Genomic DNA, 50,465 nt, shown 5'->3' on the forward strand with positions numbered 1-50,465 from the left:
GCCGCAAGAAATACGAGCCGTGGGTGGCGCTGCCCCCGACTCTCCGCGCGCGCGGGAATGTTGCGCCCGCTCTTTCCTCCTTGCCCAAGGCGGCGATGGCCGACGAATCTGGCGAGGGGCTGAAAAAGGCGGTCGCGGCGCTGAGCTAGCCGCTACCGCCCCGTCAGCACATTGAAATTCACCGGCACTGTGATCGACGCCCGGCCCTGCGGCGGCGGCGGGAACGGCGATGACCGGCGCACCAGGTCCTGGCTCTCGCGGTCGAGGCTGGCATTGCCGGATGAGCGCGCCAGCCGCACCGACAACACGCGGCCCTCCGCATCCAGCGAGAAAGACACGCTCGCAGTGCCGCCGATGCCGCGCGCGAGCGCGTCGCCCGGATAGCGCTTGTTGCGCGCGAGCTGGGCGGAAACGCGCGCCGCCCAGTTGCGAATGTCGCGCGAGGAACCGATGCCGACCCCGCTGCGCGAGGCGGCAACGCTCGGCGGCGAGGGCTTCGATTGCGGCCGCGGCTTCTCCGCGGGCTCGTTCACTGGCGGCGGCTTTGTTGCGACGGGCTCCTCGACCGGCTTTGCCGGTTCTGGCTCCGGTGTTTTCGGCGCAGGCGCGCTCTCAACCTCGGCCATCGCTGCGGCGGTCGGAACCGTTTCCCGTTCGGCGGGTGTCGGCGTCGGTTCAGGCTCGGCGGCCACGGTCGCGGGCTCCGGCTCGGCGGTCGCCGCAAGCCGTGGCTTTTCCTCCGGCTTTTGTTCTTCGCGCTTTGGTTCCTCGGACTTGGCTTCTTCGGGCTTGGTCGGTTCGGGCTTGACCTCGCTTGTTTCCGTCTCGATACGCGGTCTGAGATCGGGTTTGGTCTGCTCGGTCGCCTCGACCGGCTGTTCGGTCGGTGTCTGCTCTTCGGGCTTGGTTTCGGCCGGTGCTGATGGCGCCGACTCGGCCGGACTCGGCAGCTGCGCGATCCCTGCCTCGGTCTCGCCGCCCAGCACGATGTCGACGGAGATCGAATCCAGCGCCAGGCTTGCGAGCGGCGCGGGATCGCGCAGAAAAGCAAGCAGCACAGCGAGATGAAGCAGCAACGCGGCCGCCGCCAGCGCCGTCCATGGCGCACGGTCGCGCCAGGGCATGAACGGGGCCGGGCGCTCGCTGTTCTTGACCCTGACTTCGGGTGCTTCGATCTCGCCGGTCGAGCGGCGATGCGCCAGCACGATGACATTGGTCAGATCGGCCCCTTCGAGAGCCGCAGGCGGCGCCGGCATCACCGTGCCAAGCCGGTCGGACGGTACGATTTTGGGCAGCGTCAATGGCTTGGATTCGGGGGATGACATCGCTGCACCCTGCGGCAAGAGGTGTCATGGATCAAGCGTGCACGCCACACCGGCGGCTTGCTGCACATCGCCGGTTGATAACACAGTGTTTTTCAGCATCCCGCTGAGTGCATAGCAGGGGGCTAGGGAGGAACTAATTTTCACACCGTTCATTGAGCCAGTCTGGGAAAGCACCATCTAAGGCGTCTGACGCCTTCGCTGGGGGAATATCGATGCGATCCACGGTCCTGCGCAGTTCGGATGCCCCTCTCGATTCTCAGGCTCGCCCGCGAGATTGGCTCGCCGCGTTTCGATCCGTGCGCGCCGAGACCGAGGCCCGCGCGGCGCGGCTCTCGCCCGAGGACCAGATCGTCCAGTCGATGGCGGACGCGAGTCCCACCAAGTGGCACCGTGCGCATGTCACCTGGTTCTTCGAGACTTTTCTCCTGGTGCCGCATCTGCCGGATTACCGCATTTTCGACGAGCGCTTTCCGTTCCTGTTCAATTCCTATTATGTGGCCGCAGGGCCGCGTCACGCCCGTCCCCAGCGCGGGCTAATCACGCGCCCGGATGCGCACGACGTGACCGCCTATCGCACCCATGTCGATGCGGCTGTGGTACGTCTGATCGAACAGGCTGACGAACAGCAGGCGCGCAGCATTTTTCCGATTCTCGAGATCGGACTGCATCACGAACAGCAGCATCAGGAATTGATGCTCACCGACATCCTGCATGCCTTCGCCCAGAACCCGACCCATCCGGTCTATGACAAAGGCTGGACAATGCCGGCCGCGCAGACCGGCGAGACCTTTGCCGAGATCCCGACCGGTATCCACCAGATCGGGCATGAGGGCGATGGCTTTCATTTCGACAACGAGGCGCCGCAGCACCGCGTGCTGACGCAGCCGGTGCGGATCGCGCGCGGCCTTGTCACCAACGCACAATGGATCGAGTTCATCGCCGACGGCGGTTATGAGAAAGCGTCGCTGTGGCTCTCCGACGGATGGGCCAGGCGCGAAGCCGAGGACTGGCAGGCGCCGGGCCATTGGCGGCAACGCGACGGCCACTGGCATGTCATGACTCTCGGTGGCTTGCGTCCGGCCGATCCGGCCGCGCCTGTGATGCATGTGAGCTATTATGAGGCCGATGCCTTTGCGCGCTGGGCCGGCAAGGACCTGCCGACCGAAGCGGAATGGGAAGTTGCGGCGCGCCACAATCTCATCGACGACGCTTTCGGCATCGTGTGGCAATGGACCCGCAGCGCCTATCTGCCCTATCCGGGCTACCGCGCGCCGGAGGGGGCGATCGGCGAATACAACGGCAAGTTCATGATCAACCAGATGGTGTTGCGCGGCTCATCGCTCGCAACACCCGAAGGACATGCGCGGCTGACCTACCGCAACTTCTTCCATCCGCCGGCACGCTGGCAATTCACAGGGCTCAGGCTCGCGGAGTATCTGTAATGAACCGAAAATCCGGACTGGTGGCGGCACCGCTCACGACGCGCGGTGCCGAAAAGGAAAGTTTCGCGCATGATGTGGTCGCCGGACTGTCGGCAACGCCGAAACGCATCGCGCCGAAATATTTCTATGACAGCGATGGCTCGCGGCTGTTTGAGGACATCACGCGCACGGCGGAATATTACCCGACGCGCAGCGAGCACGAAATCCTGCGCATGCAGGCCGGCGCGATCGTGCAGCATTTCCCGACTGGTGCGGCCCTGGTCGAGTTCGGCAGCGGCGCCTGCATCAAGGTGCGCTTCCTGCTCGATGCCGCACGCAAGCTGAAAGCCTATGTCCCCGTGGACATAGCGGGCGAGTTTCTCAATGCCGAAGCCGCGGCGCTCCGCAAGCATTATCCCAATCTCGTAATCCTGCCTGTGGTGGCCGACTTCATGGAGCCGTTTGCGCTGCCGGAGGCCGTCGCGGACCTGCCCAAGATCGGCTTCTTTCCGGGGTCGACCATCGGCAATTTCGAACCGCACGAGGCCGCGGCCTTCCTGCGCCATGCCGGCACCATTCTCGGCAAGGGCGCGGTGATGATCGTCGGCGTCGATCTCGTCAAGGACGAGAAGGTGCTGAATGCGGCCTATAACGATGCCGCTGGCGTCACCGCGCGCTTCAACCTCAACCTGCTGCGCCGGATCAACCGCGAGCTTGGCGGGAATTTCAAGCTCGACGGCTTCGAACACCATGCCTTCTACAACCGCGAGCGCAACCGGATCGAGATGCATCTGGCAAGCCGTGCGCGCCAGAAGGTGACGGTGGCCGGTTCGGCCTTCGAGTTCCGCGCGGGCGAGACCATCCATACCGAGAACAGCTACAAATACAGCCCGGAATCCTTTGCCGCACTGGCGCGCGGGGCAGGCTGGAAGCTGCTCGACCGCTGGACCGACGCGAAGGGCAATTTCGCGGTTTGCGCGCTCGAATTGGCCTGACCCAGTCATTCCAGGGGCGCCTGCCAAAGTCAGGCGGACCCGGAATTCATAGGTAAGCCCGAACGTAGGCATTCGAGGTTTATCCGCTTTCGCTTCGCTTGGCGGATGCCCTTGGAATGACCGTGGCCGGTCTTGGCGATCGCCTTCCGAGCGGCTAAACAACCGGCCCGGACCCTGCCGTCCGTCATTCCAGCCAATCGGGATTTCCGTCAAATGAAGATCGTCGGTTTCGAACGCGACAGACAATTGCACCTCGGCGTCGTGGAAGGCGACCAGGTGATCGACCTGCAGGCGGTCGATCCCACGATCCCGGCCGATCTCGGCGCGGTGCTGGCGCGGACCGGCGGCGATCTGTCCGCGCTCGCGGATGCGGCGAAAAAAGCCCCGGCCGCGGCGCGCGTCCCGCTCGACGGGATCAAGTACACGCTGCCCGTCGCCAATCCCGGCAAGATCGTCTGCCTCGGGCTCAACTATCTGGAGCATGCCAAGGAAGGCGGCCACCAGAAGCCGACCGCGCCGTCAATCTTCATGCGCTGCACCACGTCGCTCGTGCCGCACAAGATGCCGATCATCCGGCCGCTGGTCTCCGAGACGCTCGACTATGAATGCGAACTCCTGATCGTGATCGGCAAGCAGGCGAAGCATTTGACGCTGGACAACGCCTATTCCTGTATCGCCGGCTATTCTTGCTTCAATGACGGCTCGATCCGGCAATTCCAGCGCCGCACCGCGCAATGGGACATGGGCAAGAATTTTGACATGACCGGCGGCTTTGGCCCCTGGATGGTGACCGCCGACGAATTGCCGCCCGGCGCCGTCGGCCTGAAAATCCAGACGCGGCTAAACGGGCAGGTGCTGCAATCCGACAACACCGCGAACATGCTGTTCCCGGTTGCCGAGACGCTGGTCGATATCAGCCAGGGCATGACCCTGATGCCGGGCGATGTGATTGTCACCGGTACGCCGTCCGGCGTCGGCCATGCGCGCAAGCCGCCGCTGTGGATGAAGCACGGCGACGTCTGCGAGATCGACATCGAGGGCGTCGGCATTCTCGTGAATCCGATCGAGGACGAGAAGCAGGCATAAATGGTCCTGCGCGCGCTCGCGACGCTTTTCGTTGCCCTCGTCTTGGCGGCGCCCTGCGCCGCGCAGACCGGTGGCAAGGACGAGCGCGTCAGAGGCGAGCGTGTGCAAAAGCCGGCCAACATCGCGATCGGCGTTGGCCACGGCATCGGCTTTCTGCCGCTCTTTGTGGCGCAGGAGTTGAAGCTTTTCGACAAGCACGCCATTACGCAGGGTCTATCGGGCCGTGTGGTGCTGCGGCGGTTTCAATCCGCAGCGCCGATGCGTCAGGCTCTGAGCAAGGGCGAGATCGCTGCCGGCCCCTATGGGCTGCCGGCCTTTTTGCTGGCGCGAGATGCCGCGTGGCGGACGCCGCAGGAATTGCTGGCGGTATCCGGGCTCACAACATTGCCGCTCGTGCTGCTGACCGCACGGCCCGACATCCGCGTGCTCAGCGATATCAAGCCGGCCGATAAGATCGCCGTCCCGATGCTGACTGCGCCGCAGGTCGCGTATCTGCGCATGCAGACCAATCCCTGGTTCGGCGGACGCGACCGGTTGCTGCGGCAGCTCGTCGAGATGCCGCATCAGGAGTCGGTCGAGGCGCTGACCGGTGGCAAGGGTGTCGCGGCCTATTTTTCCTCGCCGCCCTTCACCCAGATCGCTTTGCGCGATCCCAAAATCCGGGCGGTCACGACATCGGCAGACATGATCGGCGGCAAGGCGTCTTTCCTGGTCATGGCATCGACGCGCGCCACATTGAACGCGCATCCGAAGCTTCCTGGGGTGCTGGCAAAGGCGATCGACGAGGCCTCTGCCGTCATCCGCAAGGAGCCGCGCCGTGCCGCAACGATCTGGCTGAAATGGGAGCCCTCGCATACGCTCGATGCGCGTGCGGTCGAGGGCATTCTGCGCGACCTCAAGGACGAATTCGGCAGCGGCGTATTCGGCATTGAGGCGACTGCGGATTATCTGCGCCGCGACAATCGCCTGAAGCAGGGCGTCTTCAGCTGGAAAGATGTGGTCGCGCCCGCGATCGCCGCGGGCGAGGGATCGTAGGAGATGCCTCTCGTCAATGCCGAAAAGCTCGTCGGTTTCGTCGCCGATATTTTCTCCAGGCTCGACTCATCGCGCGCGGAGGCCGAACGCATCGGCCGCAGCCTCGTGAATGCCAATCTCACCGGCCATGACAGCCATGGCGTGGCGCGCGTGCCGCGTTACGTCGCCTGGAAGCGCGACGGGCTCCTCGTTGCCGACCAGATCGCGCAACGCGTGGTCGATACGCCGGTGATCGCGATACTGGACGGGCAATTTGGCTTCGGCCAGACCATCGCGCCGCAGGCGGTCGCGCTCGGCATCGAGAAATGCCGCGCGCATGGTCTCTCGGCGATTGGCGTGCGCCATTCGGGCCATGTCGGGCGCGTCGGCGAATGGGCGGAGATGGCAGCCGAGCACGGCCTCGTGTCGGTGCATTTCGTCAATGTCGCGGGCTCGGTGCTGGTCGCCCCGTTTGGCGGCATCGACCGGCGCTTCTCGACGGCGCCGGTCTGTATCGGTGTGCCGCGGCCGGGCGGCTTGCCGGTCATTCTCGATTTCGCCACTTCGCTGGTCGCGGAAGGCAAGGTGCTGGTCGCAAGCCAGGGCGGCAAGACACTGCCCGCCGATGCGCTGGTTTCGGGGGAGGGCAAGCCGAGCCACGATCCGCGCGAGCTTTACGGCGACTACGACCCGGAATCGGGCGTACGCGACCACAAGAAGGGCAGGGGCGCGTTGCGCGCCTTCGGCGATCACAAGGGGTCGGGCCTTGCGCTGATGTGCGAATTGCTCGGCGGTGCGCTCACCGGCAACGGGGCCTCCAACTCCGAAACACGCTGGTCGCAGGGCATGTTCTCGTTCTATGTCGATCCCGAACGGCTCGATCCGGATCAGATGTTCCCGGCCGAATTGTCGCGCTTCATCGCCTATGTGAAAAGCGCAAAGCCGATCGATGCCGCCGAGCCGGTGCTGCTCCCGGGCGAGCCGGAAGCACAGCGCAGGGCCGAGCGTCTCGCCAATGGCATTCCGCTGACGGACGAAACCTGCGAGGCGTTGCGCGCCACCGCGCGTTCGGTCGGCGTCGACGAGGGGCTGCCGGGATAGGCCGGCGGCGCCTTATTTCGCCGTGGCGGCGTCCCGCACATGTTCGCCGATTCCGCCTGACGTAGATGCATGCGGCGCATAGCTCTGTACGGTCTCAAGCCGGAGCGCCTGGCCGAGCGCGGCTGCCGCCGAGCGCAATTCGCGCCGGAACAGGGCGGTCTGGCTTTCGGTGAAGCGCGCAGTCGGCACAGCAAGGTTCACCATGCCGAGCAGCTGCCCGTCCTTCTCCACAGCGGTGGCGATGCCGGTGATGCCCGGCGTGAATTCCTCGTGCGAACAGGCAAAACCCTCGCGTCGCGCCGCGGCGATCTCGCGCCGCAACGCGCTTTTCGACTGCAGCGTCCGAGCCGTGATCGGTTGCAGGCTGACCCGGTCGAAATAGGCGTCGAGCTCCGCGGGGCTCATCCGCGCCAGCACGACTTTCCCGGACGAGACCGCATAAAGCGGCGCGCGTTCGCTGACCTTCATGGTGAAGGTGAGCGCCTGCCGGCCGATGACTGTTGCAACCGCTTCGACGGTGTCGCCGATCCGCACGTTGAAGCCGGAGGTCTCGTTCAGCGCGTCGCTCAACGTGCGCAGATGCGGCAAGACGAGCGAGGCGAGCGTCGGTCCCTGCATCTGCGCGGCCAGCTGCCCGAGCCTTGGACCGAGGCGGTAGCGCCCGCCTGCGCCCTCCTGTTCCAGATAGCCGCGCGCAAGCAGATTGGTGAGCAAATGAAACAGGCTGCTGCGGGGAAAACCGAGCGTCGTCAGCAATTGCGAGAAGGTGGGCGGCTCTGTCGCATCCGCCACATATTCGAGAATGTCGAGTGCGCGATTGGCCGACTTGACAGCCGCTATCGACTTCGGTTTCATTTTCTGAATTAGTTCATATACGTGAACTTATTTGTACCAGTCTTCGAACGCGCGCGCAAGCAAGCGGACAAGAACGGGCCTCCGGTCTCGTCAACCCGGGCCCGATTTCGACCAACAGGGAGGAAGCAGGATGAAACTTGGAAACTGGCTTGCGGCGGCTGCCGTCGGGGTCGCGGTCGCGGCGACCGGACCTGCGGCAGCGCAGGAATGGCCGGCGCGGACCGTTAAATTCCTCGTGCCCTATGGCGCCGGCGGCGGCACCGACATTGTCAGCCGCATCATCGCGCAGCAATTGCAGGAGAAACTGGGCCAGAGCTTCGTGGTCGAGAACAAGCCCGGCGCAGGATCGACGCTCGGCGCCGACACGGTCGCGAAATCCGAGAAGGACGGCTACACGGTGCTTGTGCTCAGCAATGCGCACGCGGTCGCGGGCGCGCTGTACAAGAAGCTGCCCTACGATCCGGTCAAGGATTTCCAGATGACCACGCAGATCGGTACCGTGCCGCTGCTTCTGGTCGCCTCTCCGAAATTCGATGTGAAGGATGTCAAGGACGTCCTCGCCAAGGCCAAGGCCGATCCTGGCAAATATAATTTCGGCGCCGCCGGCGGCGTCGGCACCACGCAGCACTTCGCCGGAGAATTGTTTCGCGTGCTGTCCGGGGCCGACATCCGGCATGTGCCGTTCAAGACCACGCCGGATGTCCTCACCTCGATGATGCAGGGCGATATGCAGCTCACCTTCGAATTGCTGCCGGCGGTGCGCGGCCAGATCGATTCCGGGAATGTCAAGGCGCTGGCGGTGACGTCCTCCGAACGCAATCCGGCCTATCCCAATATACCGACGCTCGCCGAAGCTGGCGTGCCGGGCTACGACGTGACCAGCTGGTATGGTTTTGCGATGCCGGCAGGCACCCCGAAGCCGGTGGTCGACAAGTTCACCAAGGCGGTGCAGGACGTGCTTGCCAAGGACGAGGTGAAGGCGGCGATCGCCAAGACCGGCATCGTGGTCAAGACCTCGAGCAACGAGGAATTGACCAAGCATGTCGCTTCCGAAATCGCCAAATGGAGCGACCTGATGAAGAAGGCCGGTATCGAGCAGCGCTGACCTTCGATCCGTTTCCGTTTGCGAAGGGCCGGCAACGGTGCCGGTCCTTCGGTCTTTTGGGGCGGGTGACATTTCCGGGCAGCATCGCTATCTACCCGCGAGCCGGGACTTTGGGTCCGATATTCCCTGGACCGATGATTGAACGCCTATGAGGTATCGAGAATGTCGAATGTGATTACGATCTGCGGCAGCCTGCGCAAGGCATCGTTCAACCGCATGCTGGCCAATGCACTGCCCGCGCTCGCGCCGTCCGGCATGACGATCACGGCTTCGCCGCCTATCGAAATGCCGCTCTACAACAGCGACCTGCAGGCTCAAGGCTTCCCGGCAGAGGCCGAGGCGCTCGCGTCCGCGATCCGCGGGGCCGATGGCGTCATCATCGTTTCACCGGAATATAATTGGACAATTCCGGGCGGGCTGAAGAATGCGCTCGACTGGGTCTCGCGCATGAAGGAGCAGCCCTTCGTCAACAAGCCGGTCTGTCTGCAATCCTGCTCGATGGGCATTCTGGGCGGCGCGCGCATGCAATATCATCTGCGCCAGGCGATGGTTTATCTGAACGCCTTCGTGTTCAACACGCCCGAAGTGCTGGTGGCGCAGGCGCAGAACAAGTTCGACGACAAGACCGGCGAACTGAAGGACGAGGCGACCCGCGGCGTGGTGAAGCAGCAGCTCGAGGCGTTCGAGAAATTCATCGTCCGCCACAAGCATCATCAGGGCTGAGCGGCCCGCTCGCATCGAAAGGACCATCGGGGGTGCGTCTTTCGCCTGCCCCCGATAAACCTCAGGCGGATTTGGCGCGGTTCGGAAACACCTGCGGCCGAAGCGATGGATGCGCCGCGCGCGCGCGCGGCGGATAGTCGGTTTCGACACCCAGCTCTTCCGCTGCATGCCAGGCCCAGCGCGGATCCCACATCGCGCCGCGGCCGATGGCGATCATGTCGGCCTTGCCGGAGGCGACAATCTCTTCTGCCTCGTGTGCCTTGGTGATCAGGCCGACCACCATGGTCGGAATGCCCGCCTCGCGTTTGACCTGGGCTGCGAAGGGTACGTTGAAGCCCGGCGCGAACGGCACCTTCTGGCGCAGATCGACATTGCCGCTTGACACATCGATATAGTCGCAGCCGAGCCTTTTCAGCTCTTTGGCGAGAGCCACCGTATCCTCGATGGTGGTGCCGCCCTCGACCCAGTCCACCGCCGAAACGCGAATGCCCATCGGCTTGTCCTTCGGCCAGACCGCGCGGCAGGCTTCGAACACTTCCAGCGGATAGCGCATGCGCTTTTGCGCCGAGCCTCCATAGTCGTCGCTGCGCTGGTTGGCGAGCGGCGACAGGAACTGGTTCAGCAGATAGCCATGGCCGCCATGGATTTCGACAAGGTCGTAGCCCACGCGGTCGGCGCGCTGCACGGCGCTGACGAACTCATCCTGCACCTGTTTCAGGTCGGCCGTGGTCATTTCGCGCGGGAGCGGCCAGCCCTCGCCGAACGGGATCGGGGACGGTCCAAGCGTTTCCCAAGCGTCTTCCCCGGGCTTGAGCGGCTGGCCGCCCTGTCCGGGCGGCTGGGTCGAGCCCTTGCGCCCGGCATGGCCGATCTGGATGCCCTGCTTGGCGACGCCGACGCTCTTGCAGAAATCGATGACGCGCTTCAGTGCCTTTTCGTTTTCGTCGGAATAGAGACCCGCGCATTTATGGGAAATGCGGCCGACGCGGCTGACCATGGTCATCTCGGTGATGACGAGGCCGGCCGCGCCGAGCGAAAAGCTGCCGAGATGCTGGATATGCCAGTCCGTCGCCGAACCGTCAGTGGAGGCGTATTGGCACATCGGCGAGACAGCGATGCGGTTCGGCAACGTCAGTCCACGCAGCGTGATCGGCGAAAACAGAACGGACGACATAACAACTTTCCCCCAGTTGCAATTGTAGCGATACCGGTCAGGCGGCCGATACCGTGCCGCGTTTTGTGCCGCCTTATTGCGCTTCCTTGCCTTCGAGCCATCCCCTGCCGCGGGCATAGAGCGCTTCTAGCTCGGGGCCGTCGAGGCCGGGCATGTCGCGCTTCACCTTGTAGCCAATCTTGTGCTGCAGATAGGCAAGATGGCGGTAGCCTTCCGGATAGAGATCGAGGATGGATTGGTCGAGCTTCAGCGTGGCGGACGGGTCGACCGGATCGCAGCGGTCTTTCTCATAGATCGGCTGGCGCAGCACAAGGCCCCACTGGCTGAAGCGCTTTTCGAAAAAGTCGTAGAAGCGGCCAGTGCAGACCACGTCGCAGACCACACCGTCGACCGGGCCGCGTTGCGAAATCGTCATCTTGGTCTGGGCGACCGCACGATGGGCATTGATCTCGATGGTTGTGCCGCCGAGGAAATGTAGAATGCGCACCCCCTTCTCGTAGCCCTCCTGGCTCACCTTGATGAATTCGTCGCAGGTGCCCTGAAACCAGGTCGCCTGCATCACGCCGTCGTCGTGCCAGACCTTGCGGAATTCGTCCCACAACCTGGCGTCGCGCAGGATGGCCCAGTTCTCGATCAGTTCACGGATGGCGAGGCGGTCTTCGGTCTCAGGGGTCATGTTGCGCTTTTGTCCTGTCGGGGTCATAACTCGGCCGACTTTCTAAAGGCTGGGACGGACATGGCAAGGACGGAGCTGGCAAGGCTTGCGGGACGGACCGCGATCGTCACCGGCGGGGCCAAGGGGATCGGGCGGCATTATTCGGAGGCGCTGGCCGCGGAAGGGGCGGGCGTGGTGATCGCCGACATTTCGGGCGGCGATGAAGCGGCATCCCAGATCGCCGCCAAACACGGCGCCAATGCCACGATGAGCGTGACCTGCGACGTCAGCTCCGAGGATCAGGTCAAGGCGCTGGTAGACCGGACCATCGAGCGCTTCGGCAAGATCGATATTCTCGTCAACAACGCCGCGCTATTCGCGCCGCTGCACCATACCAAGGTGCAGGACATCGACGTGGATCTCTGGGACAAGGTGTTCGCGGTCAATGTGCGTGGGTCGTTTCTGACCGTGAAACACGCCGTGCCGCACATGATCGCGCGAAAATACGGCAAGATCGTCAATATCGGCTCCGGCACGGTCTATAAGGGCCTGCCCGGCATGCTGCATTACACCGCCTCCAAGGGCGCGATCGCGACCTTCACGCGGACTCTGTCGCGCGAACTCGGCGAGCATGGCATTTGCGTCAACACGCTGTCGCCGGGGCTGGTGATGAGCGAGACGCTGGTCGAAAGCGGCACCCATGACGAGGCGCTGAAGGCGCGGGTGGTTGGCAGCCGCGCCTTCAAACGCGACCAGTATCCCGCTGATCTTCTGGGCGCGCTGATTTTCCTGTCCTCGGCCGAGAGCGATTTCGTGACCGGCCAGACCATCGCGGTCGACGGCGGCTCGATCAATACCTGAGGGCGGGCCGGTCGCCGGCGGTGTGCCGCCGTCAATCTTCATCGCGACACGATGAAGATCAATTATCCGGCCGGTGAAATGCCCGAATGGCTGATATGCCGCAGCACTGAACCCTCTAGGATCGGGGCCGATTTGCGACTATTGTCAAGGCAATCATCCCCCAGAAATTCTGCAAGGAGGAACGTATGGCGACCGCTAGCGCCGTTCAGGTCAGCGACAAAAAGGCGAAGGTTTACGAGGGCAGCAAGGATCCCAAGCGCGCGGCCTTTTACGAGAAGATTTCGCAGCGGGACATGGCGCCGCTCTGGGAGGTGCTGAAGGATCTCGTGGCCAAGAGCCCGAAATCCATCGCCGCCCCGGCCATCTGGCATTTCAACGAGGTCAAGCCGATGGTGGAGGAAGCCGGCGGGCTCCTCACCGCCGAGGAGGCCGAGCGCCGCGTGCTGGTGCTGGAGAATCCGGCGCTACGCGGTCAGTCGCGCGTCACCCCGTCGCTCTATGCTGGCCTGCAGCTCATCCTGCCCGGTGAGATCGCCGGCGCCCACCGTCACACCGCCGGCGCGATTCGTCTGATCCTCGACGGCGAGGGCGCCTATACCCAGGTCGATGGCGAAAAAACCATCATGAAATACGGCGACTTCGTCCTCACGCCGAGCTGGACCGCGCACGACCACGGCAATGAGTCAAGCAAGCCGATGATCTGGCTCGACGTGCTCGACGTGCCGACCATCAACTTCTTCGAGACCGCGTTTTCCGAGCATCTCGACTCGGCGGTGCAGAACACCAAGTTCACCGACAACGACTCGCTGTGGCGCTACGGCTCGGGCGTGCTGCCGGACGGCACCAACACCAAGAAGGAATCGCCGATCATTAATTACGCCTATGAGCGGGTGCGTCCGATCCTCGACCGCATGGCCAGGACCGACGACATCAACCCGTATCACGGCTTCCGCATCCGCTACGCCAACCCGTTCAATGGCGGCTGGTCGACGCCGACCATGGGCGCGCATCTGTCGCTGTTGCCGAAGGGCTTCAAGGGCCAGCCCTATCGCTCGACCGACGGCACCATCTTCGCGTGCCTGGAGGGCAAGGGCCAGACCACGATCGACGGCGACGTATTCGAATGGGGGCCGCGCGATGTGTTCGTGATCCCGTCCTGGAAGCAATATTCCCACAAGGCCGACGACCAGAGCGTGTTGTTCTCGATCTCGGACCGGCCGATGCAGGAATCGCTCGGCATCTGGCGCGAGCTCAACTGACCGGCGCCGCTGCGGCGAAACGCAAAAGCCCCCGCCTGAGCGGGGGCTTTTTCGTTTGGCGATACGCGGCGGGTTACGGCTCGACCGAGAAACCGTCGCCTTCCAGCACGATCCGGCCCTGCGCCGCATGCGCTGCCCATTTCGAGGTGGCCGCGACGCCGCCGAACGAGAAGTAATGCGCCGCAACGTTGCCGAGCACGCCGCTGGCGTTCTCTTCTGCAAGCTTGCGCACAATGGCGTCGGGTGCGCTGACGCCGAACAGGTTCTTGACCAGCCCCGCATGCTTGGTGATGCCGCCGATCGAGGCCTTCACCCCGCAGCGCTGAGCGTATCGCAAAAGCGTGGTCAGATTGGTCGGGCCGGCGAGGCCGATGCGGACCGGCACTTCAACCCCGAGATCGCGCATTTTCATCACCCAGCGGGTGATGCCGCCGGCATCGAAGCCGAATTGTGTAACGATGTCGGCCGTCAACCCGCTCTGTTCGGCGGCCTCGATTTTCGTGAGCAGGGCGCGGTGCATCACCTCGTCGGAAACCACCGGATGTCCGTCGGGATGGCCGGCAACGCTGACATGCGTGATGCCGTGTTGCTGGAGGATGCCGCTTTCGATGATTTCCAGCGACGACGTGAAAGGCCCAGCCGAGTCGCCGCGATCGCCCGAGATCACCAGCACATGCTTCACGCCGGCGTCGGACGCGAGACGCGCGATCAGTCCGGACAATTCGTCCCGGCTGGTATAGTTGCGCACGGCGATATGCGGGATCGGCTCAAGGCCGACCTTTCGCGTCATCGCCGATTGCTCGATGAGCTCGGCCGACGGCCGGGTCGGGATCGCGCTGACATAGACGCGGACGCCAGCGCCCGCGCTGTCGCGGATCGCTTCGAGATCGGCCAGCTTCGGCCGCGTCACCTCCAGTGAAAAATCCTGCAGGAAGGCGCGGATGTCGCCGACGGAGTCGGCCTCGAAGCGAGGCGAAGGTTTTCGAAGTGGCAAACCCATTTGCTTATTCTCTTCTTCGCGAGATGACGTAGGATTCGTCGTTGAACCAGAGCCCGTTGTACTTGCGCAGCACCTCGCGGGTGGCGTCGAGGTAGCGGCCGTCCTGGACGGCTTCGTTGAGCCGTTCGTCCTCGACCTGCGACACATAGATCGCGGCATTCCAGGCGGCGAGCACGGTCGAGGTGCCGATCGAGCCGGTGACTTCGCTTGGCAGTGTGTGCATGTCGTAGCGGAAGATCGCGCGGTTATCGGCATAGGTGTTGAAGTTCAGGTCGCGCGCGGCCGGGCCGAGCGCCTTCTTCACTTCGCGCAGGATGGTGTGGCGGTCGGTCTGGAACGGATTGTCGCCTGGCCACACGCTTTGCACGATCTCGGAGCCCGGATCGTTGCCGCAGGAATGAATCGCGATCAGGCGTCCGCCGGGCCCGAGCGCGCGGGCAAGCGGGGCAATCACCTTCTGCGCCTTGAACTCGGCCGAGGCGCGGGCGCGATAGGGCTGGGAAGCGATGACGAGATCGAAATCGGCATTCGCAGCACCGCGCCGCGGGATGATCGGGTCGAGCAGGAATTTATGATCCTGCCGGTAAATCACGAGCACCACGGGCCGCTCATAGACCGGATTGCCGGTCTTCGGGCTGACGCCGGCCTTCCAGTTCTCCGACAGGAAGTTCTGAAGCCCGGTGATCTGCTCCTCGAAATCGTGCGAGGTGTTGCCGGTCAGCGCGACCTCGTTCCAGACGAGGCTGTTGGCGGCGGCGGTCGACTTCACCGTCAGCCAGGGCGCCTCGGAATAATACATGTTCGTCAGCACCAGCACGGTCGCAGGATGCTCGTAGAGCCGGTCCGGCATCTTTTCGAGCGTCAGCCGGATGTCTTCGAGGCTGATCTCCTTGCCGGAGATGTAGAAGGGCTGGTTCGGAAAGCGGTGGTGCATGGCGCGCATCACACGCGTCAGCACAGTGCCGTCGCCGAGGCCCGCATCGAACAGGCGCACCGCCGGCGGACGCGGATGGATGTTGCCGAGTTCCTGCGCGACCTTGTTTGCGACCACCCATTTCTCGCTGCAGGTATTCACAAACAGCAGATATTTCTGCCGGTTGTCGAAGAACCGGAACTCGCGGTTGCCGTCGTTATTGGCGTTGGCGGGCGCGGGGCTCGCCGGTACGGGATCGATGGTCGCCGGACGTGCACCGCGTTCGATGATCATGGGTCGCGCGCTTTCTCTGCCGTTGTGAATGGTCATGAAGGTGCGGATGCGATCGAGAGTCTCGGTGGTGATCCGCCCACCGTTGCGCAGGCGGCTGGTCAGCTTGCCGTCGTTGACGGCGCGTCTGCCGAAGGTGGACTCGGCCAGACCGGCCTGACGGCAATAGTCGGAGATTTCCTGCAGCAGCTCTTGTGCGTTCATCGCACGGCCCTCGCTCGCTATCCTCGCAAAGAAAACATTTGTTATTTTGAGGAATGGAACGCCTCTGTATACAGCGCGTCAACCACAAAACGTCCCACCTGCTTTATGGGGACCAATATGGGCAATTGCCCAACACTAATAAGATATCGATATTTATGATTTTATTGCGAGATTCAGCCATGTCATGAGGCATGATTTTGCTGGTTATGCGTTGCCCACATTGGCGCCTCGCTTAGCCCGAGATCGCACGAAATGGCGAAATTGTGCACAATCTCGGGCATCCGGGTTCGCTGGCAGACCGTGATGAATGCGGAAGGCCACGTCACGATGGGAGAGGAAATGCCCCGTTTTGCAGCCAATATCGCCTATCTCTTCTCCGACCGGCCGCTCATCGAGCGGCCCCGCGCTGCGGCAGCCGCCGGCTTTGCAGCGGTCTAGGGGCAGTTTCCGTATACAACGCCGGCCGTGGCGCTGCGGGCGGCGATTGAAGAATGCGGCCTCACGATGCTCGGCATCAATACCGAACGGGGCGGGGAGGGGCAGTTCGGGCTGGCCGCCGTGCCCAAGCGCGAGCGCGACTTCGACGCGCTGTTCGCGCAGGCGCTGGACTACATCACGGCCGTCGGCGGCCGGGCGATCCACGTTCTCGCGGGCTTCGTTCCGGTGAACGACCGTCCCGCGGCCGAGCGCACCTACATCGCAAATCTGTCACGGGCGGCGGACGCCGCCGCCGAAACGGGAATCACGCTGCTGATCGAGCCGATCAACAATCGCGATCGGCCGAATTATTTTCTCAACCGCGTGGAGCATGCCGCCGATATCGTCGCAAAGATCGGCAAGCCGAATGTCGGTATCCAGTTTGATTTTTACCACGCCCAGATCATGGGCGGCGATCTGATCCGGCGCTTCGAGCAGTATCTGCCGGTGATCCGACATGTGCAGATCGCCGCGGTTCCCTCGCGTCACGAGCCGGATGAGGGCGAAGTGAATTACCGCGAAATCTTCCGTGCAATCGATGCGTCCGGGTATCAGGGCTGGGTGGCGGCCGAGTACCATCCGCGCGCACGAACGGAGGATGGATCTGGGTGGCTGCGATCCCTGATCGTTTGAAATAAGGCTGTAACCGCCCCTTTCGGCAGCGCGATGGGAACGCTACTTTCGAGTTATGTGGGGACGCAAGAAGCATCGAGAGGCGCCGGCCGAGACGGTTTCGCCGCTGAAAGAAGCGCTGCGGCAGGCACGGGTCGAGGCGGCCGAGCGGTCCGGCATCGTGCTCGAGATGCGGGAAGCCGAAGCGGCGCGGCTCGATTTGCTCAACGAGGCGCTGGATCCGGTTTTCGCCGATGTCCCGACCGGCGTCGATATTTTCGATCGCGGCGTCAGCCGAGGCGAGATCCCGCGGCTGTGGATCGATGCCACCGCGCATGTGATGATGGGGCGCGACAAGCGCACCTACCGTTTCGTCCAGGACACCCGCTACGGACGCAAGGTCTTGTCGGAATCCCCGGATATCGGCGTCACTGCGAAGGCGATCACGCGCTATGTGGCGGCGCGCCTGATCGAACGCGAGCGGGTGCTGGCGCAGGAGCCGGAGCGGCCTGTTGTCCGCCGTCATGGCGCGGGACTTGTTGGTGCTTTCGTCCTTGGGCTGATTGCGGGCATTGCGGCGCTGGTCATCGCCGCGCTCGTAGCCGGTTGAGCTGACGGCACTGCTGCCGCAATCGTTATGCAGCCATCAAGGCGCGCTGTCCGAGATCCACGATGGTCTCGGTCCCCGGCGCGAGCCCGCGCCGTGTCATCTCGCAGCGCCAGTGATTGCCGGACCGGCCGATGGAATAGAGGTTATAGCCGGCGCGGTCGCCCTCGCCGCCGATCGCCGAGGCAGAGGGGACGCCGACCGCAGGTATTTTGCCCGACGGGCCGTCCAGCATGACCAGGGAATGAATATGATCGTGTCCGTGCAATACCAGTTCGGCGCCGTGCCGGCGCAGCACCTGGCGAAACTTGTCGGCGTCGATCAGCCGCTTGAAGCGGTAGGCCGCCTTTGTCACCGGCGGATGATGAATCAGCACCACGCGAAACAGACCCTCGGAGGAAAGCCGATCAAGAAGCTCGGCCAGCGCGTGCAGCTGCTGGGGGCCGAGCTTTCCCGTCGCCATGAAAGGCGCCGTGGTGATGGCGCTGGAAAGGCCGATCAGCGCCACCTCGCCGCGCCGGCGCACAAAAGGGAAATGGTCGGCCCCGGTGGTGTCGCCCTTCATGAAGTCGCCCCAGTGCGAATGCCATTCGCGCGCCGCCTTGCGGACATAGGCATCGTGGTTGCCGGGAACGAACGTGACGTCATGGGCCGGACCGACCGTATCCAGCCACACCCTCGAGGGGGCGAATTCGCCGGGCAGCGCGATATTGAGAATATCCCCCGTTACCGCGATATGGTCAGGACGGTGCGACTTGATGTCGGCGACGATGCGCGACAGCACCTCGCCCCGATGGAAGGTCTTCCGCCGCCGGTGCCAGTTCATGTAGCCGATGGCGCGTTTGCCCGCGAGTTCGCGGATGCGCGCTGACGGCATCGGCCCCAGATGCGGGTCTGACATATGCGCGAGGAGAAACATGTCTCGGACGGTGACGGCTTTCTGGGGGCGAGTCGATTCAGACTATAGTGATCCGGTGACGCAATTCGATGACGCCGCCAAGTCCCCTCGCCAAGGCCGGGATGGCGATGAGGCCGGTCTGCGAGCATGGACTGTCCGATGATTCGCCGGATGATGCATCTTTATTGGCGCTTTTCCCGCGGTCTGACCCTTGGTGTCCGCGGCATGGCCATCGACGCCGAACGCCGGATTTTTCTTGTCAAACACTCCTATATTTCCGGGTGGCATCTGCCGGGAGGGGGTGTCGAGCCGGGCGAGACCCTGCTTGCGGCGCTTCGCCGGGAAATGCGCGAAGAGGGCAATATCGACATCGGTCCTGCCCCCGAATTCTTCGGTTTGTATTTCAACCCCGCTGCCTCGGACCGCGACCATGTGGCGTTGTTCGTTCTGCCGTCCTTCACGCAGACGGCGCCGCCTCAGCCCAATGCGGAAATCGTGGCGCACGGCTTTTTTTCCCAGGACCGGCTGCCCGAGGAAACGACCCCTGGCACCCGTTTGCGGATCGCCGAAGTCTTCGATGGCGCGGTCCGCAGCGAGACCTGGTGACGCAGCCGGGGCGGAGACGCGCCGCGCCTCCGCCCCGTTGCTGCGTCGGTGGTCGCAGCGTCCGGTTAGTACTTGAACTCCGGCATATCCTTAAGCTGATCCTTGGTCGCATTCAGCTCGGCGCGGTCCGGATACCACTGCCGGTCTGCGGTGCCGGCGCCGGTGGTGGCGCCACGTTCATTCCTGAAGGTCAGTTTGTCCAACGGCACCATCACGTCACGCTCGCCAATGCCGAGGAAGCCGCCGACGCCGATCACCGCACCCGACACCTGACCGTTCGAGGTCATGATCAGCTCGTTGATGTCGCCGAGCTTCTCGTTCTGCTGGTTATAGACACCGACGCCGATCAGCTTGGAGGCGCGCCATTGGCCGGTGGCGGCCTGCGGCATGGTCTGCTGGTTCATCTGATTTGTCGCGGCCGGAGTGCCGGGCTGCGGCGCCGTGGTGGTTTGCGCCAGAGCCGGCGTCGCAAACAGTGCGGCGGCCACAAGAAGGGTGGAAGTCTTCATGGTTATTCCTCCTTTGGGGATGACAGGAGGGGAAGTCTGCGGAGGCCTGAATGTTCCGCATGGTGCGCCGATTTCGTGTCGCAGCGTTGGGTTCCGGTTCCGCCTGCTTCAACCGAAGCGCCCGCGATCATGCGGCCGCATGAAGTCGAGCGCGGGCCCTAACGGAACGATTCCCGTGGGGTTGATGTTGCGATGGCTGCCGTAATAGTGACGTTTGATATGCGCGAGATCGACGGTCTCGGCGACGCCGGGCCATTGAAACAGTTCGCGCGTATAATTCGATAAATTCGAATAGTCCTCGATCCGCCGCAGGTTGCATTTGAAATGCCCGACATAGACCGCGTCGAACCGGACCAGCGTCGGGAACAGCCGCCAGTCGGCTTCGGTGACGGCAGAGCCGCACAGATAGCGCTGCTTCGAGAGCCGCTCGTCCAGCATGTCGAGCGTATCGAACAGCTGGCCGAACGCCTCTTCGTAGGCCTCCTGTGTGGTCGCGAAACCGCAGCGATAGACGCCATTGTTCACGGTCTCGTAGACGCGCGCGTTGATCGCGTCGATGTCCTCGCGCAGGGCCTGCGGATAGAAATCCGCTTTGTCCCCCGTGATTGCGTCGAACGCCGTATTGAGCATCCGGATGATCTGCGAGGACTCGTTGTTGACGATTGTCTTGCGCTGCCTGTCCCACAGCACCGGCACGGTGACGCGGCCGGAATATTTGGCATCGCTCTTGAGATAGATTTCTCCGAGCGTCGCAGCGTCGTAAAGGTGGTCGCCGGTCGAGCCCTCGTCTCGATTGAAGGTCCAGCCCTTGTCGAACATCATCGGAGAAACCACCGACACCGAGATCAGGTCTTCCAGCTTCTTCAGCTTGCGGAATATCAGTGTCCGGTGCGCCCAGGGGCAGGCGAGCGAGACATAGAGGTGGTAGCGGCCGGCTTCCGCCGCAAAACCGCCAGCGCCCTCAGGCCCGGGCGCGCCGTCCGGCGTGATCCAGTTGTGAAACCGTGTGGGTTCGCGCTGGAACCGGCCCTTGGTCTTGTCAGTGTCGTACCATTTGTCGTGCCAGACGCCGTCGAGAAAGAAACCCATGCCGCTGCCGCCTTCCGTGCCGTTCGTTACGCCGAGGTGTATGGCGGCTGCCGAGAGCCGCGCCAAGCGCCAAATCCGCGCGGCAGGTGCCGTCCCGCGGCACGGAATGCATGACGGGGCATGGATTTCGCGCAAGCCAGATGCTAGAGCGCATGCGCCATTTCAGCCGCAACCGCGATGACCGATCTCTCCATCACCATTCTGCCGGAAACCGCAGACGACGCGCTGGCGATTGACCGGCTGCACGAGCGTACTTTCGGTCCCGGCCGTTTTGCCCGCACGGCCTATCGCATCCGCGAGGGCATCGGCCACGATCTGGCGCTGTCCTATACGGCGCGTATCGGCACGCTGCTGGTCGGATCGCTGCGGTTGTCGCCGGTACGGATCGGCGAAACGCCGGCACTGTTGCTCGGCCCGCTCACCATCGAGCCGCCCTTCCGCGATCGCGGCATCGCGCTGGCACTGATGCAACGCGCGCTGGCCGACGCAAAGGAGCGCGGGCACCGGTTGGTGATTCTGGTCGGCGACGAGCCCTTTTACGCGCGTGTGGGTTTCAAGCGCGCACCACGCGGGCGCATCAAGATGCCGGGGCCTGTCGATCCGGCGCGGCTGCTTTTCGTCGAGCTTGTCGAGGGTGCCTTCGAGGGGGTCAAGGGCGCGGTGCGGCCGGACTGGGCGGCGGAAAATTGATCTCCTTGTGGCCCGGGGCCGGCACGCTGAATTTCCGGCGTGCTCAGAAACAGAGCGGAGTCTGGATTACCGCCCCTCTCGCGCCCAGGTCGCCGCAAGCGAGCCGATCAGCAGCAACAGACCCAGCAGCCCGGCAAAAACCGGCAGCACGCCGATGCCGCGCAACACGCTTGCGTCGCGCAGTTTCAAGCCCATCCAGTCATCGCCGCGGAAGGTTTCGCTCGACCGCACGCCGACGACGCGCGGTACGCTCACGCTACCCGCATCGTCGAGCCGCCTTGCGTCGCCGCCGGTTGCATGAGCGAGCGGGCGCAGCACCTCGACCGAGGACGTCACCTCGGCAAATTCGCGCGGATTGACGGGGCCGACATTGACCAGCGTCGTCAGCTTGCCGTCGCTGGCGCGCCACAAGCCGAGTTCATTGGCCGGCGTGGATCCGCGCCAAAGGCCGGGCTCGGCCTGCTGCAGCGTCACCGTCCGCGTCTCGCCCGAGGGCGTCGTCACGACGACCGGTGTCACCGTTTCCGCCATGGTCTGACGGTTGATCTCGAGGTCACGGCCGCGCGTTGCGACGCGGAGCGCCTCCTCCTCAAGATCGGGCTGCTTCATCAGCCAGTGCGAGAGCCGCCGCAACAGATCGAGATGCGGCCCGCCGCCTTCATAGCCGCGCGCCCAAAGCCAGATGTGATCGGACAGGAGCAGCGCCACCCGGCCTTCGCCCTCGCGTGAGAGCACCAAGAGCGGCTTGCCGTCCGGTCCCTCCATAACCGACGAGCCTTGCCCAACGGTCGCGTCGACCAGGCGGAACCAGCGGCTCCAGTCCGGCGGCTCGTTGGCGGCGCCTTCGAGCGCGCGGGTCACCGGGTGACGTTTTCCCAGTTCGCTCAGGCGCGCATGGTAGGGCGTCTCGATCATCTTGCCGCTGGGCTCGGCCGGCAGCACCACATCGAGCGGCGTGCGCCACAGCGAGGTCGGGCTTGCATAATCGGGTCCGGCCGCGATCAGCACGGCGCCGCCCTGACGGACATAGCGCGCGATGTTATCGAAATAGACAACCGGCAGCACGCCCTGACGCGCATAGCGGTCGAAGATGATAAGGTGAAATTCGCCGATCTTCTGCTGGAACAGCTCACGGGTCGGGAAGGCGATCAGCGACAATTCGTTGATCGGCGTGCCGTCCTGCTTTTCCGGCGGCCGCAGGATGGTGAAATGCACGAGATCGACTGCGGCGTCCGACTTCAGGAGATTGCGCCAGGTGCGCTCGCCGGCATGCGGCTCACCCGAGACCAGCAGCACGCGCAACTTGTCGCGCACGCCGTCGATCGACACCACGGCGCGGTTGTTGACCGCGGTCAGCTCGTTTTCCAGCGGTGAGGCCTCGATCTCGACAATGTTCGATCCGGCGTGCGGGATATGGACCTGCACGCGCACATTGGTGTTGGTGGTGACATTGCGGGTCTCGATGGTTTCGCCGTCGCGGCGGACGGTGACCCGCGCAGTTGAGGGAGCGACGCCCTCATCCTGCACGCGAAAGCCAATGGTCTGCGACTGGCCGACAATGCCGAAGCGCGGCGCCGTGGTCAGCACCACGCGCCGGTCGCGCTCGTTGGCTTCGCCGGTGACCAGCGCATGCAGCGGCGCGGAAAAGCCAAGCTGCGCCGCATCGGGCGGGACGTCATGCACGCGTCCGTCGGTGATGACGAACGCGCCGGCGATCCGGTCCGGCGGCACGTCCGAGAGGGCGGCACCGAGCGCACCGAACAGCCGCGTGCCGTCGGTCTCGCCGTCGGCGGCGCCGGCTTCCACGACCCGCACGTCGATATTGGGAATGCGCGCCAGCCGCTCGATCAGCGCCGCACGAGCGTCTTCGGCCTGCTTTGTACGGTTGCCGAACGTCTGGCTCGGGCTCTTGTCGACCACGACGGCGACCACCGAGGGAATGGGTTCGCGGTCTTCGCGGGTGAAGGAGGGGTTGGCGAGCGCGAAGACGAGAAGCGCCATTGCCGTCGCGCGCAGCAATGCGCCACGGCTGCGGATGAACAATAACAGCGCAGAGACCAGGATCACCGCGGCCGCCGCGGCCCAGAGGACATAGGCGGGGACGAGGGGAGTGAAGGCGATACCGAAAGTCATTGTCCCAGACGCTCCAGCAACGCGGGTACATGCACCTGGTCGGCTTTGTAATTGCCGGTCAGCGCGTACATCACGATATTGACGCCCGCCCGGTATGCCATCTCTCTCGCGCGCGGTTCGCTGGCCACCATCGGCAGCATCTGCTGACCGTCGGGACGCATCGCCCAGGCCCCGGCAAGATCGTTGGATGTGATCATGATCGAGGAGACGCCGTCACCGGCGCGGGCGGGACGGGCTTCAATCTCGCCATCGAGGTCTTCTCCCGCGGGCAGCGCCTCGACCCAGAGCTGTCCGGTATTGAAGCGTCCGGGAAAGTCGCGCAGCAGGAAGAAGGTCTTGGTCAGGACGTGATCCTTCGACACCGGTTCGAGTTCCGGAATGTCGAGCGAAGCCAGGATTTCGCGCAACGCCAGCATGCCGGGGCTGCGGGCCTCACCGCCGGGCCCCGGCGGCGCCATAATCGCGTCGCGGGTATCGAACAACACCGTACCGCCCTGCTTCATGTAGGTGTCGATCCGGGCCAGTGCCTCGGGAGAGGGCTTCGCCGCACCCGGCACGATCGGCCAATAGATCAGCGGGAAGAAGGCGAGTTCGTCGCGTGCGATATCCAGACCGACCGGCTCGCCGCCTTCGAGCGCAGTGCGCTGGGCGAGAAAAATTGTCAGCCCGCTCAGGCCCGACTTGCTGATGGCGTCGGTGTCGGCATCTCCGGTGACGACATAGGCAAGCTTGGTCTGGTTGGCTGCCTTCATTGCGAAGTCGTCGAGCGCCGCCGAAGGCCGGGCGATCGCCGTCTGCTGCCGCGGCGTCGCGGTTTGGGCTTCCGCGCGCCCGCTGGGGCCAGCTCCGGCGAGGATGACCGCGAGGACGACGCCGGACGCCACGGCGCGGCGGCGCGTGCCGGTCAGGCGGCTCAGACCGCCGGCCAGCCAGAACACAACCAGCGCGTCGATCAGCAGAAGGCCGAGGGCTGCAAGGAAGATCGGTCCGCGCAGATCGTGCGGCTCGCTCAGGCGATAGACGTCGCGGCGCGCGTTCAGCGGGGCGATGTCGATGGTGTCGGGACGGTCGGCTGCGGTCAGGGTGTTCACGGCAAGGAGCCCTTCCGGCGGCCCGTAAAAGCCGGGCGGATGATCGGCGGTGGCGCGCCCGGCATAGTTGGCCGGTACCGGCTTGGCGCTGCCGGGCGGTGCGCCGAACACGCCATAGCCATCGAGCGCGCGCGCCGGCGCCAGCGTCTCCCTATCGCGGTCGGCGCTGGCCTGTTCTGCGGTCGCCGTCGAGCCCGCAAGCGACACTAGGTTCTTCAGCATCTCGACGAATGTGCCCGACAACGGCAGGTCCGACCAGCGGGTATCGGCGGTGACGTGGAAAAGGACGATGATGCCCTTGCCGCGGCGCGCGCCGGTGACCAGCGGGGTGCCGTCGGCGAGCGTTGCCCAGCTTCGCTCGGCAAGGCCGGAATCGGGTTCCGCCAGCACCTGCCGGGACACGGTGACGTCGTTTGGAACCGGCATCCCGCCGAACGGGCCCTCGCGCGAGAATGCGGCGAGCGGCTGCGGCTTTTCCCAGGACAGCGAACCGCCCAGCGTCCGGCCGCCGCGGCGCAGCCGCACCGGGACGAGATCGTCGTCCGATGCTGCGAGCCGCGGACCGGCAAAGCGCACCAGGACGCCGCCGTCCTCCACCCACTTGGCGAGACGCTCGCGTGCGGTTCCTACCACATTGCCGACATCGGCGAGGATCAGCATCGGCACATTCTGGTCGATGAAGCGCACCACCATGTCGGAGGGCGAGACGCGCTCGCCCATGCGCACATCGGCGAACGGCGACAGCGCGCGCTGCAGATAGAAGGTCGAGGCCAGCAGCGGCTGGGCGGTATCGGCAGTGGCGCCGGTGATGACGCCGATGCTGCGCCGCCGCCATCGCTTGTCCAGAAGCTGCACCGCGCCCGCCGAGCGCTCGCCAGCGATTTCGAGCCTGGCGATGTCGTTGCGCAATTCGACCGGAAGGTCGAGCATCGCCTCGGTTTCGCGCTCGCTCGCTTTCAGGGCGAACGGGGTTTCCGCGAGCAGTAATCCTTTCAGGTCATAGGCCCGCACGGTGCCGCTGCGTTCGCCATCGGCTGCGGCACGCGAGATCTTTACGGTGAGCGCGCCGGCATTGTTGTCCGCCGAACTGAGCGCCAAAGCCTGGGCGACGCCACCCTCGACCACGGTGATGGTACGGCCTTCCAGAAGCCCGGCAAGCCCGCTGACGAAATCGCTCCCGGCGCCGAGATGCGTGCCGTCCGACAGCCAGACCAGCTCAGCATTGGGTGAGCTGCCGAAGACGCGTGACAGCGCCGGCAAAACCTCGGCGCGCTCGACTGCGTGCGGCTTCGGCGCCATTTTCTGCAGCTGCACGCGGGCCGCCGCTGCGGTCTGCAACGTGACCGTGCGGCCGGCCTCCGACATCGGGATCAACGCGGCGGCGCGGCCGTCCGCCTCGGCACGCGCCAGCACGTCGTCGGCCGTGCGCGCCCGGATATCCCATGTGGAGGCCGCGGCCCAGCCGTCGTCGATCAGGAGAACGAGCGGGCCGGAGCCGCCCGAGGTCGCCACCGACGGATTCCACATCGGACCGGCCGCCGCGAGGATCAGCAGCGCCGCAAGCGTCAGGCGCAGCAGCGTCAGCCACCACGGGGTGCGCGCGGGCGTTTCTTCCTTCGGCGCAATGTCGAACAGCAGCCGTGCCGGCGGGAATGCGATCAGCCGGGGGCGCGGCGGGATCATCCGCAACAGCCACCACAGCACCGGCAGACTGAGCAGGCCGAGCAGCACCAAGGGCTGGGCGAACGCGAAGGGCAGGCTGCCAATCATGCCACCGCCTCCGCCTGCGCCATCCGTGCCGGGGATGCCACCGGCGCCTCCGCATTCGCGCCCATGCGGGCATGCAGCGCGAGCACCAGCTCGCTCGCCGGACGATCGGTGCGATGGATGATCAAACTTGCATGCACGCGGTCGGCTTCTGCGCGCAGCGCAAGGCGATGCGCCGAAAGCCGGCCGAGATAATCGGAGCGCCAGGTCTCCGCGCGGCCTGCAGTGATGCTGCCGAGGCCCTCCGGCTCCAGAAACTCGACGCGCCCCGAATAAGGAAAGGTCTCTTCCGCGGGATCGACGACCTGCACGGCGTGGATGAGTGCATGCGCCCCCGACAATTGGGCGAGCGCGCGGCGGAAATCCGGGATCGGGCTCCAGAAATCGGACAAGAGGACCACTTCCGACAACGGCGCCGGCGCAAAGCCCGGCGGCAGGCTGGTGCGCTCGGCGGTATCGTGCACGATCGCCTGCGCGAATTTGTCGATCACGTTGCGGCTGGCGGTCGGCCGCATCAGGCCCGGTACGCCGATGCGTTCCCCTCCCTCGACAAGGATTTCAGCGAGCGCGAAGGCGATGACCAGCGTGCGCTCGAGTTTTGATTCCGCGGCGAGCGGCGAGGAAAACGCCATCGACGGCGAGCGGTCTGGCCAGATCCACACCGTGTGCGCGGCTTCCCATTCCTGCTCCCGGACGTACAGGTGCTCATCGCGGGCGGAGCGGCGCCAGTCGACGCGGCGTGCCGGCTCCCCGGACAGGAACCGGCGGTATTGCCAGAAATTTTCGCCGGAGCCGGAGCGTCGCCGCCCGTGCAGCCCATGGATCACCGTCGCCGCAATGCGCCGCGATTCCAGCATCAGCCGCGGCAGGCTGGAAGCCAGCGACCGCGATTGCCCGCTGGCGTGGCGGACCGCATCAGCTTCACGCGCGAGGGCGTCCGGCTCGAGTGCCATTGCTCACCCGAGCCGCGACTTCAGCTGGCCGATCACCCCATCCACGGTGTCGCCCTCGGCACGCGCCTGGAAGGTCAGCGCCATACGGTGTTTCAGGACCGGCTCGGCGAGCGCGACCACATCGTCGACCGACGGGGCGAGCCGGCCATCGAGCAATGCGCGGGCGCGCACCGCCAGCATCAACGCCTGGCTGGCGCGCGGGCCGGGGCCCCAGGCGATCTTCTTGCGGATGTCGTCGGCTTCGCCGGACTGCGGCCTTGCCGACCGCACCAATGCCAGGATCGAGTCGACGACGGATTCGCCGACCGGCAGGCGGCGCACGAGGCGCTGCGCCGCGATCAGGTCGTCGGCCGACATCGCCGCCTTCGGCTTGCTTTCGTCGGCGCCGGTGGTGTCGAACAGCATGCGCCGTTCGGCATCGCGATCAGGATAATCCACGTCGATCTGCATCAGGAAGCGGTCGAGCTGGGCTTCCGGGAGCGGATAGGTGCCTTCCTGCTCCAGCGGGTTCTGTGTCGCCAAGACGTGGAACGGCTTGGGCACGTCGTGGCGGGCGCCCGCAACGGTGACATGCAATTCCTGCATCGCCTGCAGCAGCGCCGACTGGGTCCGCGGGCTGGCGCGGTTGATCTCATCCGCCATCAGCAATTGCGCGAAGATCGGGCCGGGGATGAAACGGAAATTGCGCTTGCCGCTAGGGGCCTCCTCCAGAACTTCGGAGCCCAGAATATCCGAGGGCATCAGGTCGGGCGTGAACTGGATGCGGCGGGCATCGAGACCGAGCACTGTCCCCATGGTCTCCACAAGTTTCGTCTTGGCGAGACCGGGAACGCCCACTAGAAGGCCATGGCCGCCCGAGAGGATGGTAATCAGCGCCTGCTCGATGACCCGTTCCTGGCCGAAGATCACCGAACCGATCGCATCCCTGGCGGCGCGGGCATGCGTTGCGGTCGATTCGGCGGCGCGAACGATCATGTCTTCCATTGTTTCGAGGCTTTCGCCGGCTGCCGCCATTGAGTTCGTTCCTTCTATCGTCGGCCCGTCTTGGTCAGGTCGTCCGGGCGATATATCTATCGAAAATGATGCAACAACTGCGCCAGCGTCGGCACGGGCCCTTCGGAAAAGCTCTCCCCGAATCGGGGCGGGACGAAACCGGAAGCGTTCAAGCTTACGCTATTTTACCCTGCCGCCGGGCTATGCTGCATCGATCACTTTTGCGCGTGTGCGATCCTTGTCGCGAGGCCCGGGGCAGGCTCAGGTTAAACCATGGCGAAGCAAAGGCAGGACAATACCGCAGGGCTGGATGGCATTGCCGCATCCCTTCGCCAGACCGCTGGCCGCGGACCGGCGCCTGTCGAGCGGTGGAACCCGCCCTTTTGCGGGGATCTCGATATCCGGATTGCGGCAGACGGAACCTGGTATTATCTCGGCTCGCCGATTGGACGGGCGCCGCTCGTGCGGCTGTTTGCCTCGGTCCTAAAGCGCGAAGGCGACAGGTATTTCCTGGTAACGCCGGTCGAGAAGATCGGGATCGTGGTCGAGGATGCTCCGTTCCTTGCGGTCGAGATGCTGCGCGAGGACACCGTCTCGGGGCCGCGGCTGCATTTCCGCACCAATGTCGACGACTGGATCGTTTGTGGTCCTGAGCATCCCCTGCGCTTTGAGCCGGAACACCATTCCGGCGGCGTGAAGCCCTACATCCATGTCCGGCGCGACCTGTGGGCGAAGGTGACGCGCGCGCTGTTTTTCGATCTTGTCGAACTGGGCGTCGAACGCGATCTTGGCGGCCAGCGCATGTTCGGCATTGCTTCGGCAGGATCGTTTTTCCCTTTGACGCGGGCCGAGGTTCTGCGGGATTTGAGCTGACAGATGACCGAAACCGCCTTGCCCGTGTCCCGCAGCATTTACGGCAACAACTTTTTCGACCGCGCGCGCGCGGTGCTGACACTCGATGCTCCACCCGGCCTGACCGACCCAGATGCACTGCCGCTGCGCGGCGACCACGATGCAGATCCGGTGGTCAAGGCGATCGCTGCGGTACGGCCGATTAAGCCCGCCGCCGTGCTGATCCCGGTGATCGAGCGCGATGAGCCGATGGTCCTTTTGACGCAGCGCACGGCGCATTTGCCGCAGCATGCCGGTCAGATTGCGTTTCCCGGCGGCAAGATCGATCCCACTGACGAGACGCCGCTTGCCGCCGCCTTGCGCGAAGCGCAGGAGGAAATCGGGCTCGATGCCGGCGTGATCGATCCAATCGGCTATCTCGACATTTACATGACGACGCTCGGTTACCGTATTGTGCCGGTGGTGGCTCGTGTGCACCCGCAATTCACGCTGACGATCAACCCGGGTGAGGTGGAGGATACGTTCGAAGTGCCGTTGTCGCACCTGATGGAGCCGGCCAATCATCAGACCCATAGCCGCGAATGGCAGGGCATGATGCGCAGTTACTACGCAATTCCGTTCGGCGAGCGGTATATATGGGGCGTCACCGCGGGCATCTTCCGCAACCTCCAGCAGAGAATTTACGGCGCATGATCAGGCCGATCCTGACCCAAATCGCTCTTTTTCTGACGCCCTTTGCAGTCTACGCGCTGTTCCTGTCGGCGACCCGCGCAGGCGTTCTCAATGTCGAGTCCTGGTCCCCCAAGACGCTCGCCTGGCTGACGGCAGCTGCGGTGCTGCTCATGCTCGCCGGTTTCGTCTATCTCGGGTTAAGGGAGTATCAGCCGGCCGGCTCCACCTACGTGCCGCCGCATGTCAAGGACGGTGTGCTGATCCCCGGGCATTTCAAATGACTGCGCAGCAGCGGCGGCTTGGCGACGCCGCTCTGCTGACGCATGGCGGCGCCCGCCGGATTCTGCAGATGCTCGACTGCGAAGGAGAAGAGGCGCGCATCGTCGGCGGAGCGGTGCGCAACGCGCTCCTCGGTGAACCTTTCAGCGAAATCGATATCGCGACCACTGCACTGCCCGATGAAATTGTGCGCCGCGCGCAATCTGCGAATCTGCGGTCGGTACCCACCGGCATCGAACATGGCACGGTGACACTCCTCGTGGACGGTACGCCCTACGAAGTCACGACCTTGCGGGAGGATGTCGAGACCTATGGCCGCAAGGCCAAGGTGGCGTTCGGGCGCGACTGGCGGCGCGATGCCGAGCGGCGCGACTTCACGATCAACGCGCTGTCGCTGTCGCGCGACGGTGTCGTGCACGATTATGTCGGCGGACTTGCCGATCTCGATGCGCGGCGGGTGCGCTTCATCGGCGACGCGGCGGCGCGTATCGCCGAGGATTATCTGCGTATTCTGCGGTTCTTCCGGTTTTACGCCGCGTACGGCGAAGGCGAGCCAGACGCCGCTGCGCTGCATGCCTGCATCGAAGGGCGCGCGGGATTGCGCGGCCTGTCCCGCGAACGGGTGCGCATGGAGATGCTGAAGCTTCTGCGCGCGCGGCGCGCAGTCGCATCGGTGCGTCTGATGACCGAGGCTGGATTGCTCACCGGCATTCTCGGAGGGATTGCCTATCTCGCGGCGTTCGAAAGGTTCACGGCAATCGAAGTGCAGTGCGGCGCGTCGGCGGACGCTATCCGCAGGCTTGGCGCGCTCGCAGTGTATGTCGATGAGGATGCCACGCGGCTATTCGAGCGGCTTCGCCTGTCGAATGCCGAGCATGAAAGGCTCCACAGCATGGCGGCGCAGTGGTGGCGGATCGACGCCGGCATGCCGGCGCAGGCTGCGCGGGCGCTGCTCTACCGGCTCGGACCGGTCCGGTACGCGGACCGGTTGATGCTTGGATGGAGCCGGTCGCCGCAGGGTCCGGACGATTCGCGCTGGCTTGCGCTCGCCGGGCTTCCCGCCCGATGGCAGACCCCGACTTTTCCGCTTGCGGCCGCCGACTTGATCGCGCGCGGACTGGGCAAGGGACCTGCCTTGGGGGCGGCTCTGCGCGAAGCGGAGGCCGCCTGGATCGCCGCCGACTTTCCCTCGGATCCGGCGGCGATCGCCGCCATCGCCGATGCCGCTGTCACGAAGCACCAGGCGTGAAGCGGTCGAGTCCTTCGCCACAACGAAAAAAGCCCCGGCTCGCGCCGGGGCTTTCAAGTTCAGGAGAGAGCTCAGGCTCTATCAGTACTTCGCAACGACCGGCGACTTGCTGTAACCGAAGCGATAGTTCAGGCCGACCTTGACGGTGTGCGCGGTCACGTCGGCGTCGAAGCCGCCGGCGGCCGGACCACCGAAGTAGTTTTCGTTGCCGAGATCGATGTAGAGATACTCGACCTTGGCCGACCAGTTGTCCATCAGCGCCCATTCCATGCCGGCGCCGACAGTCCAGCCGACGTGGGTGTTGGAGCTCGAACCGGCCCAGGCAAAGTTGCCGACATTGACGCTGCCCTTGGCCTCGGCCGTACCCCAGGCGAGACCGCCGGTGGCGTAGAACAGCGTGCGATCCCAGGCGTAGCCAAGGCGCAGGCGCGCGGTGCCGAAATAGTCAACCTTGGCGTCAGCCGTGGCCAGACCGCCGCCGGCACCGATCCAGGTCCAGCTGTCCTTCATGCCGGACCATTGCGAATCGACCTCGACACCCCACACCCACTGCGAACCGGGCGCCTGCCAGTTCCAGCCGATCTGGCCGCCGCCGAAGAAGCCGTCAGGCTTCGCCGTCGCGCTCCAGCCGAAAATGTCGTTGGTCTGCATTTCGCCCCAGCCGTAACCGACGTTGCCGCCGATGTAGAAGCCGCTCCAGTTATAGGCCATCACCACCGGTGCGGCCTTGTAAACCGGGCGAGCGATGTCGGCGGCCTGCGCCGACTGCGCCGCGCCGAGCGCGATGCCTGCTGCTGCGATCGCAGCGATTGTGTAGTTCCGCATGAGCTCCCCCATGTCCTTTCTTCGAGAATGCAGCGAAAGACGTACGCTTGTGTTCGTCCCGACCGTGCGTGTAACCGTCAAATACGGCAGAAGTTTCTAAAAAACTGCCACAATCGCGCCGCGGACGAGGTTCCATGACGTGTGTGTTATAGAGGCCACAAGTCACCAATGTGAAACCATAACCCGATACTTATCCGCCACTTCAGAACGCGCTAAAAATAGGTGAAGCGGGCGGGGCAGATCGCGGGAGACGCTGAAAATGCAGGGCATTTTGCGCAGTCTCCTGATCTTCGCGGTCGGCGGGTTGTTTGGAACCGGCCTGGGCGTCGCGCTCGGATTTTTCCTTTTCCTGTTCGTCTTTCCACCGCCGCCGGCCGCCGAAACCCTTTCGGCAGCTGATCGAACTGCAATTGTGGCTAATGGAAACTTTATTCACGCCAACCCAGCCGGGTGTCGAGCTTTCCAAATATCGGAGCGATGTGATTTGGTGCGAGCAGTTCGGCGTCCTGATCTCGCCGGCCGATCTCAAGCTGGCCGGATAGCTCAAGGCCACTTCACGACGGGCGGCAGCGACGACAGGATCGATTCGACATTGCCGCCGGTCTTGAGGCCGAAGATGGTGCCGCGATCGTAGAGCAGGTTGTATTCGACATAGCGGCCGCGCCGGATGAGCTGTTCCTCGCGCTCGGCTTCGCCATAGGGCTTCGTGAAATTCGCGCGAACCAGCTGCGGATAAACCTCGAGGAAAGCGCGGCCGACATCCTGGGTGAAGGCGAGATCGGCGTCGAAGTCGCCGCTATTGTGCCAGTCGTAAAAAATCCCGCCGATGCCGCGCGGCTCGTTGCGATGCTTCAGATAGAAATACTCGTCGCACCAGGCCTTGTACTTGTCATACGGCGCGATCGCAGCATGCGCATCGCAGGCGCGCTGCATCGCTGCGTGAAACGCGATCGTGTCCGGGTCGTCCTGCGTGCGGCGCGCATTGAGCACGGGGGTGAGGTCGGCGCCACCGCCGAACCAGGCCTTGGTTGTGACCACAAATCTCGTGTTCATGTGCACCGCCGGCACATTCGGATTCCACAAATGTGCGATCAGCGAGATGCCGGAGGCCCAGAACCGCGGATCGCTGTCGGCGCCCGGAATCTCTTTTCGGAATTCGGGTGCAAATTCTCCGAACACGGTCGAGCAATGCACGCCGACCTTCTCGAACACGCGGCCCTTCATCATCGACATGACGCCGCCGCCGCCGGGTCCGCCGCTGTGGTCGGTGCGCTCCCACGGCGTGCGCACGAAACGCCCGGGCGCCATCCCGGATTGCGGCTGGCCGGCCGGCAAATCGTCTTCGAGTTTTTCGAATGCGGCGCAGATTTGGTCGCGCAGCGCTTCGAACCAGGCGCGCGCTTTCGCCTTGCGGTCGTCAAGCGCTGTCGCATCGCTATTGAGCGGCGGCAATGCGCCGGTGAGCGCCGCACGGTCGCGGGTCGACTGATTATGCGTCGTCATGGGTGATTATCGTAAAGCCGGGACCGGTGCGGTGCTCTGCCGTCGCCGGGCCGCTGGTGATGACCATGGTCGATCCGGGATGCATCAGCGCGAGCACGCGCTGCGCGGCCTCCGGCGGCAAATCGACCTTGTTGAGGGTGTCGGCGACAATCCGGTCCGAAGAGCCCGCATGGGCGGCGTCGAGCCCGATTGCCATCCATTTCATGTGACGTGGATCGGAATCGGGCCCGGTCAATGTGAAGGCGTGATTGCCATAGGAATTCTCCGGCGCTTTCAGTGTCACCGGCGATGCGAAGACCTCCTTGCCATTGACGAAAGCGAGCAACCGCTTGTCGGCGGTGGAGATCACGAAGGCCGCGGCCTCGTGGGTGTCGACCGTTGCGGTTTCCGGATGATGCGTCTTGGCCGCCGTCTGCTTCACGGCCGACATCGCCATCTCTTGGACATGGTCGGAGATAAGCAGGCCCGGATGGCGGATGTCCGCCGTCGCCATTTTCGCGTCGGCCACGATCACCGGCGTGCCGAGCGTCGTCACCCCGAACAGGAGCTTGGCGAATTCCAGCGGCAGCCGGATGCAGCCGTGACTCGCCGGATAGCCGGGCAGGTTGCCGGCATGCAACGCCACGCCCTGCCAGGTCAGGCGCTCCATGAACGGCATGGGCGCGTTGTTGTAGGTCGATGAATGGTGGTTCTTGTCCTTCTGCAGGATCACGAACACGCCCGATGGCGTTGTGTGGCCAGCCTTGCCGGTGGAGCAGGTCGAGGCACCGATCATGGTGCCGCTGCGGTACACCGCCACGCGCTGGTCGGGGAGCGAAACCAGCACCACCACAGGCCCGGATGGCGCGCGCTCGGGAGTCCAGGTGAAGTCGCCGGGCTTCATCGTCGACAGATCCGGCGCATCTTGCGCAATCGCGCGGCGCAGGGCGAAGGCAAGAGGGGCCGCTCCAGCACCAAGAAGGGCGGTGCGGCGGGACAAGATGAAGCCGTGCATCAAGCTGAAATCGCGCATCGAGGACTCCGGCGGCGCAACGACGCGCAATTGTTATCCTATCCGTGCCGGAGCTTCAAAGCCGCGAGCGAAAGGGCGAGCAGCATCCCGGCCGCATTGGCGATGATAATGACGGCGTCGCCCTGCAGGACACCATAGGACACCCACAGTCCAAGTCCCCCGGCAAGGATAAGCGTCATGGCGAGCGAGATGTCGCGGGTTTCTTTTGTGCGCCAGGCCTTCCAGACCTGCGGGACATTGGCCGCGGTGGTCAGCATTGCAGCAAGGAGCCCGAGCAGTGTGACCGCATCGAATGTCACGCGGCGGTGGCTCCGGCCGGATCGATGGCTGCCATCGCCGCGGCAATGTCGGAGGCCTCCGTTGGCCGGACCAGGCGGCTCAGTTCCTGGCCATCCTTCAGAAAAATCAGTGTCGGCCACAGCTTCACGTGGAACGACCGTCCCAGCGGCCGCCCCCGGCCATCCTCGATCTTGATATGACGAATGCCGGGATGCGCCCTGAAGGCGTCCTGCACCAGCGGCGTGGCGCGCCGGCAGTGGCCGCACCATGCGCTTCCGAATTCCAGGAGCGTCGCGCCTGCGAGTTGATCGATCCCGGAGCGGGCGGGTTCGTCTGTCGAATAGTCCGTATTGAAAGGCATGGGGCAGGGCGAGTCCAGGATGACAACAGGTTGGTAACGCATTAGCGTGGATGCGGTTCGCGGCCGCAAGCCCGCGAGCCCTCACCTCCGCAATTGCCGCATCATTTCCCCCGCCGCCATCGCGACCGACATCGCCACATTGAGCGAGCGCAGCCGCTGCGCCATCGGGATCACGAGCCGGGCGTCGGCGGCGGCGGCCACCCGATCCGGTACCCCAGCCGATTCCCGGCCGAACAGCAGCACCTGCGGTGGCCGATAGTCATGGTCGAGATAGCTCACCGCCCCACGTGTGGTGAACAGCGTCAAGGCGAGCCCGGTTTCCCGCCGCCAGTCCTCGAATGCGCTAAAAGACGCGTGGCGCTCGATCCGCACATGGTCGAGATAATCCATTCCGGCCCGCCGGAACGCCCGATCCGTCACCGGGAATCCGGCCGGCTCGATCAGATGGGCCGTGATCGAAAGGCAGGCGCAGAGACGGAGAATCGTCCCGGTATTCTGCGGGATGTCCGGCTCGTAGAGCGCGATGGCGGGCTGCTTATGCGCTATCAATTCCGCCTCGGAGCGGGCAGCAATTGCGACGTTAGGCTAATGACTTGTGCGACTTTTTAGCGGAGTTGCAATGGCACTCTTGCGCTCCCAGAGTAAGGGTGCCAATAACACGCCGCCGGATCGCCGCCGAAGGCCTTCCCAAGGCCAGAACTGCCGGGTCGACATGGCCGATTCGCTCGCCGCCGCGGGATGGACGAAACGGTCGGGTCCCTCGACGGTTCGCAGCGCGCGCAGGCGTCCCGGCACGACGGAAGAGGACTTTCACCGTGGCATCCACCTCAGCATCAGCGGCCCACACGCGCCGTGACTTCCTTTATGTGGCGACCGGTTCGGTCGCCGCCGTTGGCGCGGCCTTCACAGCCTGGCCGCTGATCTACCAGATGAACCCGGACGCCTCGACGATCGCCGCCGGCGCGCCGGTCGAAGTCGATCTCACCCCGATCGCCGAAGGTCAGGTGATCAAGGTGTTCTGGCGCGGCAAGCCGATTTTCATCAATCACCGGACGCCGAAAGAAATCAAGGAAGCCGAGGACGTCAATCTGCGGAGCCTGCCGGACCCGCAACCGGATTCGGAGCGGGTCAAAAAAGGCCATGCCAATTTCCAGGTTCTGATCGGCATCTGCACCCATCTCGGCTGCATACCCCTCGCGCATTCGGGCCCCTATAACGGCTATTTCTGCCCCTGCCATGGGTCGGTCTACGATACCTCGGGGCGCATCCGCTCCGGTCCGGCGCCGACCAATCTCGCGCTGCCGCCCTATGAATTTGTTTCCGACACCAGAATCAGGATTGGCGCCTGACCGGCTTCCCTGAAGATTTCCAAGAAGGCCTCCCCCGATGAGCGGACATTCGACCTATCAGCCGCAGAACGCTTTCATGAAGTGGATGGAGCGGCGGCTCCCGATCGCAGGTCTCGTCCACTCCTCCTTCATCGCCTATCCGACCCCGCGAAATCTGAACTATTGGTGGACCTTCGGCGGCATCCTCTCCTTCATGCTGGCGGTCCAGATCATCACCGGCATCGTGCTGGTGATGCATTACACGCCACATGAATCGCTGGCCTTCAATTCCGTCGAGCACATCATGCGCGACGTCAATTACGGCTGGCTGATCCGCTATCTGCATCAGAACGGCGCCTCGATGTTCTTCATCGCGGTCTACATCCACATGTTCCGCGGCCTCTATTACGGCTCGTACAAGGAGCCGCGAGAAGTGCTCTGGATCCTCGGCGTCATCATCTACCTTTTGATGATGGCCACCGGCTTCATGGGCTACGTGCTGCCCTGGGGCCAGATGAGCTACTGGGGTGCTGTCGTCATCACCAACTTCTTCTCGGCCATTCCGCTGGTCGGCGAGACCATCACCACCTGGCTGTGGGGCGGCTACGCCGTGGGCAATCCGACGCTGCAGCGCTTCTTCTCGCTGCATTATCTCTTGCCCTTCGTGATCGCCGGCGTGGTCGTGCTTCACGTCTGGGCGCTGCATGTGGTCGGGCAGAACAATCCGACCGGCGTAGAACCGAAGGGCGACAAGGACACCGTGCCGTTCACGCCCTATGCGACCATCAAGGACGGGTTCGGCCTGGTTTGCTTCATCCTGTTCTTCGCGTATTTCGTGTTCTACATCCCGAATTACCTCGGCCATGCCGACAACTACATCCCGGCCAACCCGGCGGTCACGCCCGCGCATATCGTGCCGGAATGGTATTACCTGCCATTCTACGCGATCCTGCGTGCGATCCCGGACAAGCTCCTTGGCGTCGTCGCGCTGTTTGCCTCGATCCTGATCCTAGTCTTCCTGCCCTGGCTCGATAGCTCCAAGGTGCGATCGGCGCGCTACCGTCCGCTCTATCGGCAGTTTTTCTGGATCTTCGTCGCGGTCTGCCTCGGTCTCGGCTGGCTCGGCGCCAAGCCTGCCGAAGGCATCTATGTGACGCTCGCGCGCATCCTCACCTTCTACTATTTCGCGCATTTCCTGATCGTGCTGCCGCTGCTGTCGCGATTCGAGAAGACCAAACCGCTGCCGAACTCGATCGCCGAATCGGTGCTCAAGGAGGGCGTTCCGATCGGCGCCCCCGCGCCGGCGCCGTCGAAGCATTGAGCGGCCGGAGACGCATGACATGACGATATCCCGCTCGCTTCTCGCTCTTGCATTCGTCGCCGGGCTCGCCGGTCCGGTGCTCGCCGCCGGGGAAGCCGAAACGCCGCCAAAGCAGAAATGGTCGTTCTGGGGCCCGGTCGGAAAATACGACCGTGCGCAATTGCAGCGCGGCTTCAAGGTGTATCGCGAGGTCTGCCAGAGCTGTCACAGCCTGTCGTTGGTTGCTTTCCGCAACCTTGCCGAACCCGGTGGTCCGGGCTTCACGCGCGCGCAGGCCGCAGCGATCGCCGCCGAATATCAGATCAAGGACGGTCCGAACGACGAGGGCGAGATGTTTGAGCGCCCGGGCCGTCTCGCCGATCGCTTCCCAAAACCATTCCCCAACGACAATGCAGCACGCGCGGCCAATGGCGGTGCGTTGCCGCCGGACCTGTCGGTGATCGCAAAGGCGCGCACGTATGAGCGCGGCGGGTTGTGGTTTATCCTCGACCTCTTCACGCAATATGTCGAGCAGGGTCCGGACTATCTGGTTGCGCTGATGACCGGGTATGCGGAGCCGCCGGAAGGCTTCAACCTGCCGCCTGGTACGCATTACAACCGCTACTTTCCCGGTCATGCGATCGGTATGCCGAACCCGATCAGCGACGATCAGGTGACCTATGACGACGGCACGCCGCAGACGGTGCAGCAATATGCAAAGGACGTCACCGCATTCCTGATGTGGGCGGCCGAGCCGCATCTGGAAGCGCGCAAGCGCATCGGCCTGCAGGTCATGATCTTCCTGTTGATCTTCGCCGGGCTGATGTACTTCACCAAGAAGAAGGTCTGGGCGTCGGCGCATTAGTCGCGGTTGCCCAGGAAAGGCCCCGACCGGGGCCTTTCGCTTTCCTGCGGAGAGGGCCTCTGACCAGATCCGTCCTCGGTATCATCGGCGGCTCCGGGATCTACGATCTGCCCGGCCTTGAACATGTCCGCGAGGAGCGCGTCGCGTCGCCGTTCGGCGAGCCCTCCGGTCCGCTGCGCGTCGGCGAAATCGCGGGATTGCCGGTCGTGTTCCTGTCGCGGCACGACAAGGGCCACCGGCTGTCGCCCTCCGACATCAACTACCGGGCCAATATCGATGCGCTGAAGCGCTTGGGCGTCACCGATCTTGTCTCGCTGTCGGCCTGCGGCTCGTTCAAGGAATCCCTGCCGCCCGGCACCTTCGTGCTGGTCGACCAGTTCGTCGACCGCACCTTCCGGCGCGAGAACTCGTTCTTCGGCAAGGGGCTGGTCGCGCATGTCTCGATGGCGCATCCGGTCTCGCCCAATCTTCGCAATGCCGTCGAGGCGGCAGCGCGCGCCGAGCGCCTGCCGGTGGTGCGCGACGGCACCTATGTCTGCATCGAGGGGCCGCAATTCTCCACGCTGGCCGAAAGCCTGACCTATCAGCAGCTCGGCTATTCGGTGATCGGCATGACCAACATGCCGGAGGCAAAGCTCGCGCGCGAGGCGGAGATTTGCTATGCGAGCGTCGCCATGGTGACGGATTTCGACTGCTGGCACCCGGACCACGACGCCGTCACGGTCCAGGATATCATCGCAGTCCTGACCGCAAATGCCGAAAAGGCCAGGCGGCTGGTGGCGCGCCTTGCCCGCGATTTTCCCCGCGAACACGAGCCATGCCCGATCGGCTCGGACCGGGCGCTGGAGACCGCGCTCATCACCGCGCCCGAAGCGCGCGACCCGGAGCTTATGAAAAAGCTCGACGCGGTGGCGGGACGGGTGCTGCGGCGGTAAACGCAAAATTCATGAGCCGTGCAGGATCGCCTGCGCTATAAGCCCCGGTCAAGCCTCCTGTCCGGCCGGCGACAGCCCGGATGGAACAATCGAACGTCCAGAGCGAATTTGCATGCCGGCCAGCGCGTCCTCCTTCAGGCTACTGCTCGTCACCTATACCGCAGCGATCTTCGTCAGCGCCGCATTGCTGTTCGCGGTGCAGCCGCTGTTCGCCAAGATGGTGCTGCCGAAACTCGGCGGCACGCCTGCGGTCTGGTCGGTGGCGATGGTGTTCTTCCAGGCCATGCTGCTGGCAGGCTACGCCTATGCCCATGCGCTGACCCGTTTCGCGCCCGGCCGCGCCTCGGTCATCGTACATATGGCGGTGATGATCGTCGCCGTCTTCGCGCTGCCGCTCGGCATCGCCTCAGGCTGGGGCCGCCCGCCCGCCAGCGGCCAGGAATTCTGGCTGCTCGGACTGTTCGCGGTGTCGATCGGTCTGCCCTTCTTTGCGCTGTCGGCCAACGGGCCGCTGCTCCAGGCCTGGTTTGCGCGCACCGGTCATCCGCAGGCCAAAGACCCGTATTTCCTCTATGCTGCAAGCAATGTCGGCAGCTTCCTCGCGCTGCTCGCCTATCCGTTCGTGATCGAGCCGTTCAGCCGCGTTTCGCAGCAGACCATGGGCTGGACGATCGGTTTCTATCTGCTGATCGTACTGATCGCATTGTGCGGGGTGTTCCTGCTGCGCTCGCGCGATGCGCTGCCGGACGTTGCTACCGATGATGCGCCGCCGCCGGCCTGGCGCGACGCGCTGACCTGGGTCGCGCTCGCTGCGGTGCCGTCGGCGCTCCTGATCGCGATCACCGCCCATATCTCGACCGATGTCGCCGCGGCGCCGTTCCTGTGGGTCGTTCCGCTCGCACTTTATCTCGCAACCTTTGTCATCGCGTTCCAGTCGCGCCCGATCCTGCCGCACCGTTTCGTGACCATGGCCGCACCGGTCGCGGTGATGATGCTTGTGGTATCGCTCGCGCTCGGCGCCGCGGATCAAATCCTCGTCCTGATCGCGCTCAACCTCATTGGCTTTTTTGTGCTGGCGCTGATGTGCCATGGCGAGCTGGCCAAGCGCCGCCCGCCTGCGCGGTATCTCACGATCTTCTATCTGTGTCTGTCGCTCGGCGGCGTCATCGGCGGTATCTTCGCCGGGCTCATCGCCCAGCGGGTGTTCTCATGGGTCGCGGAATATCCGATCCTGATCGTGCTCGCGGCTTTGTGCCGTCCGGGGCTCGCACGGCCGCGCAGCTGGCTGGAGGCGGCCGCCTGGATCCTGATCGTGGCCGGCGTGGGTTACGCGCTCTACGCCGCCTATGTCTGGCGCTACGAATTCACTGAGGGTGCGTTCAATCTGTTTGTTGCCGCGCTTCTGGTTCTGGCCTTCGGCTTCTCGCACTACGTGCTTACTTTTGCCGGGATCATCGCGGCGTCACTGGTCTTCGTGGTGCTGTTCGGCGCGGATGCCGGCAAGCGTGACTTCGTGCGCAGCTTCTTCGGGGTTCACAAGGTGATGGAATCCGACGGCGGCCAGTTCCGGATTCTGAAGCATGGCACCATCGAACATGGCGCGCAGCGCATCCGCGACGAACAGGGTCGTCCGGTCACGGGCCGGCCGGTGCCGATTACCTATTATCACGACCTCTCGCCGATGGCGCAGGGCCTGAATGCGTCGCGGAAGAAGCGGGGAGGGCCGATCGACGTTGCGGTGGTCGGGCTTGGCGCCGGCACGCTGGCTTGCCAGATGCGCGCCGGCGACCGGCTGACCTATTACGAAATCGATCCGAAAGTGGTGGAGATCGCGAAAGACCCGCGGCGCTTCACCTTCATGTCGGAATGCGCGCCTGATGCGAAAATCGTGATCGGCGACGCAAGGCTGACGCTGGCCGACGCGCCCAACCATCAGTATGACGTGCTGATCATCGACGCTTTCTCGTCGGATGCAATCCCGACGCATCTTCTGACCCGCGAGGCCATGGCGATCTTCAAGGACAAGATCAAGCCGGACGGCATGGTGCTGATGCACATCTCCAACAAGCATATGTCGCTTGGGCCTGTGGTGGCGGGTGTCGCCGCCGCCAACGAACTCGTTTCGCTCTCCAACGATTCCGACGAGGGCTATGACGACGCCGCCCATGTCTTCGGCTCCCATGTGGTCGCGGTCGCCCGCAACGAGGCGGATTTCGGCGAACTTGCCACCAAGGACACCTGGGTCGAGCAGGAGCCGGACGAGGACCAGTGGGTCTGGACCGACGACTATTCCAACGTCATCGGTGCGATTCTCGAGAAGCTGCGGGAATAGGCGCGGCTTCGTTCAAGGTGGGTTGCGCCAAAGGGCCGGCTTGGCCACATTGCGCCCGCCCCGCCGGCGCGGGGTAACCGCATGCGCTGCCGGTTTCCCCGATACGAGACCCAGATGACCAGTCCCGTGCTTGAAAACGACCTGAAGGCCGCGATCCGGACGATTCCGGACTATCCCAAAACCGGCATCATGTTCCGCGACATCACCACCCTGCTCGGGTCGGCGCGCGCTTTCCGCCGCGCCGTGGACGAACTGGTGCAGCCCTGGGCAGGCTCGAAGATCGACAAGATCGCCGGTATCGAGGCCCGCGGCTTCATCGTCGGCGGTGCCATCGCCCATCAGCTTTCGGCCGGCTTCGTGCCGATCCGCAAGAAGGGCAAGCTGCCGCATAAGAGCGTGCGGGTGGCCTATTCGCTGGAATACGGCATCGACGAAATGGAGATGCACGAGGATGCGGTGGCGCAGGGCGAGCGCGTCATTCTGGTCGACGACCTGATCGCAACCGGGGGCACGGCCGAGGGCGCGGTGAAGCTGTTGCGCCAGATGGGCGCGGAGGTTGTCGCTGCCGTGTTTATCATTGACCTGCCGGAGCTTGGCGGCGCCGACAAGCTGCGCGGCCTCGACGTGCCGGTGCGCACGCTGGTGTCGTTCGAGGGGCACTAGCTGCGCTGATGCTGCCCCAGACCGAAATGCCGCCGCGTGCGTCGTGGCGGCTTGCTGCTTTCGGGCTTGCCTCGCGTCTTGTCCAAGGGGGTGAGCAGCGCCTGCAGCAACAGGATGTGGCCAAGAACGACAAGGCCGGTAAAGCAGGCGACAGCGAAATAGACCACGTATGTCAGCATGATGCGCCTCCGACATCCGCGCGCGGCAATGCTCCGCGTGACGAGGCTTGTTCAATACGCGAATAGGCCGGCGTATGACTGTGTTCCGGCTCACAGAGCTTTGCTTTTTTTGCCCGCGCTGCGGTGCTGGCTTTTCTGGCTAACGCAACGTGATCGAGCCCTTGAGTTCGCGCAGCAGCAACCTCAACTCCAGTTCGCGAAATTCCACGAAGACGCGTTCGATCCATTCATGCAGCTCGGTGCGCTGACCCGCATGCCGTTCGAGATAATCGTCGAAGGAAAATCCCGGCCGCTCTACCACCGATTTCAGAAACGGACTGAGCACCGGAAACCGCACCGGGCGTTCGCCCGGTACCGGGGCCGGAAAACTCTCCATGTAGTCCTGCATGGTGGCGACGAATTCATTATGCACCGGAACGAGCTTGATCTGGGGGAGTTCACCATAGGTTTGCGCATAGCTTCTTGCCGAACGCGGATCGGGGTCGGCGATGAACAGGGCGATCACGTCGATGCCGCGGCGCTGTGCCTCCTCGGCAAGCCCGATCTGCCGGATCAAGGTGAAGAATTTCTCGAAGGCCTCGTCGCCGAGATCGATGACCTTCATGACGTCGTCTTCGGCAATCAACTCGTCAAACAGCGCCATTTGACCGCGCGTTGTGGCGATATCGGCGCGCGCCGTATTGCGCGGCAGGAAGCCGTACAGAGCGGTGTTGTTCGGGTTGAGATCGAAGGCGATGGCCGCGCGTCCGTCGGCCAGCATGAACTCGGTCAGCGTGCGTGCGATCAGGGTCTTGCCGATGCGCTGTCGCGGCGAACAGACGATGGTGATGGATTTGCGCCGGGACATGAGGGAAAAAGTCTTTGAGCGTCATTTCCGGGGCGCGCCATGACATGCGCCCCGGAACGGCCATTCGAGAGACGCGCTGCTCAAAGAAAACGCGAGCGCGCCGTCAGGTCCGCTCGCGCGCCTGTTCGTGGATTGCCGCTGCGCGGTTCGCGAGGCCCTTCTCCCCTTTGGCAGCCGGTGTGATGGATGGCGACACCAACTCGCCGAGCTTGACCCGGTCGTACTCGTTCCAGACATTGCCGAGCCAGTGTCGGACATAGCCGCGCAGCACGAAGGAATAGTTGGCCGGCGCATCGTGCGCGCCCTTGTTGGCGACGAAGGTGACGAACGGCACCGAAGCGAGTTCGACCTGCTCGTAGGCCATCTCGTTCAGCTTCGGAATGGTGATCTCGACCGCGTCCTTGATCTTTTTGAAATAGGAATCGTAGGTTGTCTGGTCCCAATCGAAAAAGCTTGTCTCGTTGATGAAATTCTTGACGAGATAATACTTTCCGTCGGCGACGAAGGGCGCGATGTCGGCGATCTCGTTCAGCGAGGCAATCGAGGATCCAAGAATATGGGCGACCCCGAGCGTGATCTGTCCGCGCTTGACCGCCTCCAGAAAGCCGATGTCCCGCAACGCTGCAAGCGTGGTCGAGAGCAGGCCCGCGCGCACGTCGATCAGCGTCACCTTGGCGTCCGACAGGGTGTCGAAAATCTTCATCTGGTCTGGTACCTGGGTCACGTCCACGACCTCGGTGACATCGGGGTGGAAGCGCTTCAGGGTTCCTTTAGGCGACTCGGTATCGAAAGCGCGGATCGGGACGCCTTTGGCGGAAAAATAATCGAGCATGGTGCGCGAGACCGTGGTCTTGCCCACGCCGCCCTTGTCGGCCCCTACGATGATGACTGTCGGCTTTGCCATGGATGACTGTTACCCCCCACACGCACCAGCAAGCCCATGGGGCCCGCCGATCCTTCCCCCGGTCCGACACCATGACGAACCGGACCCTCTATTTCAATGGTTTGCGGCAGCTATTTGGTCGTTCCCACGGGCGGCTTCCTTGACCGGTTCCGGCGCGGCCGATAGGTAATCCGCGCAGCAAAAACCCTCGGATTCTTGCGAAAATGTCCGCCTCCGATACAGCTCCGGCCTCGGAGCCAACGCGCTCCTTTCAGGGTCTCATTCTCGCCCTCCAGCGCTACTGGGCGGACTATGGCTGCGTGATCCTGCAGCCCTATGACATGGAGGTCGGGGCGGGCACGTTCCATCCGGCGACCACGTTGCGGGCGCTGGGGCCAAGGCCCTGGAATGCTGCCTATGTGCAGCCATCGCGCCGGCCGAAGGATGGCCGCTATGGCGAGAATCCCAACCGGCTTCAGCATTATTACCAGTTCCAGGTGATCCTGAAGCCGTCGCCCGGGGATCTGCAGGAGCTTTACCTGAAATCCCTCTATGCGATCGGCATCGATCCCAGGGTGCATGACATCCGCTTCGTCGAGGACGACTGGGAGAGCCCGACGCTGGGGGCTTGGGGACTCGGCTGGGAATGCTGGTGCGACGGGATGGAGGTGAGCCAGTTCACCTATTTCCAGCAGGTCGCGGGTTTCGAATGCGCGCCGGTCTCGGGTGAGCTGACCTACGGGCTCGAGCGCCTCGCCATGTATGTGCAGGGCGTCGAGCGGGTCTATGATCTCAATTTCAACGGGCAGAGCGGCGACCGCAAGGTCACCTACGGCGATGTCTTCCTGCAGGCCGAGCAGGAATATTCCCGGCACAATTTCGAATATGCCGATACCGAGATGCTGTTTGCGCAATTCAAGATGGCGGAAGCCGCCTGCCAGAAATACCTCGCCGCGGGCTGGGCCGATGGGGCGAAACAGCGCCACCTAATGGCGCTGCCGGCCTACGATCAATGCATCAAGGCGAGCCATGTCTTCAATCTGCTCGACGCGCGCGGCGTGATCTCCGTCACCGAACGGCAGAGCTATATCCTGCGCGTGCGCGAACTGGCCAAGGCCTGCGGCGCGGCCTGGCTCGCCACCGAAGCCGGCGGGGCGGTGTGATATGCCCGATCTTCTCCTTGAATTCTTCTCCGAAGAAATCCCGGCGCGGATGCAGCCGCGCGCGATGGACGATCTGAAGAAGCTCGTCACCGACGCGCTGGTCGAGCAGGGCCTTGTCTATGAGGGCGCGAAGGCGTTCGCCACACCGCGCCGGATCGCGCTTGCCGTGCATGGCGTGCCTGCGCGGCAGAAGGATATCCGCGAGGAGAAGAAGGGGCCGCGGGTCGGCGCCCCGGACGCCGCGGTCGCGGGCTTTCTCAAAAGCGCCGGCCTGACCTCCCTCGATCAGGCCAAGATCGAGAAGGACGCCAAGAAGGGCGAGTTCTACGTCGCGGTGATCGAGAAGCCGGGCCGTGATGCGATCGACGTGCTGGCCGATATTCTCCCCGACATCGTGCGCAAATTCCCCTGGCCGAAATCGATGCGTTGGGGACCGGGGTCGGCGCAACCCGGCGCGTTGTCCTGGGTGCGGCCGCTGCATGCCATCATTGCGACCTTCGGACCGGAGACCGAAGATCCGCAGGTGGTGCCGTTCGACGTTGGCGGGCTCACGTCCGGCAACGTCACCTACGGCCATCGCTTCCTCAGTCCCGGGGCGATCGTGGTGCGCCGTCAGGACGACTGGATGGCGAAGCTGGAAAAAGCCAAAGTCATCGTCGATCCGGCGCGCCGCCGCGACATCATCCAGACCGAGGCGAAGAACCTCGCCTTCGCGCAGGGCTTTGAACTGATCGAGGACGAGGGACTCCTTGCCGAGGTCGCAGGTCTCGTCGAGTGGCCGGTGGTTCTGATGGGTGCGTTCGACGACAGCTTTCTGTCGATCCCGGCCGAGGTGATCCGCGCCACCATCCGCAACAACCAGAAATGCTTTGTGGTGCGCGATCCGCAACAAGCGAGGCTCGCGCCACGCTTCATCCTGACTTCCAATATGGAAGCGGCCGACGGCGGCAAGGCGATCGTTGCGGGCAACGAGCGCGTGATCCGCGCGCGGCTGTCGGATGCGAAATTCTTCTACGAAACCGACCTGAAGACGCGGCTTGAAGACCGGCTGCCAAAATTCGCGCAGATCGTGTTTCACGCAAAGCTCGGCACCCAGGCCGAGCGGATCGCGCGCATGGTGCGGTTCGCCGGTTTGCTCGCGCCCATGGTCGGCGCCGATCCGGTCAAGGCGGAGCGTGCGGCGACGCTCTGCAAGGCGGACCTTCTCACCGAAGTGGTCGGGGAATTCCCTGAATTGCAGGGGTTGATGGGCAAATATTACGCGCTGGCGCAGGGCGAGGACGATGCCGTCGCTCATGCCTGCGAGGACCATTACAAGCCGGCCGGTCCGGGCGACCTGGTTCCGGCCGATCCGGTCGCGATCACGGTGGCGCTGGCCGACAAGATTGACACCCTGGTCGGCTTCTGGGCGATCGACGAGAAGCCGACCGGCTCCAAGGATCCGTATGCGCTAAGGCGTGCAGCGCTTGGCGTGATCCGGATCATTCTGTCAAACAACCTGCGGCTCAATCTTGGCGAATTGTTCTCGCTTGCGACCGAAGGCTATCTCGAACAGGGCAAGATCTTCATGAAGCAGTTCGTCGGCGAGGCAGCCAAAGGCGCCGATGACCTGTCGGCCCTGAAGCTGAGCTACGACGCCATGACCGGTGCGGACCTGCGTGCGTTCTTTGCCGACCGCCTGAAAGTGCAGTTGCGCGAGCAGGGCGCGCGGCACGATCTTGCCGATGCGGTGCTGGCGGTCGAAGAACAAAGCGACCTTGTCACCATCGTGCGCCGGGTCGAGGCGCTCGCCAAATTTCTCGACACCGACGACGGCAGAAATCTCCTCGCCGGCACCAAGCGCGCTGCGAATATCCTGCGCATCGAGGAGAAGAAGGACGGACAGAGCTATACCGGCGATCCCGATCCGTCGCTCCTGAAGGAGCCTGAGGAAATCGCGCTGGCACAGGCCATGGTCTCGATCGCGCCTGAGGCGAGCGAGGCCTATGCGCGCGAGGATTTCGCAGCTGCCATGGCGGCGATGGCGAAGCTGCGGCCAGCGGTCGATGCCTTTTTCGACAAGGTAACGGTGAATGTCGACGACAAGGCATTGCGCGCCAACCGTCTGATCCTGCTCAACCGGATACGCGAGGCGACTCGCACCGTCGCCGATTTTTCCAGGATCGAGGGCTGAGTTTGCGGCTTGCTACAGTCCACGCATGATGACGCCGAGCGCCAGCACCATATAGGCCAGGATCGCGATCCAGAATGCGAACGGACTGATGACCGGAATGACGACCAAGGCGCCGAGGATTGCCACAATGGCGAGCGCGAGCGAGATCAGGAAGGTAATGCGTCTTGGTGCATTCAGATTGGGCATGCTGGTTCCCGCTTTCCCGGCCGGGGTCGAAGCGCGAAACCACTCCAGGAGCAACCCCTCGTCAAGAGCCGCCGCTTGATAGCCAGACCGCGATTTCGCATGGAACCGGTTCGGGCAGTTCCGGCTTTTCAACCCCATCCCCGAAAAACCTTATGGAGAACGATATGTCGATCACTATCGCGCATCTGCAGCCGGTCATTGCCCTGATTGCGGGTATTTTGATTCTGGTAATGCCGCGGCTGCTCAACTTTATCGTGGCGATCTACCTCATCATTGTCGGCCTCCTGGGTCTTGGAATTTTCCGCTAGGCGGGGTTTGACCAGACGATAGCTCCGCTTTTGGTCGCGGTTGAATTGAACGCCGAAACCGGCCAAGACGGGCCGATTTCCGGACTTTTGTTGCGGTTAGGACGTCGACGATGACGAAATGGGTTTACAGCTTCGGTGGCGGCAAGGCCGAGGGCAAGGCAGACATGAAAAACCTGCTCGGCGGCAAGGGTGCGAACCTCGCCGAGATGGCCAATCTGGGCCTGCCGGTCCCGCCGGGCTTCACCATCACCACCGAGGTCTGCACCTATTTCTACGCGAATGGCGAAAGCTACCCGAAGGAACTGGCGGACGAGGTTGATGCCGCCCTGGCACAGGTTGGCGCGCTGACGGGCAAGCGGTTCGGCGATCGCGAAAATCCGCTGCTGGTTTCGGTCCGTTCGGGGGCGCGCGCTTCGATGCCTGGCATGATGGACACGGTGCTCAATCTTGGCCTCAACGACGAGACCGTGGAGGCGCTCGCGAAGAAGTCCGGCGACCGGCGCTTTGCCTACGATTCCTACCGACGCTTCATCACCATGTATTCGAATGTGGTGCTTGGAATCGAACATCACCTGTTCGAGGACATCCTGGCCGAGCACAAGGACGCCAATGCCTATAACCTCGACACCGAGCTCAATGCCGACGACTGGCAGAAGCTCGTCGGGCTCTACAAAGCCAAGGTGAAGGAGGAGAGCGGCAAACCCTTTCCGCAGAACCCGAAAGAGCAGCTCTGGGGCGCGATAGGGGCGGTGTTCGGCTCATGGATGAATGCGCGCGCCAAGACCTATCGCCGTTTACATAACATTCCCGAAAGCTGGGGCACTGCCGTCAATGTCCAGGCCATGGTGTTCGGCAATATGGGCGACGATTCCGCCACCGGCGTTGCCTTCACCCGCAATCCCTCAACTGGCGAGAAGACGCTTTACGGCGAATTCCTGATCAATGCGCAGGGCGAGGATGTGGTCGCCGGTATCCGTACGCCACAGGAAATCACGGAGGCCGCGCGCAAGGAGGCAGGCTCCGACAAGCCCTCTCTCGAAAGCGCGATGCCGGACGCCTTTGCGGAGCTGACCCGCATCTATAGCGTGCTGGAGAAGCATTACCGCGACATGCAGGATCTCGAATTTACCATCGAGCAGGGCAAGCTGTGGATGCTGCAGACGCGGTCCGGCAAGCGCACTGCGAAAGCCGCACTCAAGATCGCGGTGGAGCTTGCGAGCGAAGGTCTGATCTCCGAGGACGAAGCGGTGATGCGGATCGATCCGGGTTCGCTCGACCAGTTGCTGCATCCGACCATCGATCCGAAGGCAGAGCGCAAGATCGTCGCGACCGGGTTGCCGGCGTCGCCTGGCGCAGCCTCGGGCGAGATCGTGTTCTCGTCGGAGGAAGCCGAGGAACTGAAGGCAAAAGGCCGAAAGGTCATACTGGTTCGCGTCGAGACCAGCCCGGAAGACATCCACGGCATGCATGCCGCCGAGGGAATCCTGACGACGCGCGGCGGCATGACCTCGCATGCGGCGGTGGTCGCGCGCGGCATGGGCAAGCCCTGCGTCTCAGGTGCGGGCTCGATCCGCATCGATTACAACGCCAAGACCCTGAGCGTCGCTGGCCAGAGTCTGAAGCAGGGCGATATCGTTACCATCGACGGATCGACCGGCCAGGTGCTGCTCGGACAGGTCCGGATGATCGAGCCGGAATTGTCCGGGGAGTTCGGCACGCTGATGTCCTGGGCCGACAAGGTGCGCAGGCTTGGCGTGCGCGCCAATGCCGACACCCCGGCCGATGCCCGCACCGCGCTGAAATTCGGCGCCGAGGGCATCGGGCTGTGCCGTACCGAGCATATGTTCTTCGAGGCCGACCGTAT

The 50,465-nt window shown here is 64.0% G+C and carries 50 protein-coding genes and 1 pseudogene; 27 read left to right on the forward strand and 24 right to left on the reverse strand.

The genetic code is table 11. The features are described 5' to 3' along the window. Positions 1-152 precede the first annotated feature (152 nt). Positions 153-1,325 (reverse strand): TonB family protein, encoded by a 1,173-nt coding sequence (locus tag ACK41X_RS03880; protein WP_409719458.1) that lies wholly within the window; start codon positions 1,323-1,325, stop codon positions 153-155. Between the two features lie 212 nt (positions 1,326-1,537). Between ACK41X_RS03880 and egtB the strand changes: the two genes are divergently transcribed. The 5 genes from egtB to ACK41X_RS03905 all read left to right on the forward strand — a co-directional run bounded on the left by egtB (position 1,538) and on the right by ACK41X_RS03905 (position 6,942). Beyond that, positions 1,538-2,767, forward strand: a complete 1,230-nt coding sequence (gene egtB / locus ACK41X_RS03885) for an ergothioneine biosynthesis protein EgtB (protein WP_409719460.1) — start codon at positions 1,538-1,540, stop codon at positions 2,765-2,767. Then, positions 2,767-3,741: an L-histidine N(alpha)-methyltransferase gene (egtD, locus tag ACK41X_RS03890; RefSeq protein ID WP_409719462.1), complete on the forward strand. Its 975-nt coding sequence runs from the start codon at positions 2,767-2,769 to the stop codon at positions 3,739-3,741. The genes egtB and egtD overlap by 1 nt, the downstream gene beginning before the upstream one ends. Positions 3,742-3,954: 213 nt before the next feature. Next, positions 3,955-4,827, forward strand: a complete 873-nt coding sequence (locus ACK41X_RS03895) for a fumarylacetoacetate hydrolase family protein (RefSeq protein WP_409719464.1) — start codon at positions 3,955-3,957, stop codon at positions 4,825-4,827. Further along, positions 4,828-5,862, forward strand: a complete 1,035-nt coding sequence (locus ACK41X_RS03900) for an ABC transporter substrate-binding protein (protein ID WP_409719466.1) — start codon at positions 4,828-4,830, stop codon at positions 5,860-5,862. A 3-nt stretch (positions 5,863-5,865) separates the two neighbouring features. Beyond that, positions 5,866-6,942 carry a malate/lactate/ureidoglycolate dehydrogenase gene (locus ACK41X_RS03905; protein ID WP_409719468.1) on the forward strand — a complete coding sequence of 359 codons (1,077 nt, stop codon included), beginning with the start codon at positions 5,866-5,868 and terminating at the stop codon, positions 6,940-6,942. Between the two features lie 12 nt (positions 6,943-6,954). Here ACK41X_RS03905 and ACK41X_RS03910 read toward each other — a convergent pair whose 3' ends face one another. Beyond that, on the reverse strand, positions 6,955-7,797 hold the full coding sequence (locus ACK41X_RS03910; protein ID WP_409719470.1) for an IclR family transcriptional regulator: 843 nt from the start codon (positions 7,795-7,797) through the stop codon (positions 6,955-6,957). A gap of 130 nt (positions 7,798-7,927) precedes the next feature. Between ACK41X_RS03910 and ACK41X_RS03915 the strand changes: the two genes are divergently transcribed. Continuing rightward, a complete protein-coding gene (locus ACK41X_RS03915) occupies positions 7,928-8,902 on the forward strand; it encodes a Bug family tripartite tricarboxylate transporter substrate binding protein (protein WP_409719472.1) in 975 nt (324 codons plus the stop codon). 162 nt (positions 8,903-9,064) lie between these two features. Further along, positions 9,065-9,625 carry an NADPH-dependent FMN reductase gene (locus tag ACK41X_RS03920; protein WP_409719474.1) on the forward strand — a complete coding sequence of 187 codons (561 nt, stop codon included), beginning with the start codon at positions 9,065-9,067 and terminating at the stop codon, positions 9,623-9,625. 61 nt (positions 9,626-9,686) lie between these two features. On the opposite strand, the gene ACK41X_RS03925 is transcribed toward ACK41X_RS03920, so the two are convergent. Beyond that, positions 9,687-10,799: an NADH:flavin oxidoreductase/NADH oxidase gene (locus ACK41X_RS03925; RefSeq protein ID WP_409719476.1), complete on the reverse strand. Its 1,113-nt coding sequence runs from the start codon at positions 10,797-10,799 to the stop codon at positions 9,687-9,689. Positions 10,800-10,872: 73 nt separating this feature from the next. Next, entirely contained in the window at positions 10,873-11,475 is a 603-nt protein-coding gene (locus tag ACK41X_RS03930) for a nuclear transport factor 2 family protein (RefSeq protein ID WP_409719478.1), read from the reverse strand. Between the two features lie 60 nt (positions 11,476-11,535). Between ACK41X_RS03930 and ACK41X_RS03935 the strand changes: the two genes are divergently transcribed. Together ACK41X_RS03935 and gtdA are read left to right on the forward strand one after the other, a co-directional pair. Continuing rightward, positions 11,536-12,315 (forward strand): SDR family NAD(P)-dependent oxidoreductase, encoded by a 780-nt coding sequence (locus tag ACK41X_RS03935; protein ID WP_409719480.1) that lies wholly within the window; start codon positions 11,536-11,538, stop codon positions 12,313-12,315. A gap of 185 nt (positions 12,316-12,500) precedes the next feature. Next, positions 12,501-13,574, forward strand: coding sequence for a gentisate 1,2-dioxygenase (gene gtdA / locus ACK41X_RS03940; protein ID WP_409719482.1), 1,074 nt, complete (start codon positions 12,501-12,503; stop codon positions 13,572-13,574). Between the two features lie 73 nt (positions 13,575-13,647). Here gtdA and ACK41X_RS03945 read toward each other — a convergent pair whose 3' ends face one another. Together ACK41X_RS03945 and ACK41X_RS03950 are read right to left on the reverse strand one after the other, a co-directional pair. Next, positions 13,648-14,574 (reverse strand): methylenetetrahydrofolate reductase, encoded by a 927-nt coding sequence (locus tag ACK41X_RS03945; RefSeq protein WP_409719484.1) that lies wholly within the window; start codon positions 14,572-14,574, stop codon positions 13,648-13,650. 4 nt (positions 14,575-14,578) lie between these two features. After that, entirely contained in the window at positions 14,579-15,982 is a 1,404-nt protein-coding gene (locus ACK41X_RS03950) for a hypothetical protein (protein ID WP_409719486.1), read from the reverse strand. A gap of 252 nt (positions 15,983-16,234) precedes the next feature. Here ACK41X_RS03950 and ACK41X_RS03955 point away from each other — a divergent pair, with 252 nt between their 5' ends. Genes ACK41X_RS03955 through ACK41X_RS03965 form a run of 3 tightly spaced genes read left to right on the forward strand, consistent with a single transcriptional unit; the run spans position 16,235 to position 17,681 of the window. After that, positions 16,235-16,420, forward strand: coding sequence for a hypothetical protein (locus tag ACK41X_RS03955; protein ID WP_409719488.1), 186 nt, complete (start codon positions 16,235-16,237; stop codon positions 16,418-16,420). A 27-nt stretch (positions 16,421-16,447) separates the two neighbouring features. Continuing rightward, on the forward strand, positions 16,448-17,092 hold the full coding sequence (locus tag ACK41X_RS03960) for a hydroxypyruvate isomerase family protein (RefSeq protein WP_409719490.1): 645 nt from the start codon (positions 16,448-16,450) through the stop codon (positions 17,090-17,092). A 55-nt stretch (positions 17,093-17,147) separates the two neighbouring features. Continuing rightward, positions 17,148-17,681, forward strand: a complete 534-nt coding sequence (locus ACK41X_RS03965; RefSeq protein ID WP_409719492.1) for a hypothetical protein — start codon at positions 17,148-17,150, stop codon at positions 17,679-17,681. Positions 17,682-17,706: 25 nt separating this feature from the next. Here ACK41X_RS03965 and ACK41X_RS03970 read toward each other — a convergent pair whose 3' ends face one another. Next, positions 17,707-18,597 carry a metallophosphoesterase family protein gene (locus tag ACK41X_RS03970; RefSeq protein WP_409719494.1) on the reverse strand — a complete coding sequence of 297 codons (891 nt, stop codon included), beginning with the start codon at positions 18,595-18,597 and terminating at the stop codon, positions 17,707-17,709. 138 nt (positions 18,598-18,735) lie between these two features. Here ACK41X_RS03970 and ACK41X_RS03975 point away from each other — a divergent pair, with 138 nt between their 5' ends. Further along, positions 18,736-19,182 (forward strand): NUDIX domain-containing protein, encoded by a 447-nt coding sequence (locus tag ACK41X_RS03975; RefSeq protein ID WP_409719496.1) that lies wholly within the window; start codon positions 18,736-18,738, stop codon positions 19,180-19,182. 65 nt (positions 19,183-19,247) lie between these two features. On the opposite strand, the gene ACK41X_RS03980 is transcribed toward ACK41X_RS03975, so the two are convergent. Together ACK41X_RS03980 and ACK41X_RS03985 are read right to left on the reverse strand one after the other, a co-directional pair. Further along, positions 19,248-19,691, reverse strand: a complete 444-nt coding sequence (locus ACK41X_RS03980) for a PRC-barrel domain-containing protein (RefSeq protein WP_409719498.1) — start codon at positions 19,689-19,691, stop codon at positions 19,248-19,250. A gap of 108 nt (positions 19,692-19,799) precedes the next feature. Then, a complete protein-coding gene (locus ACK41X_RS03985) occupies positions 19,800-20,780 on the reverse strand; it encodes a glutathione S-transferase family protein (RefSeq protein ID WP_409719552.1) in 981 nt (326 codons plus the stop codon). Positions 20,781-20,957: 177 nt separating this feature from the next. Between ACK41X_RS03985 and ACK41X_RS03990 the strand changes: the two genes are divergently transcribed. Then, complete coding sequence (locus ACK41X_RS03990; RefSeq protein WP_409719500.1) at positions 20,958-21,470, forward strand: GNAT family N-acetyltransferase; 513 nt, start codon at positions 20,958-20,960, stop codon at positions 21,468-21,470. 66 nt (positions 21,471-21,536) lie between these two features. Here the strand turns inward: ACK41X_RS03990 and ACK41X_RS03995 are convergent, their stop codons facing one another. Genes ACK41X_RS03995 through ACK41X_RS04010 form a run of 4 tightly spaced genes read right to left on the reverse strand, consistent with a single transcriptional unit; the run spans position 21,537 to position 28,428 of the window. Next, positions 21,537-23,603 carry a hypothetical protein gene (locus ACK41X_RS03995; RefSeq protein ID WP_409719502.1) on the reverse strand — a complete coding sequence of 689 codons (2,067 nt, stop codon included), beginning with the start codon at positions 23,601-23,603 and terminating at the stop codon, positions 21,537-21,539. Further along, positions 23,600-26,464, reverse strand: coding sequence for a DUF4159 domain-containing protein (locus ACK41X_RS04000; protein ID WP_409719504.1), 2,865 nt, complete (start codon positions 26,462-26,464; stop codon positions 23,600-23,602). The genes ACK41X_RS03995 and ACK41X_RS04000 overlap by 4 nt, the downstream gene beginning before the upstream one ends. Then, positions 26,461-27,414: a DUF58 domain-containing protein gene (locus tag ACK41X_RS04005; protein ID WP_409719506.1), complete on the reverse strand. Its 954-nt coding sequence runs from the start codon at positions 27,412-27,414 to the stop codon at positions 26,461-26,463. Before ACK41X_RS04005 ends, ACK41X_RS04000 begins: the two co-directional genes overlap by 4 nt. 3 nt (positions 27,415-27,417) lie before the next feature. After that, positions 27,418-28,428 (reverse strand): AAA family ATPase, encoded by a 1,011-nt coding sequence (locus ACK41X_RS04010; protein WP_409719508.1) that lies wholly within the window; start codon positions 28,426-28,428, stop codon positions 27,418-27,420. A gap of 252 nt (positions 28,429-28,680) precedes the next feature. On the opposite strand from ACK41X_RS04010, the gene ACK41X_RS04015 reads away from it, so the two are divergent. The 4 genes from ACK41X_RS04015 to ACK41X_RS04030 are packed head-to-tail and all read left to right on the forward strand — an operon-like array spanning position 28,681 to position 31,459. Further along, a complete protein-coding gene (locus ACK41X_RS04015) occupies positions 28,681-29,280 on the forward strand; it encodes a DUF1285 domain-containing protein (protein ID WP_409719510.1) in 600 nt (199 codons plus the stop codon). Between the two features lie 3 nt (positions 29,281-29,283). Further along, positions 29,284-29,952, forward strand: coding sequence for a CoA pyrophosphatase (locus ACK41X_RS04020; RefSeq protein ID WP_409719512.1), 669 nt, complete (start codon positions 29,284-29,286; stop codon positions 29,950-29,952). Continuing rightward, on the forward strand, positions 29,949-30,212 hold the full coding sequence (locus ACK41X_RS04025) for a DUF6111 family protein (RefSeq protein ID WP_409719514.1): 264 nt from the start codon (positions 29,949-29,951) through the stop codon (positions 30,210-30,212). The genes ACK41X_RS04020 and ACK41X_RS04025 overlap by 4 nt, the downstream gene beginning before the upstream one ends. Beyond that, positions 30,209-31,459, forward strand: a complete 1,251-nt coding sequence (locus tag ACK41X_RS04030) for a CCA tRNA nucleotidyltransferase (RefSeq protein ID WP_409719516.1) — start codon at positions 30,209-30,211, stop codon at positions 31,457-31,459. Before ACK41X_RS04025 ends, ACK41X_RS04030 begins: the two co-directional genes overlap by 4 nt. Positions 31,460-31,540: 81 nt before the next feature. On the opposite strand, the gene ACK41X_RS04035 is transcribed toward ACK41X_RS04030, so the two are convergent. From ACK41X_RS04035 to ACK41X_RS04065, 7 genes are all read right to left on the reverse strand, one after another. After that, positions 31,541-32,284, reverse strand: coding sequence for an outer membrane protein (locus tag ACK41X_RS04035; RefSeq protein WP_409719518.1), 744 nt, complete (start codon positions 32,282-32,284; stop codon positions 31,541-31,543). 202 nt (positions 32,285-32,486) lie between these two features. Beyond that, positions 32,487-32,831 carry a hypothetical protein gene (locus ACK41X_RS04040; RefSeq protein ID WP_409719519.1) on the reverse strand — a complete coding sequence of 115 codons (345 nt, stop codon included), beginning with the start codon at positions 32,829-32,831 and terminating at the stop codon, positions 32,487-32,489. Beyond that, positions 32,828-33,787, reverse strand: a complete 960-nt coding sequence (gene hemF / locus ACK41X_RS04045; RefSeq protein ID WP_409719521.1) for an oxygen-dependent coproporphyrinogen oxidase — start codon at positions 33,785-33,787, stop codon at positions 32,828-32,830. The genes ACK41X_RS04040 and hemF overlap by 4 nt, the downstream gene beginning before the upstream one ends. Then, positions 33,774-34,799: a L,D-transpeptidase gene (locus ACK41X_RS04050; protein WP_409719523.1), complete on the reverse strand. Its 1,026-nt coding sequence runs from the start codon at positions 34,797-34,799 to the stop codon at positions 33,774-33,776. The genes hemF and ACK41X_RS04050 overlap by 14 nt, the downstream gene beginning before the upstream one ends. 38 nt (positions 34,800-34,837) lie before the next feature. Further along, complete coding sequence (locus ACK41X_RS04055; RefSeq protein ID WP_409719525.1) at positions 34,838-35,098, reverse strand: SemiSWEET family sugar transporter; 261 nt, start codon at positions 35,096-35,098, stop codon at positions 34,838-34,840. Further along, a complete protein-coding gene (locus ACK41X_RS04060; RefSeq protein WP_409719527.1) occupies positions 35,095-35,439 on the reverse strand; it encodes a thioredoxin family protein in 345 nt (114 codons plus the stop codon). Before ACK41X_RS04060 ends, ACK41X_RS04055 begins: the two co-directional genes overlap by 4 nt. An 81-nt stretch (positions 35,440-35,520) precedes the next feature. Next, positions 35,521-35,988, reverse strand: coding sequence for a tRNA (cytidine(34)-2'-O)-methyltransferase (locus ACK41X_RS04065; RefSeq protein ID WP_409719529.1), 468 nt, complete (start codon positions 35,986-35,988; stop codon positions 35,521-35,523). A gap of 266 nt (positions 35,989-36,254) precedes the next feature. Between ACK41X_RS04065 and petA the strand changes: the two genes are divergently transcribed. The 5 genes and pseudogenes from petA to ACK41X_RS04090 all read left to right on the forward strand — a co-directional run bounded on the left by petA (position 36,255) and on the right by ACK41X_RS04090 (position 42,862). After that, complete coding sequence (petA, locus tag ACK41X_RS04070) at positions 36,255-36,788, forward strand: ubiquinol-cytochrome c reductase iron-sulfur subunit (protein WP_409719531.1); 534 nt, start codon at positions 36,255-36,257, stop codon at positions 36,786-36,788. A 37-nt stretch (positions 36,789-36,825) separates the two neighbouring features. Then, positions 36,826-38,932, forward strand: a pseudogene (locus tag ACK41X_RS04075) (cytochrome c1). Positions 38,933-38,991: 59 nt separating this feature from the next. After that, positions 38,992-39,867, forward strand: coding sequence for an S-methyl-5'-thioadenosine phosphorylase (locus ACK41X_RS04080; protein WP_409719554.1), 876 nt, complete (start codon positions 38,992-38,994; stop codon positions 39,865-39,867). A 112-nt stretch (positions 39,868-39,979) separates the two neighbouring features. Further along, the gene (locus tag ACK41X_RS04085) at positions 39,980-42,199 is read left to right on the forward strand and encodes a fused MFS/spermidine synthase (protein WP_409719533.1); all 2,220 of its coding nucleotides are present in this window, start codon (positions 39,980-39,982) and stop codon (positions 42,197-42,199) included. 114 nt (positions 42,200-42,313) lie between these two features. After that, positions 42,314-42,862 carry an adenine phosphoribosyltransferase gene (locus ACK41X_RS04090; protein WP_409719534.1) on the forward strand — a complete coding sequence of 183 codons (549 nt, stop codon included), beginning with the start codon at positions 42,314-42,316 and terminating at the stop codon, positions 42,860-42,862. Here the strand turns inward: ACK41X_RS04090 and ACK41X_RS04095 are convergent. The 3 genes from ACK41X_RS04095 to ACK41X_RS04105 all read right to left on the reverse strand — a co-directional run bounded on the left by ACK41X_RS04095 (position 42,859) and on the right by ACK41X_RS04105 (position 44,792). After that, positions 42,859-43,041 (reverse strand): hypothetical protein, encoded by a 183-nt coding sequence (locus tag ACK41X_RS04095; RefSeq protein WP_409719536.1) that lies wholly within the window; start codon positions 43,039-43,041, stop codon positions 42,859-42,861. The genes ACK41X_RS04090 and ACK41X_RS04095 overlap by 4 nt on opposite strands. 139 nt (positions 43,042-43,180) lie before the next feature. Further along, entirely contained in the window at positions 43,181-43,888 is a 708-nt protein-coding gene (locus tag ACK41X_RS04100; protein WP_409719538.1) for a hypothetical protein, read from the reverse strand. 103 nt (positions 43,889-43,991) lie between these two features. Continuing rightward, positions 43,992-44,792, reverse strand: a complete 801-nt coding sequence (locus ACK41X_RS04105) for a hypothetical protein (protein WP_409719540.1) — start codon at positions 44,790-44,792, stop codon at positions 43,992-43,994. A 203-nt stretch (positions 44,793-44,995) separates the two neighbouring features. Between ACK41X_RS04105 and ACK41X_RS04110 the strand changes: the two genes are divergently transcribed. Continuing rightward, the gene (locus ACK41X_RS04110; RefSeq protein ID WP_409719542.1) at positions 44,996-45,934 is read left to right on the forward strand and encodes a glycine--tRNA ligase subunit alpha; all 939 of its coding nucleotides are present in this window, start codon (positions 44,996-44,998) and stop codon (positions 45,932-45,934) included. Position 45,935: 1 nt separating this feature from the next. Beyond that, positions 45,936-48,107, forward strand: coding sequence for a glycine--tRNA ligase subunit beta (gene glyS / locus ACK41X_RS04115; protein ID WP_409719544.1), 2,172 nt, complete (start codon positions 45,936-45,938; stop codon positions 48,105-48,107). 12 nt (positions 48,108-48,119) lie between these two features. Here glyS and ACK41X_RS04120 read toward each other — a convergent pair whose 3' ends face one another. Beyond that, a complete protein-coding gene (locus tag ACK41X_RS04120) occupies positions 48,120-48,293 on the reverse strand; it encodes a hypothetical protein (protein ID WP_409719546.1) in 174 nt (57 codons plus the stop codon). Between the two features lie 164 nt (positions 48,294-48,457). Here ACK41X_RS04120 and ACK41X_RS04125 point away from each other — a divergent pair, with 164 nt between their 5' ends. Together ACK41X_RS04125 and ppdK are read left to right on the forward strand one after the other, a co-directional pair. Next, positions 48,458-48,601 carry a DUF3096 domain-containing protein gene (locus ACK41X_RS04125; protein WP_409719548.1) on the forward strand — a complete coding sequence of 48 codons (144 nt, stop codon included), beginning with the start codon at positions 48,458-48,460 and terminating at the stop codon, positions 48,599-48,601. 110 nt (positions 48,602-48,711) lie between these two features. Next, the coding region (gene ppdK, locus ACK41X_RS04130; protein WP_409719550.1) for a pyruvate, phosphate dikinase at positions 48,712-50,465 on the forward strand (1,754 nt) is incomplete at its 3' end.

The organism is Pseudorhodoplanes sp., from assembly GCF_046289595.1.
Taxonomy (GTDB): Bacteria; Pseudomonadota; Alphaproteobacteria; order Rhizobiales; family Xanthobacteraceae; genus Pseudorhodoplanes.

What these genes read in the sequence shown, in the direction of transcription:
- ACK41X_RS03880 (WP_409719458.1), bottom strand. Translation starts at nt 1,325, where the DNA reads ATGTCATCCCCCGAATCCAAGCCATTGACGCTGCCCAAAATCGTACCG.
- egtB (WP_409719460.1), top strand. Translation starts at nt 1,538, where the DNA reads ATGCGATCCACGGTCCTGCGCAGTTCGGATGCCCCTCTCGATTCTCAG.
- egtD (WP_409719462.1), top strand. Translation starts at nt 2,767, where the DNA reads ATGAACCGAAAATCCGGACTGGTGGCGGCACCGCTCACGACGCGCGGT.
- ACK41X_RS03895 (WP_409719464.1), top strand. Translation starts at nt 3,955, where the DNA reads ATGAAGATCGTCGGTTTCGAACGCGACAGACAATTGCACCTCGGCGTC.
- ACK41X_RS03900 (WP_409719466.1), top strand. Translation starts at nt 4,828, where the DNA reads ATGGTCCTGCGCGCGCTCGCGACGCTTTTCGTTGCCCTCGTCTTGGCG.
- ACK41X_RS03905 (WP_409719468.1), top strand. Translation starts at nt 5,866, where the DNA reads ATGCCTCTCGTCAATGCCGAAAAGCTCGTCGGTTTCGTCGCCGATATT.
- ACK41X_RS03910 (WP_409719470.1), bottom strand. Translation starts at nt 7,797, where the DNA reads ATGAAACCGAAGTCGATAGCGGCTGTCAAGTCGGCCAATCGCGCACTC.
- ACK41X_RS03915 (WP_409719472.1), top strand. Translation starts at nt 7,928, where the DNA reads ATGAAACTTGGAAACTGGCTTGCGGCGGCTGCCGTCGGGGTCGCGGTC.
- ACK41X_RS03920 (WP_409719474.1), top strand. Translation starts at nt 9,065, where the DNA reads ATGTCGAATGTGATTACGATCTGCGGCAGCCTGCGCAAGGCATCGTTC.
- ACK41X_RS03925 (WP_409719476.1), bottom strand. Translation starts at nt 10,799, where the DNA reads ATGTCGTCCGTTCTGTTTTCGCCGATCACGCTGCGTGGACTGACGTTG.
- ACK41X_RS03930 (WP_409719478.1), bottom strand. Translation starts at nt 11,475, where the DNA reads ATGACCCCTGAGACCGAAGACCGCCTCGCCATCCGTGAACTGATCGAG.
- ACK41X_RS03935 (WP_409719480.1), top strand. Translation starts at nt 11,536, where the DNA reads ATGGCAAGGACGGAGCTGGCAAGGCTTGCGGGACGGACCGCGATCGTC.
- gtdA (WP_409719482.1), top strand. Translation starts at nt 12,501, where the DNA reads ATGGCGACCGCTAGCGCCGTTCAGGTCAGCGACAAAAAGGCGAAGGTT.
- ACK41X_RS03945 (WP_409719484.1), bottom strand. Translation starts at nt 14,574, where the DNA reads ATGGGTTTGCCACTTCGAAAACCTTCGCCTCGCTTCGAGGCCGACTCC.
- ACK41X_RS03950 (WP_409719486.1), bottom strand. Translation starts at nt 15,982, where the DNA reads ATGAACGCACAAGAGCTGCTGCAGGAAATCTCCGACTATTGCCGTCAG.
- ACK41X_RS03955 (WP_409719488.1), top strand. Translation starts at nt 16,235, where the DNA reads ATGGCGAAATTGTGCACAATCTCGGGCATCCGGGTTCGCTGGCAGACC.
- ACK41X_RS03965 (WP_409719492.1), top strand. Translation starts at nt 17,148, where the DNA reads ATGTGGGGACGCAAGAAGCATCGAGAGGCGCCGGCCGAGACGGTTTCG.
- ACK41X_RS03970 (WP_409719494.1), bottom strand. Translation starts at nt 18,597, where the DNA reads ATGTTTCTCCTCGCGCATATGTCAGACCCGCATCTGGGGCCGATGCCG.
- ACK41X_RS03975 (WP_409719496.1), top strand. Translation starts at nt 18,736, where the DNA reads ATGATTCGCCGGATGATGCATCTTTATTGGCGCTTTTCCCGCGGTCTG.
- ACK41X_RS03980 (WP_409719498.1), bottom strand. Translation starts at nt 19,691, where the DNA reads ATGAAGACTTCCACCCTTCTTGTGGCCGCCGCACTGTTTGCGACGCCG.
- ACK41X_RS03985 (WP_409719552.1), bottom strand. Translation starts at nt 20,780, where the DNA reads ATGGGTTTCTTTCTCGACGGCGTCTGGCACGACAAATGGTACGACACT.
- ACK41X_RS03990 (WP_409719500.1), top strand. Translation starts at nt 20,958, where the DNA reads ATGACCGATCTCTCCATCACCATTCTGCCGGAAACCGCAGACGACGCG.
- ACK41X_RS03995 (WP_409719502.1), bottom strand. Translation starts at nt 23,603, where the DNA reads ATGACTTTCGGTATCGCCTTCACTCCCCTCGTCCCCGCCTATGTCCTC.
- ACK41X_RS04000 (WP_409719504.1), bottom strand. Translation starts at nt 26,464, where the DNA reads ATGATTGGCAGCCTGCCCTTCGCGTTCGCCCAGCCCTTGGTGCTGCTC.
- ACK41X_RS04005 (WP_409719506.1), bottom strand. Translation starts at nt 27,414, where the DNA reads ATGGCACTCGAGCCGGACGCCCTCGCGCGTGAAGCTGATGCGGTCCGC.
- ACK41X_RS04010 (WP_409719508.1), bottom strand. Translation starts at nt 28,428, where the DNA reads ATGGCGGCAGCCGGCGAAAGCCTCGAAACAATGGAAGACATGATCGTT.
- ACK41X_RS04015 (WP_409719510.1), top strand. Translation starts at nt 28,681, where the DNA reads ATGGCGAAGCAAAGGCAGGACAATACCGCAGGGCTGGATGGCATTGCC.
- ACK41X_RS04020 (WP_409719512.1), top strand. Translation starts at nt 29,284, where the DNA reads ATGACCGAAACCGCCTTGCCCGTGTCCCGCAGCATTTACGGCAACAAC.
- ACK41X_RS04025 (WP_409719514.1), top strand. Translation starts at nt 29,949, where the DNA reads ATGATCAGGCCGATCCTGACCCAAATCGCTCTTTTTCTGACGCCCTTT.
- ACK41X_RS04030 (WP_409719516.1), top strand. Translation starts at nt 30,209, where the DNA reads ATGACTGCGCAGCAGCGGCGGCTTGGCGACGCCGCTCTGCTGACGCAT.
- ACK41X_RS04035 (WP_409719518.1), bottom strand. Translation starts at nt 32,284, where the DNA reads ATGCGGAACTACACAATCGCTGCGATCGCAGCAGCAGGCATCGCGCTC.
- hemF (WP_409719521.1), bottom strand. Translation starts at nt 33,787, where the DNA reads ATGACGACGCATAATCAGTCGACCCGCGACCGTGCGGCGCTCACCGGC.
- ACK41X_RS04050 (WP_409719523.1), bottom strand. Translation starts at nt 34,799, where the DNA reads ATGCGCGATTTCAGCTTGATGCACGGCTTCATCTTGTCCCGCCGCACC.
- ACK41X_RS04060 (WP_409719527.1), bottom strand. Translation starts at nt 35,439, where the DNA reads ATGCCTTTCAATACGGACTATTCGACAGACGAACCCGCCCGCTCCGGG.
- ACK41X_RS04085 (WP_409719533.1), top strand. Translation starts at nt 39,980, where the DNA reads ATGCCGGCCAGCGCGTCCTCCTTCAGGCTACTGCTCGTCACCTATACC.
- ACK41X_RS04090 (WP_409719534.1), top strand. Translation starts at nt 42,314, where the DNA reads ATGACCAGTCCCGTGCTTGAAAACGACCTGAAGGCCGCGATCCGGACG.
- ACK41X_RS04095 (WP_409719536.1), bottom strand. Translation starts at nt 43,041, where the DNA reads ATGCTGACATACGTGGTCTATTTCGCTGTCGCCTGCTTTACCGGCCTT.
- ACK41X_RS04100 (WP_409719538.1), bottom strand. Translation starts at nt 43,888, where the DNA reads ATGTCCCGGCGCAAATCCATCACCATCGTCTGTTCGCCGCGACAGCGC.
- ACK41X_RS04105 (WP_409719540.1), bottom strand. Translation starts at nt 44,792, where the DNA reads ATGGCAAAGCCGACAGTCATCATCGTAGGGGCCGACAAGGGCGGCGTG.
- ACK41X_RS04110 (WP_409719542.1), top strand. Translation starts at nt 44,996, where the DNA reads ATGTCCGCCTCCGATACAGCTCCGGCCTCGGAGCCAACGCGCTCCTTT.
- glyS (WP_409719544.1), top strand. Translation starts at nt 45,936, where the DNA reads ATGCCCGATCTTCTCCTTGAATTCTTCTCCGAAGAAATCCCGGCGCGG.
- ACK41X_RS04120 (WP_409719546.1), bottom strand. Translation starts at nt 48,293, where the DNA reads ATGCCCAATCTGAATGCACCAAGACGCATTACCTTCCTGATCTCGCTC.
- ACK41X_RS04125 (WP_409719548.1), top strand. Translation starts at nt 48,458, where the DNA reads ATGTCGATCACTATCGCGCATCTGCAGCCGGTCATTGCCCTGATTGCG.